At 46.9% G+C, this 57,671-nt stretch carries 52 protein-coding genes and 1 riboswitch (1 of these 53 only partly in view); of the genes, 15 read left to right on the top strand and 37 right to left on the bottom strand.

Translation table 11 applies throughout. From position 1 onward, the window contains the following. Positions 1 to 225: 225 nt before the first annotated feature. Positions 226 to 1,380, bottom strand: a complete 1,155-nt coding sequence (locus H065_RS26985) for a C40 family peptidase (protein ID WP_017813223.1) — start codon at positions 1,378 to 1,380, stop codon at positions 226 to 228. Positions 1,381 to 1,594: 214 nt separating this feature from the next. Further along, on the bottom strand, positions 1,595 to 3,106 hold the full coding sequence (locus H065_RS0111555; protein WP_017813222.1) for an N-acetylmuramoyl-L-alanine amidase family protein: 1,512 nt from the start codon (positions 3,104 to 3,106) through the stop codon (positions 1,595 to 1,597). A gap of 684 nt (positions 3,107 to 3,790) precedes the next feature. On the opposite strand from H065_RS0111555, the gene H065_RS0111550 reads away from it, so the two are divergent. After that, positions 3,791 to 4,834, top strand: coding sequence for a glycoside hydrolase family 53 protein (locus H065_RS0111550; protein ID WP_017813221.1), 1,044 nt, complete (start codon positions 3,791 to 3,793; stop codon positions 4,832 to 4,834). Between the two features lie 358 nt (positions 4,835 to 5,192). Here the strand turns inward: H065_RS0111550 and H065_RS0111545 are convergent, their stop codons facing one another. The 10 genes from H065_RS0111545 to H065_RS0111500 form a co-directional block, all read right to left on the bottom strand. After that, a complete protein-coding gene (locus H065_RS0111545; RefSeq protein ID WP_017813220.1) occupies positions 5,193 to 7,262 on the bottom strand; it encodes a beta-galactosidase in 2,070 nt (689 codons plus the stop codon). A gap of 30 nt (positions 7,263 to 7,292) precedes the next feature. Next, complete coding sequence (locus H065_RS0111540; protein WP_017813219.1) at positions 7,293 to 8,171, bottom strand: carbohydrate ABC transporter permease; 879 nt, start codon at positions 8,169 to 8,171, stop codon at positions 7,293 to 7,295. A gap of 27 nt (positions 8,172 to 8,198) precedes the next feature. Then, positions 8,199 to 9,089 carry an ABC transporter permease gene (locus H065_RS0111535; protein WP_017813218.1) on the bottom strand — a complete coding sequence of 297 codons (891 nt, stop codon included), beginning with the start codon at positions 9,087 to 9,089 and terminating at the stop codon, positions 8,199 to 8,201. 111 nt (positions 9,090 to 9,200) lie between these two features. After that, positions 9,201 to 10,874: a type 2 periplasmic-binding domain-containing protein gene (locus tag H065_RS0111530; protein WP_017813217.1), complete on the bottom strand. Its 1,674-nt coding sequence runs from the start codon at positions 10,872 to 10,874 to the stop codon at positions 9,201 to 9,203. 139 nt (positions 10,875 to 11,013) lie between these two features. Beyond that, positions 11,014 to 12,618, bottom strand: a complete 1,605-nt coding sequence (locus H065_RS0111525) for a response regulator (protein ID WP_017813216.1) — start codon at positions 12,616 to 12,618, stop codon at positions 11,014 to 11,016. Positions 12,619 to 12,664: 46 nt separating this feature from the next. Further along, complete coding sequence (locus H065_RS25800) at positions 12,665 to 14,416, bottom strand: sensor histidine kinase (protein WP_017813215.1); 1,752 nt, start codon at positions 14,414 to 14,416, stop codon at positions 12,665 to 12,667. A gap of 20 nt (positions 14,417 to 14,436) precedes the next feature. Then, the gene (locus H065_RS25795) at positions 14,437 to 15,177 is read right to left on the bottom strand and encodes a DUF1361 domain-containing protein (protein ID WP_017813214.1); all 741 of its coding nucleotides are present in this window, start codon (positions 15,175 to 15,177) and stop codon (positions 14,437 to 14,439) included. Then, on the bottom strand, positions 15,170 to 16,174 hold the full coding sequence (locus tag H065_RS0111510) for an ADP-ribosylglycohydrolase family protein (RefSeq protein WP_017813213.1): 1,005 nt from the start codon (positions 16,172 to 16,174) through the stop codon (positions 15,170 to 15,172). Before H065_RS0111510 ends, H065_RS25795 begins: the two co-directional genes overlap by 8 nt. A 140-nt stretch (positions 16,175 to 16,314) precedes the next feature. Then, positions 16,315 to 16,656 (bottom strand): Imm41 family immunity protein, encoded by a 342-nt coding sequence (locus H065_RS25790; RefSeq protein ID WP_017813212.1) that lies wholly within the window; start codon positions 16,654 to 16,656, stop codon positions 16,315 to 16,317. 329 nt (positions 16,657 to 16,985) lie between these two features. Continuing rightward, positions 16,986 to 17,270, bottom strand: a complete 285-nt coding sequence (locus H065_RS0111500; RefSeq protein WP_238557944.1) for a hypothetical protein — start codon at positions 17,268 to 17,270, stop codon at positions 16,986 to 16,988. A gap of 732 nt (positions 17,271 to 18,002) precedes the next feature. Between H065_RS0111500 and H065_RS0111495 the strand changes: the two genes are divergently transcribed. From H065_RS0111495 to H065_RS28250, 4 genes are all read left to right on the top strand, one after another. Beyond that, a complete protein-coding gene (locus tag H065_RS0111495; protein ID WP_017813210.1) occupies positions 18,003 to 18,815 on the top strand; it encodes an ABC transporter ATP-binding protein in 813 nt (270 codons plus the stop codon). A 42-nt stretch (positions 18,816 to 18,857) separates the two neighbouring features. Next, the gene (locus H065_RS0111490) at positions 18,858 to 19,835 is read left to right on the top strand and encodes an aldo/keto reductase (RefSeq protein WP_026136177.1); all 978 of its coding nucleotides are present in this window, start codon (positions 18,858 to 18,860) and stop codon (positions 19,833 to 19,835) included. 32 nt (positions 19,836 to 19,867) lie between these two features. Beyond that, entirely contained in the window at positions 19,868 to 20,956 is a 1,089-nt protein-coding gene (locus H065_RS0111485) for a S66 family peptidase (RefSeq protein ID WP_017813208.1), read from the top strand. 194 nt (positions 20,957 to 21,150) lie between these two features. Next, positions 21,151 to 22,644 (top strand): MFS transporter, encoded by a 1,494-nt coding sequence (locus tag H065_RS28250; protein WP_017813207.1) that lies wholly within the window; start codon positions 21,151 to 21,153, stop codon positions 22,642 to 22,644. A gap of 210 nt (positions 22,645 to 22,854) precedes the next feature. On the opposite strand, the gene H065_RS0111475 is transcribed toward H065_RS28250, so the two are convergent. The 10 genes from H065_RS0111475 to pxpB all read right to left on the bottom strand — a co-directional run bounded on the left by H065_RS0111475 (position 22,855) and on the right by pxpB (position 32,589). Continuing rightward, positions 22,855 to 23,331, bottom strand: a complete 477-nt coding sequence (locus tag H065_RS0111475; RefSeq protein ID WP_238557943.1) for a VanZ family protein — start codon at positions 23,329 to 23,331, stop codon at positions 22,855 to 22,857. Positions 23,332 to 23,350: 19 nt separating this feature from the next. Beyond that, positions 23,351 to 23,908 carry an NUDIX domain-containing protein gene (locus tag H065_RS0111470; protein WP_017813205.1) on the bottom strand — a complete coding sequence of 186 codons (558 nt, stop codon included), beginning with the start codon at positions 23,906 to 23,908 and terminating at the stop codon, positions 23,351 to 23,353. Positions 23,909 to 23,958: 50 nt separating this feature from the next. Beyond that, positions 23,959 to 24,507 (bottom strand): GNAT family N-acetyltransferase, encoded by a 549-nt coding sequence (locus tag H065_RS28245; RefSeq protein WP_017813204.1) that lies wholly within the window; start codon positions 24,505 to 24,507, stop codon positions 23,959 to 23,961. Further along, on the bottom strand, positions 24,497 to 25,702 hold the full coding sequence (yqeK, locus tag H065_RS28240) for a bis(5'-nucleosyl)-tetraphosphatase (symmetrical) YqeK (RefSeq protein WP_017813203.1): 1,206 nt from the start codon (positions 25,700 to 25,702) through the stop codon (positions 24,497 to 24,499). The genes H065_RS28245 and yqeK overlap by 11 nt, the downstream gene beginning before the upstream one ends. Before the next feature lie 365 nt (positions 25,703 to 26,067). Continuing rightward, a complete protein-coding gene (locus H065_RS0111455; RefSeq protein ID WP_017813202.1) occupies positions 26,068 to 27,762 on the bottom strand; it encodes a M3 family oligoendopeptidase in 1,695 nt (564 codons plus the stop codon). Between the two features lie 217 nt (positions 27,763 to 27,979). After that, the gene (locus tag H065_RS0111450) at positions 27,980 to 28,987 is read right to left on the bottom strand and encodes a TRM11 family SAM-dependent methyltransferase (RefSeq protein WP_017813201.1); all 1,008 of its coding nucleotides are present in this window, start codon (positions 28,985 to 28,987) and stop codon (positions 27,980 to 27,982) included. Between the two features lie 170 nt (positions 28,988 to 29,157). Then, positions 29,158 to 30,021 carry a DMT family transporter gene (locus H065_RS0111445; RefSeq protein WP_017813200.1) on the bottom strand — a complete coding sequence of 288 codons (864 nt, stop codon included), beginning with the start codon at positions 30,019 to 30,021 and terminating at the stop codon, positions 29,158 to 29,160. Positions 30,022 to 30,039: 18 nt separating this feature from the next. Then, entirely contained in the window at positions 30,040 to 30,807 is a 768-nt protein-coding gene (locus tag H065_RS0111440; protein WP_017813199.1) for a LamB/YcsF family protein, read from the bottom strand. Between the two features lie 19 nt (positions 30,808 to 30,826). Continuing rightward, complete coding sequence (locus H065_RS0111435; RefSeq protein WP_017813198.1) at positions 30,827 to 31,834, bottom strand: 5-oxoprolinase subunit C family protein; 1,008 nt, start codon at positions 31,832 to 31,834, stop codon at positions 30,827 to 30,829. Beyond that, on the bottom strand, positions 31,831 to 32,589 hold the full coding sequence (gene pxpB / locus H065_RS25785) for a 5-oxoprolinase subunit PxpB (protein ID WP_051058717.1): 759 nt from the start codon (positions 32,587 to 32,589) through the stop codon (positions 31,831 to 31,833). The genes H065_RS0111435 and pxpB overlap by 4 nt, the downstream gene beginning before the upstream one ends. A gap of 267 nt (positions 32,590 to 32,856) precedes the next feature. On the opposite strand from pxpB, the gene H065_RS0111425 reads away from it, so the two are divergent. Then, entirely contained in the window at positions 32,857 to 33,702 is an 846-nt protein-coding gene (locus H065_RS0111425) for an alpha/beta hydrolase family protein (RefSeq protein ID WP_017813196.1), read from the top strand. Between the two features lie 365 nt (positions 33,703 to 34,067). Here H065_RS0111425 and H065_RS0111420 read toward each other — a convergent pair whose 3' ends face one another. From H065_RS0111420 to H065_RS0111410, 4 genes are all read right to left on the bottom strand, one after another. After that, the gene (locus H065_RS0111420) at positions 34,068 to 35,534 is read right to left on the bottom strand and encodes an NAD(P)/FAD-dependent oxidoreductase (RefSeq protein ID WP_017813195.1); all 1,467 of its coding nucleotides are present in this window, start codon (positions 35,532 to 35,534) and stop codon (positions 34,068 to 34,070) included. A gap of 181 nt (positions 35,535 to 35,715) precedes the next feature. Then, a riboswitch (purine riboswitch) is annotated at positions 35,716 to 35,815 on the bottom strand. Between the two features lie 323 nt (positions 35,816 to 36,138). Further along, positions 36,139 to 36,330 carry a hypothetical protein gene (locus H065_RS28235; protein ID WP_238557942.1) on the bottom strand — a complete coding sequence of 64 codons (192 nt, stop codon included), beginning with the start codon at positions 36,328 to 36,330 and terminating at the stop codon, positions 36,139 to 36,141. Next, positions 36,287 to 36,625, bottom strand: coding sequence for a hypothetical protein (locus H065_RS27370; RefSeq protein WP_238557941.1), 339 nt, complete (start codon positions 36,623 to 36,625; stop codon positions 36,287 to 36,289). Before H065_RS27370 ends, H065_RS28235 begins: the two co-directional genes overlap by 44 nt. Positions 36,626 to 36,828: 203 nt before the next feature. Continuing rightward, positions 36,829 to 37,203 (bottom strand): hypothetical protein, encoded by a 375-nt coding sequence (locus H065_RS0111410; RefSeq protein ID WP_017813193.1) that lies wholly within the window; start codon positions 37,201 to 37,203, stop codon positions 36,829 to 36,831. A gap of 432 nt (positions 37,204 to 37,635) precedes the next feature. On the opposite strand from H065_RS0111410, the gene ymzB reads away from it, so the two are divergent. The 3 genes from ymzB (at position 37,636) to H065_RS0111395 (ending at position 40,845) form a co-directional block, all read left to right on the top strand. Then, positions 37,636 to 37,977, top strand: a complete 342-nt coding sequence (ymzB, locus tag H065_RS0111405) for a protein YmzB (protein ID WP_017813192.1) — start codon at positions 37,636 to 37,638, stop codon at positions 37,975 to 37,977. 222 nt (positions 37,978 to 38,199) lie between these two features. Further along, positions 38,200 to 39,693: a glycoside hydrolase family 30 protein gene (locus H065_RS0111400; RefSeq protein ID WP_017813191.1), complete on the top strand. Its 1,494-nt coding sequence runs from the start codon at positions 38,200 to 38,202 to the stop codon at positions 39,691 to 39,693. A 408-nt stretch (positions 39,694 to 40,101) separates the two neighbouring features. Next, on the top strand, positions 40,102 to 40,845 hold the full coding sequence (locus tag H065_RS0111395) for a GntR family transcriptional regulator (RefSeq protein WP_238557946.1): 744 nt from the start codon (positions 40,102 to 40,104) through the stop codon (positions 40,843 to 40,845). Between the two features lie 24 nt (positions 40,846 to 40,869). Here the strand turns inward: H065_RS0111395 and H065_RS0111390 are convergent, their stop codons facing one another. Beyond that, the gene (locus tag H065_RS0111390; protein ID WP_017813189.1) at positions 40,870 to 41,634 is read right to left on the bottom strand and encodes a GolD/DthD family dehydrogenase; all 765 of its coding nucleotides are present in this window, start codon (positions 41,632 to 41,634) and stop codon (positions 40,870 to 40,872) included. A gap of 23 nt (positions 41,635 to 41,657) precedes the next feature. Next, on the bottom strand, positions 41,658 to 43,274 hold the full coding sequence (locus H065_RS0111385) for a xylulokinase (RefSeq protein ID WP_238557940.1): 1,617 nt from the start codon (positions 43,272 to 43,274) through the stop codon (positions 41,658 to 41,660). Positions 43,275 to 43,564: 290 nt separating this feature from the next. Between H065_RS0111385 and deoC the strand changes: the two genes are divergently transcribed. Further along, complete coding sequence (gene deoC / locus H065_RS25780; protein WP_017813187.1) at positions 43,565 to 44,317, top strand: deoxyribose-phosphate aldolase; 753 nt, start codon at positions 43,565 to 43,567, stop codon at positions 44,315 to 44,317. A gap of 145 nt (positions 44,318 to 44,462) precedes the next feature. On the opposite strand, the gene H065_RS0111375 is transcribed toward deoC, so the two are convergent. From H065_RS0111375 to H065_RS0111355, 5 genes are all read right to left on the bottom strand, one after another. After that, positions 44,463 to 45,542, bottom strand: a complete 1,080-nt coding sequence (locus tag H065_RS0111375; protein ID WP_017813186.1) for a hypothetical protein — start codon at positions 45,540 to 45,542, stop codon at positions 44,463 to 44,465. 1 nt (position 45,543) lies between these two features. Continuing rightward, positions 45,544 to 46,074, bottom strand: a complete 531-nt coding sequence (locus H065_RS25775; protein WP_238557939.1) for an NUDIX hydrolase — start codon at positions 46,072 to 46,074, stop codon at positions 45,544 to 45,546. Between the two features lie 54 nt (positions 46,075 to 46,128). Then, a complete protein-coding gene (locus H065_RS0111365) occupies positions 46,129 to 46,602 on the bottom strand; it encodes an NUDIX domain-containing protein (protein WP_017813184.1) in 474 nt (157 codons plus the stop codon). A gap of 170 nt (positions 46,603 to 46,772) precedes the next feature. Further along, entirely contained in the window at positions 46,773 to 47,618 is an 846-nt protein-coding gene (locus H065_RS0111360) for a PPK2 family polyphosphate kinase (RefSeq protein WP_017813183.1), read from the bottom strand. Between the two features lie 145 nt (positions 47,619 to 47,763). Then, positions 47,764 to 48,630 carry a CHAD domain-containing protein gene (locus tag H065_RS0111355; protein ID WP_017813182.1) on the bottom strand — a complete coding sequence of 289 codons (867 nt, stop codon included), beginning with the start codon at positions 48,628 to 48,630 and terminating at the stop codon, positions 47,764 to 47,766. 196 nt (positions 48,631 to 48,826) lie between these two features. Here H065_RS0111355 and H065_RS0111350 point away from each other — a divergent pair, with 196 nt between their 5' ends. From H065_RS0111350 to H065_RS0111340, 3 genes are all read left to right on the top strand, one after another. Then, complete coding sequence (locus tag H065_RS0111350) at positions 48,827 to 49,138, top strand: ArsR/SmtB family transcription factor (RefSeq protein ID WP_026136173.1); 312 nt, start codon at positions 48,827 to 48,829, stop codon at positions 49,136 to 49,138. 150 nt (positions 49,139 to 49,288) lie between these two features. After that, positions 49,289 to 50,452 (top strand): MFS transporter, encoded by a 1,164-nt coding sequence (locus H065_RS0111345; RefSeq protein ID WP_017813180.1) that lies wholly within the window; start codon positions 49,289 to 49,291, stop codon positions 50,450 to 50,452. A 273-nt stretch (positions 50,453 to 50,725) separates the two neighbouring features. Further along, positions 50,726 to 51,196: a hypothetical protein gene (locus H065_RS0111340; protein WP_238557938.1), complete on the top strand. Its 471-nt coding sequence runs from the start codon at positions 50,726 to 50,728 to the stop codon at positions 51,194 to 51,196. A 217-nt stretch (positions 51,197 to 51,413) separates the two neighbouring features. Here the strand turns inward: H065_RS0111340 and H065_RS0111335 are convergent, their stop codons facing one another. Together H065_RS0111335 and rpsN are read right to left on the bottom strand one after the other, a co-directional pair. Beyond that, complete coding sequence (locus tag H065_RS0111335; RefSeq protein ID WP_017813178.1) at positions 51,414 to 53,120, bottom strand: carboxylesterase family protein; 1,707 nt, start codon at positions 53,118 to 53,120, stop codon at positions 51,414 to 51,416. A gap of 331 nt (positions 53,121 to 53,451) precedes the next feature. Further along, entirely contained in the window at positions 53,452 to 53,721 is a 270-nt protein-coding gene (gene rpsN, locus H065_RS0111330; RefSeq protein ID WP_017813177.1) for a 30S ribosomal protein S14, read from the bottom strand. 232 nt (positions 53,722 to 53,953) lie between these two features. Here rpsN and H065_RS0111325 point away from each other — a divergent pair, with 232 nt between their 5' ends. Beyond that, a complete protein-coding gene (locus H065_RS0111325) occupies positions 53,954 to 55,267 on the top strand; it encodes an MFS transporter (protein ID WP_017813176.1) in 1,314 nt (437 codons plus the stop codon). Positions 55,268 to 55,719: 452 nt separating this feature from the next. Further along, positions 55,720 to 56,700, top strand: a complete 981-nt coding sequence (locus H065_RS0111320; protein WP_017813175.1) for an LCP family protein — start codon at positions 55,720 to 55,722, stop codon at positions 56,698 to 56,700. A 139-nt stretch (positions 56,701 to 56,839) separates the two neighbouring features. Here H065_RS0111320 and H065_RS0111315 read toward each other — a convergent pair whose 3' ends face one another. Together H065_RS0111315 and H065_RS0111310 are read right to left on the bottom strand one after the other, a co-directional pair. Further along, the gene (locus tag H065_RS0111315; protein ID WP_017813174.1) at positions 56,840 to 57,571 is read right to left on the bottom strand and encodes a LutC/YkgG family protein; all 732 of its coding nucleotides are present in this window, start codon (positions 57,569 to 57,571) and stop codon (positions 56,840 to 56,842) included. Next, positions 57,564 to 57,671, bottom strand: partial view of a LutB/LldF family L-lactate oxidation iron-sulfur protein gene (locus H065_RS0111310; RefSeq protein WP_017813173.1) — the 3' end only. 1,416 nt of this gene lie beyond the right edge of the window; the window shows 108 of its 1,524 coding nt (coding positions 1,417–1,524); its start codon lies beyond the right edge, outside the window; it ends in the stop codon at positions 57,564 to 57,566. The genes H065_RS0111315 and H065_RS0111310 overlap by 8 nt, the downstream gene beginning before the upstream one ends.

Below are 57,671 nucleotides of genomic sequence, written 5' to 3'. Positions count from 1 at the left end.
TACATTATAGTAATTAAATCTAGCATACCATACAAACATATGTTTTTTAACGTTTATTCGCAATGTTAGGCATATAGCATCGGATAATATTTCCTCTATCTTCCGGCTACCTCCACTATAAAAGATATTCTGCCTTCAATCAAATTCTGTAAAGATCAAAAAAAGCCCGTCCCGCCGGTATTTATCCGGCGTTAGACAAGCTTTGAATAAGAAAAGTTAAACCGATTAACGAAGAATACGGCGCGCAGTCACATAATGATCCACCCAGTAATTGAGATCCAGATTGGAAATGGCAATTCCATCCAGGCTCGGGCTGTTATGAATCAGCTTGTTATCTCCTGCATAAATACCCACGTGCGTAATCACGCTTGGGTCCCCACCGGAGAAAAAGAGTAAATCTCCTTTTTGCCACTGGCCGCGTTCAACTTCAATGCCTACATCTTTTTGGTATCTTGTACCCCAAGCCAGATCAATACCTTCCAGCCCATAGATGTAACGGGTAAAGGAAGAACAATCAAACAATGTAGGTGCCTCATTTTTGCCAAATCCGTAATGAGTCACGCCTTGTAGAGCCAATGCGCTGGCAATAATACGATCTGCAGAAGCTTCATCCAGCGGTGAACCTGTTGCCAGTGAAGGCATAGTTACAGCAGGTTGAGGCGGATTGTAAGGAAGATCTTCCACTTCATCAATCGTCTGTGCCGGTACTTCATTTAATACTGCAGTCTCAGAAGGCGTAAGTGTATAGGATACATAATCTGTAGAGACATAGCCTGTTACGCCATCTTTGTCCTTGATTTTGACCCAGGCTGCATTTGGTTGTGCCAATGCAGTAAAGCTTTCTCCAACTGGCAGTATGCGCAGTACAGGGCTGCCTGTCACTGGCTGTGCGCGGAAATTAACACCTTTCTCGACTACACCTGTACCCGGCTCATTGGGTACCGAAGAAGGAGCTACCGCAGCGGGAGCAGAAGTGGTCTCTGCCGAGACGGTTACATTGGATGTGGAAGCGCTATCCGAACTTTTCGTATAGGCAGACGACGCTGTCACAATCGTTGTGGTACTGCTATTGGTTGTGTCTTTGCTAGTATTGGAAGAATTCGAGCTTGGTTTGTAATCCACATAACCGGCAGATACATAGCCTGTTTTCACGCCTACTTTGACACGTAACCAGTGGCTGTTGACCTCACGCAGAATCTTGATGCTGGTCCCTGGCTGCAGTGTGCTATACACGTCACTATCAGTGGTAGGGCCCGAACGGAAGTTGACGGGAAGGTTGATTTTGCCGACCGGTACAGATGTTACTGCTGCGCTCGTTACTTGTGGAGTTGATGTCAACAATACAGCGGCAGTCAGTAGAGTGATGATATTTCGTTTCATGGATGTCCTCCTCGGGAAATTCTCTCTATGTTGTATGCTCGTGGAGTTATGTATTGGTCAATGAAAAGTAACAAAAAAATGTGGCAAGCCTATGTTGGAATGAACAAAATGACAGCTTCGTCATATTTTCATCATAGTTGCTTACCACATTTATACCATATTGAATCAGGTTCTGTCGACCATAAAAATTATATTCAAGTAACTTTTGTACTAATTATTCCACTCCCAGGTATTCCTTCATGCCATCTACAACTGCCTGAGCCAGCTTCTGTTGGAATTCATCCGTATACATTAGTGCCTCGTCGGTTGTGCTGCTCAGGTATCCTGCTTCAATCAGTACAGCCGGCATGTTGGTTTCTCTGGTTACATGCAGACTCTTGGTATGGATACCACGATCCGGCAGCCCGAGTGCACTCACAACATGATCATGAATGACTTTCGCAAAAGCGGCACTGTCTTTACGGGTATAATAAATTTCGGTCCCGCTTGGTGATACTGCCGAAGAAGTACTGTTGCCGTGAATAGACACAAACAGATCAGCATTCAGATCATTTGCCGTTTTAACACGTCCCTGCAGTGTTGGATAGGTGTCATCACTGCGTGTTAGTACAAAGTCAATATTCGGTTCCTGCTGGAGCAGCGTCTGGATTTTCAACACAACTGCAAGTGTGAAATCTTTTTCTTTGCGCTGCTGGATACTCGGAGCACCCGGGTCTTTGCCGCCATGTCCTGCATCAATAACGACGAGCATTTTGCCATCTTTACCGGGACCGGATGTTGATGTAGGCGGTACAGACTGCGATGGTTCATTATCAGCAGGATCTGTGGATACCGCTCCATTGTCTGCTCCTGTTGGGGTAGTATCTGTTCCGGCAGGCGGTGTTGCAGGATTCAATGCACCATCCAGCTCAACCATAACAATTCCCTTTTGGTTGTTGATCACCTTATACTGCTGGGCACTGTTCAGATCAAGCACAATGCGTACCGTAGATGGAGAACTGCTGAATAGAGAATAGCGTATTCCCGCTACATCAGGATAACCGGTAACGTCTACTTTACCAATCGCTCCTACGCTTGGCTGCTGTCCCTTAAGGAACGTACTGGAAAATGATGTTTTGGGCAGATCCAGTACAATTCGATCCGGATTATTCAATGAGCTGTATTTGGGAGCGACGCTGCCATCGACGGTAATCGTCAAACGATCGTCACTGAAACTGATAGCATTAACTTTGGCTACGTCCTCCTGCTGAGGCGCAGCTGTATCCTTGCCAGTCGAAGCTGTCGCAGCAGGTGCTGTTGTCAGATAGACAGTCTTGACCGCATTATCCCATTTCACGGTCGTGCCCGTATTCTCGCTAATAAATCGCAGTGGTACCAATGTAGTGCCATTATGCACAGACGGTGCCGCTTCCAGATCTACCGATTTGTCATTAACGAGTGCCGAATAACTGTCGGCTGTAAGCTGCAGGGTATTGCTGCCCTGCTTGATTGTTGCTGTCTGCGTTGCGTTGGACCAGGTTACTTTGTAACCAAGCTGTTCCACCACTACACGCAGCGGTACCATTACCGAGCCTTTGACAGTCGTGACCTGTCCATCTGCGGGCAACGTCAGCTCCTGTCCGTTAAAGTTGATATGCGTCTGTTCTGCAGCATGACCCATGGATGGTGCAATCAGCATAAACAGCAGCATGAACATTCCCAACATCCATACATTTGCTTTTTTCATAGATCCCCTGCCATTCCCTGACCGGTACTGATTGTCCCCTCAATTCCCGTGTCAGTAAGTAGTAATTGTGTGTCCTTGTCTTCCGACTATATGTGAATACCGGCTGAGCCGGTGATATACAGCTACAATGCAGTTCACTTTCTTTATCGGAAAATCGTGCTGAATTATTGATGTCGTGACTGTTTCAGCAGCGAATATTTCCTGATCAGCCTGAATCGTATGCTCTACTGTTTCGACAGAAACCTCATCCTCTCCTTTCCGCTTGTATAATAAATAGGCTGTGTTCCTGCATTGCATTAATGTCCGAACGGCATAGAGCGGACATCATAATGCATTATGTATATCTTTTATTATGATAATCAGATTATTGGGGCTTGTAAACTTTTGCACATTTCGCTTGGGTATTACACATGTTATTTACAAGGTATTCAAGTGCATTCTTCATAGAGGCATCTGTCTTCTATTCACTGCTTTTATGTATGAGCACGGCTTCCTCCCTGATGATCCACTTTGCTCCCGAACAGATCAAACATTACGATGTCACAAAGTTATCAAAAGTGCTTAAATGTTGATTTTTTGCAGGTACGTTTCAGCTATAATCCAGGCTACAATGAAGCATGTTCCTTCGCGAAGAACCGATTATTTTGTAAACGCATACATTCATGATGGGAGAGGGTTCATTATATGATATCTGTCAAAAGAATAATCAAGCGCGCTTCCGTACTGGTACTCGGATTTACTTTGATGAGTGGTCTAAGCAGTGGTTGTGCCCAAATCACTCCTACTGCCGACGCTGCCTCTGCGTTTGCCAAAGGTGCCGATGTAGGCTGGTTATCGGAAATGGAACATTATAACTGGGCCTTTTACAATGATGCCGGCAATAAACAAGACGCGTTGCAAATTCTGAAAGATCATGGAATCAACTCCATCCGCCTACGGGTATGGGTGAATCCAGCGATTAATTTCTCCAATAAAGCCGATGTGATCAAGCAGGCTGTACGTGCCAAAAATATGGGTTTCCGTATAATGATCGATTTCCATTACAGTGATAAATGGGCCGATCCCGGTCAGCAGTCCAAACCGGCTGCCTGGAACAGTCAGGATATTAATGGTCTGAAAAAGTCAGTCTATGACCATACGTATGATGTATTGACTGCTCTCAAAGCGCAGGGCGTTACACCCGAGTGGGTACAGGTAGGCAACGAGACCAATGATGGCATGCTCTGGGAAGAAGGTCGGGCTTCCAAAAACATGAAAAACTTTGCCGATCTGATCAACTCCGGTTATGATGCTGTCAAAAAAGTAAACGCCGGTACCAAGGTTATTATTCACCTGTCCAACGGCTACGATAATTCCCTGTTCCGCTGGATGTTCGATGGGCTCAAGGCAAATGGTGCCAAATATGATGTGATCGGAATGTCGCTGTATCCGGACAAGAGCAATTGGCAGACGCGCAATCAGCAGACGTTGACCAATATGAATGATATGGTCGCACGCTATGGCAAAGAAGTTATGGTCTGTGAAGTGGGTATGGATGCCTCCGATCCTGCTACATCCAAAGCGTTCCTGACGGATATTCTTGCCAAGACACGCTCTGTATCTGGCGGCAAGGGACTCGGTGTATTCTACTGGGAACCCGAATCGTATGGTACCTGGTATGCCTATACCAAAGGAGCATTTGATTCCAAAGGGAAAGTCACTATTGCCCTGGATGCATTTTTGAATTAAATCACTTTTCGGTTTCTTATAAACAGAATTCAGGAGCAATAGCAATAGCAATAGCAATAGCAATAGCAATAGCAAATAAATGATACTGCAATTAGATATTTTTTAAAAACAGCGTATCTCTGTATTCAGGGAATACGTTGTTTTTATATCACCTAAACAGATCATACTTTACTACCGCGCATGCTTTCCTTTTCTTTTAATAACAAACTTCAGATTGCTTCCAAAAGTAGCTTTCAAAGACGGATATAATAAAAAAGGCTGCTTCCGAATCTTGATTGATTCGGAAGCAGCCGCTCGGACTGTGAGGCTGTATAGAATACGCGCCGTGTCATCATACAACGATATATTTTCTCTTAGGTTACAGCTGTCTTTGGAGGATACGGATACCAAATGGCTGCAGTTCCAGTGTACTGCCCGGAGCCAGCGTTTCTGCGTTCAGCAGATCCTGATAGTCATTGTCATCCAGCTGCAGCGATTTCACTTCATCACTATAGTTCTGTACAAATACAAATTCGTCTTCACCCTGTACTCGTGCATGGGCTGTCACGTCTTGCGGTAGCTTCGCAGCCAGTGTGCGCTTCACGTCTGCACGTAATGTGATACTTTCGATCAGATCGCTCAGGAAATGATCTTTGGTGCGGGCCGCGACATAATAAGCTTCACCATTGCCGTAATGATTCACCGTTACTGCCGGACGACCTGCATAGAAATCATCGCCGTATACAGCCAGTGCCTTGGCATTCTCCAGATGGATCAGATCACACAGATCCTGCACTTCATATTCGCCCTGCAAGCCCAGCTTATTCGAATTATTCGCAACAATACGGTTCCGATCATTAATATGCAGGCCGTCGATTTCTTCGGACCAGATGCCCAGTACACTACGCAGTGGACCCGGGAACCCGCCGAGGAAGCAAAGATCATTCTCATTCACGATACCCGACCAGTAGCTGCTGATCAGCGTACCACCAGCTTCTACAAATTTCTCGAATCGCTCGCCAACGCCCTCACGAACCATATACAGCATCGGTGCCGCGACCACTTTATATTTGGAGAGATCCTGCTCCATATCAATAACATCCACTGCAATGCCGCGCTCCCAAAACGCACGGTAGAAGTTCAGCACGGTCTCTTCATAACCAATCCCTGTATTGCGGGGTCCCTGGCTGTCCTTGACTGCCCAGCGATTCTCCCAGTCGAAAATGACCGCAACTTCAGCCTGTACCTGGCTGCCGCGGATACGTTGCAGTTGTTCCAGTGCTGTCCCCACATCCTGTACATCGCGGAATACACGGGTGTGCTCATGACCGGCATGATCTACGACCGCGCCATGCAGCTTTTCACTGGAGCCCTGGCTTTTGCGCCACTGGAAATACTGTACCGAATCCGATCCGTGTGCTACTGCCTGCAGTGAAGACAGCAGGTGCATACCCGGACGTTTATTTTTGCTAATCGGCTGCCAGTTGGTCAGACTTGGTGTGCTCTCCATCAACAGGAACGGCTGCTGCTTAATCGAGCGGACAATATCATGCATCATGGCAATTTTAGCTGCCTGCATGGTGTCTCCTTCATGATCATGCCATGTTGGGTAGCTATCCCAGGAGAGAATATCGAGAATATCAGCGAATTTCCAATAATTTAATCCTTCGAAAAACTCCATAAAGTTCGTCGTTACCGGCAGCAGACGCTCGGCATGACGAAGCGGCTCGATCTCGTGACGACAGAAATCCACGGTCTGATCGGTTACAAAACGGCGCCAGTCCAAATTCATGCCATGCACTTGTGTCTCTCCATGCGGAGCCGGAGACTCTACCTGGGACCAGTCGGTGTAAGTATGACTCCAGAATGTAGTCCACCAGGCCAGATTCAGCTGCTCCAGCGTACCGTACTTTTGTTTCACCCAGTTACGGAAAGCTTCCTGGCAATAATCACAGTGACATTCGCCGCCATACTCATTGGAAATATGCCAACCGATTACCGCTGGATGATTGCTGTAGCGCTCTGCCAGCAGCGTATTCATGCCGGTTACCTTTTCCCGATAGACGGGCGAAGTAAAGCAGTGATTATGACGGAATCCATGCAGATTGCGTACACGATTCGCTTCTACCCGCAGTACTTCCGGGTATTTGGCAGACATCCATGCCGGACGCGCTCCACTCGGTGTAGCCAGCAGCGCAGATATACCATTTGCTGCAAACCGATCCAGCACTTCATCCAGCCATTCAAAAGTGTATACCCCTTCTTCCGGTTCCAGAGATACCCAGGAGAAAATGCCGACAGACATCACATTGCATTTCGCCAGCTTCATCAAGCGAATATCTTCTTCCAAAATATCCGGACGATGTCTCCACTGCTCGGGATTATAATCTGCTCCATGCAGCATCTGTGTCCAGGATGGCGTAACAGTAGTTGTATTAATCGGGTTCATAGCCAGTCTCCTCTGTTATTCAAAATGGGCTTACTCTTTTACCGAACCCAGCGTCATTCCTTTGACAAAGAACTTCTGCAGGAACGGATATACGATCAGAATAGGCGCTGCGCCGATAAAGATCTGGGCGGCTTTAACAGTTGTCTGCGAGATCAGATCCATCTCCTGCGGACTCGCGCTCATGGAACTCATATCCTGCTGGATGATAACCGTCTGCAGGAAAGTCGCCAGTGGAAACTGACTGGAGTTGTTAAGATACAGCAATCCGTCAAACCAGGAGTTCCAGTGGAACACCATGCTGAACAAAGTAATTGTTGCAATCGACGGCATCGAGATTGGCAGATACATCGTAAACAGGGTGCGGAATGGACCAGCACCATCGATAAAAGCAGCTTCTTCCAGCTCTTTGGGAATTCCGCGGAAGAAGTTCATCATCAGAATAACAAGGAACGTGTTGACTGCGCCTGGTAGTACAAGTACCCAGAAGGAATCGATCAGACCCAGCTTCTGAATCACGATATAGAACGGAACCAGACCGCCTGTGAACACCATGCTGAATACAAACAGCCAGGAGTAGATCGTACGCCCTTTAAAAGCGGACTCTTCCTTGGACAGCGGATACGCGGCCAGGAATGTCAGCATCAGTGTAATCGCGGTACCAATCACAGTACGCAGTACCGAGATCCAGATGGAATGCAGGAAGATTGGATTGAACATTGTTTTCTTATAGGCTTCCAGCGAAAATTGTACCGGCCAGAGACCAACCAGATTCGCGTCGGCTGCCGCTTTGGCACTGAAGGATACCGCCAGTACGTGCACGAGCGGTATCACACAGGCGATTGACAGAAAAATCAGCAGTGCAATATTGAATACATTAAATATCCGGTAACCGGTTGTTTTATAATACATAGTTTCCCTCTTTTCCCTGGCCTGTCATTAGAAAATGCGATAGTTGGCCCATTTGTAGGCAGCACGGTAAGACAGCAGAATCAGCACCATACTGATCACGGATTTGAACAATCCGATTGCTGTACCAAAGCCCATTTCGCCGTTAAGGATAGCTGTACGATAGACAAAGGTATCGATGATGTCGCCTTTTTCATAGACCAGCGGATTGTACAGGTTGAAGATCTGGTCAAAGCCGGCATTCAGTACGTTACCCAGCGCCAGTGTACCGACAACTGCAGCGATCGGAACGATCGACGGAATCGTAATATGCAGGGTCTGGCGGAAGCGGGAAGCTCCATCCATCTCGGCAGCTTCGTACAGTGCAGGGTTAATGCCTGCCAGAGCAGCCAGGAAAATGATCGTATTGTATCCAAACTCTTTCCATACATCCGAGACGATAACGGTAAAGCGGAACCAGTCATTATCTCCGAGGAAGAAAATCGGCTGTACGCCGAAGCTAGACAGAATACGGTTCACAAATCCATCCGTTGCCAGCAGGTCAATCAGAATTCCGCCCAGAATAACCCAGGACAGAAAATGCGGCAGATAAACCATCGTCTGAATGGTGCGCTGCAGGCGTACTTTGCGGATTTCATTGAGCAGCAGAGCAAACACAAAAGGAACAAACAGGTTAAAAATTAATTTCAGTACAGCAATAATCAGCGTATTCCAGATCACCTGTATACTGTCCTGACGTTCAAACAGATAACGGAAATTCTCCAGCCCTACCCATTCCGATCCGGTAAAGCCGAGCCATGGTTTGTAATCCTGAAAAGCCATGACGATACCGGCCATCGGTACATAGCTGAATAGCAGCAGAAAGATCATGGATGGCAGCAGCATGACGTGAAAAGGCCATGTTTTACGAAGTGTTTTCATTACTTTCCTCCTATGACAGGTCTGGCGACATGTAATCAGCCAAGAAAATAACGACCCGGTAAGCCAGGTCGTTATCCTCCCGTATATTGATGTGTCCGCCTGACAGCTGGTTTATTTTTGGATACTGCTGTACCAGTCGTTGACTTCTTTGGTTACATCGTCACCGCCGGAAGATTTCCAGGTCTGTACAAACGTATCAAAGGAATCGACTGGAGACTTGCCATAGATGATTTCATTGAAAGCCTGACTTTCGATTTTGTTCAGATAATCCATTTTGGTCTTCATGCTTTGTGTAGTCGGACCGGTAAACATATTTGGATAGGAACTGTCCTTTTGAGACATTAGCACTTTGGCTGCTTCCGGTGTTAATGGACCATAGTTATTGGCAATATCGCGTTCCAGACGGGTCTCCGGCTTCGCGCCATCAGCCAGTTTGAGCAGGGCATCCATCTGTGCGTTCGGAATACGCGCTCCATCACGAACCAGCAGATAACGTACGCTGTTCACATAGCCGCCGGGAATTTTGTCGATCGGCATTACTTTGCCGGATGCATCCAGATCATAGTCATAGCCTTTGAACAGACCGTTGTCGAACTCGCTATCTGCCTTCGGATTCGCCAGATGATCAAACATATAGTTCTGATAGGTAAAGAAAGCTTCCGGATTTTTCATATTTTTGTTGATAAGAGTAACACCATTGGTTGTTGCTGTACCGTGACGCATTGCTTTGCCATCCGGTCCTGCAGGGATAGCGATCGGCTTCCATACTGCGCCCGGTGCATTTTTCACGGTGTCCTGCAGTGGCCATCCGCTCATCCAGTAAGGTCCTGGGAGAATACCTGCTGTCCCTGCTACTGCCGGTTCGGATGTTTTGTTCTCATCCCATAGCGCAGCTTCTTTTGGAATATAGCCTTTGTCGAACCATTCCTTGATCTTGCTCAATCCTTGTTTCATGCCTGGCTGAATCGAACCGTATTGCAGTGTACCGTCAGCGGCTTTGTTCCACTGCTGTGGAAGCGTACCATAGGCACCGAAGATCCAGGACGGATCACCCATCCATGTATTCATGGAGTTTTTGAAGCCGATACTCAGTGGGATCACTTTGTCCGCAGACAGTCCATCCGGGTTTTTGGTTTTGAAAGCGTCCATGACTTTTTCCAGTTCATCCATCGTTGTTGGTGCTTTCATGTTCAGCTTATCCAGCCAGTCCTGGCGGATCCACAGTACATAATCATGGTTATACGCGTAATCGAGAACCGGAATACCCATTTTTTTGCCTTCACGGATATAAGGATTCCAGACATTTGGATCTTCGGCCATAGCCGCTTTCCAGGTATCTGATGCATATTTGTCAAACAGTGGACCGACTTCGCTGTAGATTCCGGAATCGATCAGATCCTGTGCCAGCTGGGCATCCGTATCGCCGATAGTTACCACATCCGGCATATCCTGACCGGACGACATGGACAGGCGCATTTTGGTAGCAAATGCTCCGTTGGTATCCGTTACAGACCAGAGTGATTTGATATCGATCCCGAATTTGTCTTTCGCCCACTTGGTTGCTACGTTATTTTCAGCCGATTCACCATTTTTGAATTTGAGTGAAGGGTCAATTCCCCATACCGTACTGATCGTTACCGGTGGATCGTATTTTTCCTTGTATGCGTTTTCAGTAGTGGCCGATGCGGAATTGCTGCTGCTTCCGGCACCGCCTCCACATGCGGCAAGTGTGGCTGCGGTGAGTACTGTTGTCAGCAAAACCGCAGCGGTTTTTTTAATTCCCATGTTGCTCCCCCTTTAACTTGGACCTTGCTGGTGTTGATCGTATTGTTCGAGTGACTTGCTGTTCATATTTTTATTATAAGTGGGAGAGCACACATATCCTATGTCACGAAATTAACATTCCTGCACCTTTTGCAAGCAATTACCTGTCCCTGAATTCATTCGGGGTCATGCCATAGTGCTTTTTGAATAATTTGCTGAAATATTGCGGATTCTGATAACCCAGTTCAGCCGTAATTTCATAGATTTTGTGATTGGTATGCTTGAGTAGATAGAGGGCTTTTTCCATACGGATGCGAATAATATAATCACCCAGACCTTCACCGGTCTCTGCTTTGTAGATTTTGGACAGATAAACCGGATGCAGAAATACGCGATCGGCAATATTTTTGACGGATACATCCTGTGCCAGATGACTGGCTACAATCTCCTGTACCTGCTTGACGATCCGGCTGCGACTTGGTTCTACCGACGAACTGCGTTGTCCTTCCATCCGGGTCAGTACATCCATACACCAGCTGCGCAATCGTTCCAGTGATCCGGTAATATGCTGCGCCGCAAAAGGATCAAGTCCGCCGGAGTCGTTGGCCAACAGCATATGCCCATGATGATGAGCCATGTAGACCAGCGCATTGCTGACTGCCAGATATACTTCGTACAGCTGTTCATGCGTCAGCGGCAGGGATTCCAGTGAATCCAGTACACCATTTAGCTTCTCCCGCGCGGTATCCCACTGACCCGATTCCAGCAGATGGATCAAGGTAGGTGGACGATATAATGGTTCCATATATTTATTGATCGTAGGACGTTCCAGTGTATAATGCTGCGGCTGCACATAGTGAATACGGGATTCAGCAGATGCCGATGATCCTTGCGCAAAGCGCAGCAGCTGCCGATAGGCAGAAGCGAGTCCATCCGGGAAAACAATCATTTCACTAATATACACATTCAGCTGCAGCTTCAGGTAGCGATTGGCATTATCCACGAACGATTCCAGCAGCTGCTCATTCTGCCGGGTCTCTTGTTCGTCATTTCTCCACAGCATAATCAGTCCGTTATGCGGCGCTCTGCCAGACCATAGCGGACGCTGCTGATCAAGTACTTCAGCGGCAATATTGGCTGCCGCATACTCCAGAAGCCGGGCTTCGCTTTCTTCCATTCCGCGCAGGGATGGACTGGCAGGAACAAACAGCATTCGTACCGCATCTCCAGGTCGCAGCATAACTTCATAATTTTCCAGACGATTCAGCAGTTCACGTTCACCCGGTTCACGACCAAGCATCAGATCACTTAATAACCCTTCGCGCAGCAGCTCCAGTTCGGATTGGCGGCGATAGGAGAGCTGATTATAACGATCAAGCTGCCCCCGCTCTTCCTCCAATGCCTGAACAGCAATATGGACACTTTTGATAAACTGCTCATCATCTACTGGCTTAAGGATATAATCGCCCGCTTTGAGACGGATCGCTTTTTGCGCATATTCAAAATCCGAATGTCCGGTCAGCACCATGGTTCGTACCTCCGGCCATTGGTGTGATATCTCACCCAGTAGCTCCAGACCGTCACGATCCGGCATACGGATGTCTGTTACTACAATATCGATCTCATGCTGATTCATAAGTTCCAGTGCCTGATCAACCGAATCGGCACGATAGACCTGCTGAATATGAAGTTGTTCCCATGGAATAGTAAGCGCCAGACTCCCTGTCACATACGATTCGTCATCTACCAGTAAAATATTGACCATTCTGTTCACTTCCCTGATTTCTATAATATCCTGCGGCTATGGTCGTTCAAGATGGAGCAGCCGCCTGCTCGCTTTGCCAGCGGAGCGTGACCTGCAGACCTCCCAGCGGAGAAGCTGACAAAATAACACCTGCATTCTCTCCGAAACGAAGCTGCATGCGCTGATGCACATTCCATAGTCCACAGCCCATTTCTTCACCCAGTGGTTCTTCCAGACTAAGCTGTAGCTGCTGCATGGCTTCGGGTTCCATGCCTTTACCATCATCTTCTACGGAGAGTAGCCAGTCCTCTCCATCCCTGTATCCGGTAATCCGGATCTGTCCTGCCGATGAATAACGTTCAATCCCGTGAATCACGGCATTCTCTACCAGCGGCTGAATCATCAGCGGCGGGATGGGTACACGCTGCAGTTCATCTTCAAGTTCAATCTCATATTTTAGACGTGCCATTCGCATCTGCTGGATCGCTAGATAATTGGATACAAAGTCCATCTCTTCGGCCAGCGGAACCAGATCGCGTTCCTGTCGGGTGGTATAACGGTAATACTGCGACAAATTCTGGGACATGGCGATCACAGCCTGCTGATTATTCAGCTTGGCCATGCTGGTAATAAAAGAAAAGCAGTTATAAAAGAAATGCGGATTAATCTGGGACTGCAGCTGCTTGAGCCGGGCTTCCCGCACATGAATCTTCTCCAGATACACATGCTCAAACAGCGTCTGGATCTGGGAGACCATGGAGTTGAACCGATCCGATAAATAAGCAAATTCATTGCGTCCTCTGGGCTTGATCCGTACCGAATAATCTTCCTGCTTGAGCCGGGTGAATCCTACAATCAGCTGGCGCATGGGTACCTGTACCTGCGCATACAGCAAATAAGCAGCAATAAAACTCATCAGCAGCAGTATAATTACCGACAGATAGAACAGCCGATTGGAATCCTGAATCGGCTTCAAAATATCATTAAGCGGAATATAGTCAATCATATACCAGCCTGTCACTTCCGAGCGGACTGCATTGACCATATAGGATTGCCCATTCACATCGACTGTACGACTCTCAATTTCTCCAAGCGGCTGCTGATGCATCGCAGTGATCAGCGCATCCGTTAACCGGTGATCCGCAGAACGGTTATAGATTGTGCCCAATCCGGGATTGTAATAAAAGGGATCACGGCGTCCATCACTTTTGAATTTGTCCAGCATATCCTGAATGTTACCGCTATCAAATTCGACTTTGATAACGGTACTGATATCGGCTGAATCCACTGCTGCATTATACGGTGAAATGGATGTCCAGGAAAACACAAATTGTGCCGGCGCAGAAGATAACGTATCCGGCACACGTGTCACCTGCCAGCCGGAATGAAATTCCCGGGAAGCCGATGACGGATCGACGGAAGCTGCATCACTATCAGTCACCAACCGCTGCAGAGATGGTGAATAAATAGACAGATGTGCTCTCCAGTTGGACGAACTTTCCTGAATAGCCAGCTTGCTCTGGATTCGCTTGACCAGATTAATAGAGTCCAGATCCAGATAACCATTGCGTAAATACATATCGTTAAAGCTAACCACATCCGGATCATGAATCAGCAGATTCGGCCAGGAAGACAGCAGCTCAATATTCGTATTCACCTGATTCTGAAAAAAGCTGAGCTGATTCATATTGGACTGATTCAGCTCCTGCCGAAGTACATGCGTCGTCGTCTGATTGGAGTACGTATAGAGGATAATAATCGGTACCAACATCACAACAAGCAGAATAATCATTTTGGTAAATAAATTATAGCGGTACACGTTCATCGCACTCCTTTATCTCACCAGCGGTAGCCTCTCCGCTGCAACCTGAACATACCGCCGCGCATGATCAGACAACCTACCAGACTGATCACCAGCATCATACCGCTGAATACAAGCATAAAATGCAGTTCTGCCGGATCACCAATAATACGGATCACATCACTCCAGATCTTGTGCGGATCGGTAAACACGTCCCAGCTGTTCCAGCGCACAAATCGTCCAATATAAATACCGATACTGCTGAGCACCAGCACAATACATGCAAACACCCATGAACGCACAGTCCCGTAGCGCTCTGCAACAAGTAGCTGCAGAGAAGATAGCGAATACGTTCCCAACCCCAGTCCTACCACAGCAGCCGTCACAAACAGAAACAGATGGTACCAGAATTCCAAATCATGCACAAAACGCCCGGTTGGCTTGTAGTGAACAAACGGATGAATCATATCCGTTACCAGGTAAGCCGAATTGGGATAAAATAGTAGCCATATGACCACCAGCACTCCTGTGACGATCTTCATAGGCCAGAACATCCGGCGCTGTCTGTAAATAGACATCATTCCATCCAGTAGTAGCGCCAGTACAACAGGTACCCATGCCAGGAAAATATCCCAGTTCAAAAAACGATACAGCGATCGACCGGTATAATCCCGGATATGCTGCCCCATCCAGACACAAAAAAAAGTGCCTATGAGCAAAGCTGCCAGCACAACCACTTTACCGACCCATGTACGGCTTCCCCATATATTTTCATTCATGGGAATGCTTCTCCTCTGTCTCCGCAGACAGACTCTGGATCATCTGATCAAAGCGCTCACAGATTGCTTCCACATCTTTCAATCGTGCCAGTTGACGGCGCCACTCTGCGGGTATCGCTTCATAACCGTAATACAGACCTGCCAAGCCTCCGGTTACCGCTGCCGTTGTATCGGTATCTTCACCCAGATTGACTGCAGTCAGTACGGCTGTCCGGTATTGATCGGTATGGAGCAGTGTCCAGATACTCGCTTCCAGGGTATGCAGTACATAGCCGCTGGAAGCAATCTCATCTATCTGCAGCTGATCCAGATCTCCCTGCACAATACGTGCAAACCGGCTGTATTCCGCGTGATCGCTATAGTGCGTGCGGATTATCTCGCACATCGCCAGATAGCTGTCCCGCAGACTCTGACCGGGTGCAGCAGAGAGAATCTGTACTCCAAACTCTACATAAATTACCCCTGCCAGAATCGATACCGGGTGACGATGGGTTAGCGAAGATACTCTTCTTATCCATTCATATCGCTTGGCTCTACTCATATTCACCAGTCGATACACCAGCGGCAGAATACGCATCAGTGAGCCGTTGCCATTACTGTATTCATCTTCCCCACCAGCCTCTTCATAAGGAACAACGCCGCTCTCCATACGTGTAATGGCCTGCCGAGTAGCAATCCCGATATCAAACAATTCATCATGGGCTGTCCATAATCCCTGACGGTACCACTGGATAAATCGTCGTCCCAGATCATCTGTATCCAGCTGCGGATGCATGACGAGGCTGTAAAGCAGACAAAGCGTCATTGTACTGTCATCCGACCATGTGCCTGGCGGCTGATGATGAGTACCATAACCGATCATATCCACGGCTGGACGAGCAGCGATCTCCTTTCGGCTCATGAATTCATAAGGGACACCAACTGCATCTGCTATAAATAGTCCGATAATGCCACCTTTGACCGATGGTACCTTTATTTTACTGGGTTGATTATTCATATCCGTATTCTTCCTTTCTATGCTTCAGGCTGCTAGTTTTGTACGAGTTTTAAGCTGGGTAATTCTACGGAATGTTCTGTCATTCTAGACATTCCTGCATGTTAAGATACTTCTCTGCCCGCCAACACATTATAAAGATGCTATAAGGCATCCCCACCACGAATAAACTGGCGCACGACTTTTTCCAGCCGGTCCACATATTCTACCAGCTGCTCCTCCGGTAGATTCTCAATAACCGACTGATCATTCATATCAAAATGCCACATGATACTCTTCAAAATATAGCTGTATGTAAAAAACACCTGATCCATCAGCGTGCGATCCAGGGCAGTGTCTGTGGCCGCTGGTGTCAATTCGATAATCGCCTGTACATAGACTTTGAAGCTGGATGGGTTAAAGTAGTTCTTTTCATGCAAATCATGGATAAAACTGCCTTCCCTTCCTTTAAAGTTGTAGGCAATTACTTCTTCGGGTGTCATCATATTAAGCGTTCCTCCATCTTTCGGCACTTTTCTCCAATTCTTTTAAGCATAGCTTATTTTGAGCAGTGTGAAAAGTTGATTCGTTACTCATCAATTTGCTCTAGAGCTGGCATCCTTTTAAATAGACTCACTTCCAATTTTATAGAAAATTGATGGACATGCAGTAAAGTTTCCCCCCCATCATTTAATGATGTGAATAGAAAAAGACTGTCTTTTCCAAGTTAGAAAAGACAGCCTCTTGGTATACAAGGAGTATATATCTCATTTGCAGAATACATTCTCATTCTGAACTTCGTGAAACAAAAATAAACACGTATACCCGGTAACAATCAGGAATTCAATTCAGCCAACCTTGCACCAACACGCGCCACAGTGATCCCTTTGAGTGGTGAGCCTCCGGAAGTAAAGTTCACATAATAATTACCGGGCTCCCAAGGCGTTGTTTTATAAATAGACCAGCTGCTGCCGCCTCCGATACTAATAATACTGTCAGGAATCAGCTCACCGGTCGGTGAATCTTTGGAGAGAGAGATGGTCATACGCTGCTTGCCTTCATTTTTTACCCATATTTTCACAAATCCATAACCTTCCGGCACTTGAAAAGGCTGTGACATCTGAGTACCTGAAAAGCGTTCTACAAATATCGTTCTGGTAGATTGAGGTTGCGCATCAGACTTATCCTTTTTCAAAAGAGGGACAGACGTCTCATGTCGGAACATCATATCGTTTGTTCCTTCTCCTCTTCCAACAGGTGAAAGCAAAAGCTTCGGTTTTTCTTGCACAGGCTGGTCGGATACTACTGCAGATGCTACTGGTATTGGAGGTACGGAATGCTTCTCCACTTTAAAATATGATGTTAGAGACAGGATGAGTACGATAACTACGGCCAGCGTTATACCTGTGTAAATATACGCTTTTTTGTTCTTTTTTGGACTTTGGGGATTAGGTCTGGTAGTGGGTTTCTCCATAATTAATAATCCTACTTTCTATTTATTAATAAATTGTCTAATTTATGAATCTATGTAGTGATCTAAGCTCCTTCCATCATATTTAACTAAATATTAGATACTTATGTATAATTTACATTTTATGATTACTTCATGTCAAACGGACTTCATACAGCAAATAACAGCACATTGGAAAACTCTTTTTAATACTATTCCATTTTTTCGTGATCTCTTGTGAAAATTAGACATAATTTAGAGGTGGTTTACAGACATTCTCTTATCAAAAAAAGTCTTCCTTCTACTAGAGCACCCTATAATAATGCTATAATTTCCATAATATCCACAGCAGCGCTTTCAACGAGTCGCTTAACCCTTTATTGATCCAAAGGAGTGAACATCTTGATTATTGATATCCATCATGCCAGCTGGCGGCGCGAACAGAGTACAATTATTAATGATATTTCCTGGCAGGTGCAGCCGGGTGAGCACTGGTGTCTGCTTGGACTCAATGGCTCCGGCAAGACCACTCTGCTCAATATGATCAACGGCTACATATGGCCAACTACCGGTACCATCAGTGTACTCGGTGAGAAATTCGGCGAAGTGGATCTGCGTGAACATCGCAAGCGGATCGGCTGGGTCAGCACTTCTCTGCAGCAGCGGCTGCACGGACGCGATACGGCAGAGAATATTGTGCTGAGCGGTAAATTTGCCTCGATCGGCATCTATACCCAGATTGAGGATCATGATCGCGAACAGGCTTTGCAGCTGATGCAGCAGCTGGATGCCGAGCGGCTGGTCGGCCGTACTTACGATACGTTATCCCAGGGAGAACGTCAGCGTATACTAATTGCCCGTGCATTGATGGCTTCACCAGATCTGCTAATTCTCGATGAGCCCTGCACGGGCCTGGATATTTTTGCGAGAGATCAGCTGCTTCAGCGGGTACAAAGTATCGCAACCGGACAAAATGCTCCTACTCTGCTGTATGTTACCCATCATATCGAAGAGATCATGCCTTGCTTTAACAAGACGATGCTGCTGCGTGATGGCCAGATATTTGCTGCCGGTTCTACAGCGGCTATGCTGGATTCACAGCGGCTCAGCGAATTTTTCAATACCAGTGTCGAAGTACGTCCGGAACCGGGCGATCGGTATTCGATCCGTCTTACCGGTCCTTTCACCACCATGCCTGCAGAGGCAGCAGAATAACATCTACCGACTTCAATGTGAAGGGAGCACTTAATAAATATGATGAAATATCAGTATCTGGGACGCAGTGGTATGCAGGTGTCCCTGCTCGGACTGGGCACCAATTCCTTCGGCAAGCGTGCCGACAAAAAAACATCGATTCAAATTCTGCATGTTGCGATTGACAGCGGCATTAACTTTATCGATACAGCCAATATCTATGCAGGTACCGCTTCCGAGCGAATTATCGGCGAAGGGCTCAAAAACGGCAAACGGCATGAGGTGATTCTTGCCACCAAAGCGGGGCTGCCACGCGGAGATGAGCCGAATCAACGAGGCTCCTCGCGCTACCATCTGCAGCGTGAACTGGAAGACAGTCTCAAACGCTTGCAGACCGACTATGTAGATCTGTATCAGATTCATACATTTGATCCCTATACGCCGCTCGACGAGACACTTCGTACACTCGAACATATGGTTCAGTCTGGCAAGGTACGCTATATCGGCGCTTCCAATTATGCAGCCTGGGAGCTCATGAAGGCGCTCGGAATCAGTGATCAGCTCAAGCTGGAGCGATTTGTATCGATCCAGACGTCCTACTCGCTGGCTGATCGTACACCGGAACAGGAGCTAATGCCGCTCTGTCAGGATCAGGGCGTCGGGATTATCCCATATTTCCCACTGGCTGGAGGAATACTGACCGGCAAATATTCGCAGGAAGACGAAGCGCCCGCAGGTTCGCGTGCGGACAAAGATCCTTCCTTTAATCGATTGTTGACCGGAGAGCGAATCGGACTTGCTGACGGTATCAGCTGGTGTGCCCGTTCGCTGTCCATTGATCCGGCTGTGCTATCCCTGGCCTGGCTGATGAGACAACCCGCCGTCTCCAGTATTATTGCCGGAGCCACATCGGTAGAACAGCTGAATAATAATCTGAACAGCATTGAACTCGTACTGAGCGATGATGTCATGGCAGAGCTGGAGCGTTTAAGCAAGCCTTTCCGCTACAGTGAGCCTTTTGCCACCTATCGTCTGTTATAAAATATATTGCCCTTGAGGAGGCTCCACATCATATGGAATATATCCCGGATCGTTATTCAGCTGGAAATAATGGGTTCAGCTACCCATCATCCCAGATTATCTATCCTGCTCCATTACGCAAAGGAGACCGGATTGCGATTATCGCTCCGTCCAGCGGCGTTAATCCCCAATATCATCATCTGCTGCACCGGACACGTGATCAACTCGAACAAGCCGGATATGAAGTGATACTGGGCGAGAGCATATGGACCAATGACAAATGTGTCAGTCTTCCCAAAGCGAAGCGCGCTGCCGAACTGCAGCAATTCCTGTTGGATGAGCAGATACAGGCGATTATCCCGCCATGGGGTGGAGAGTTCCTGATGGAGCTGCTACCACTGCTGGATTGGGATCGTATTCGCCAGCTTCCACCCAAGTGGATCCTCGGTTTCTCCGATATCAGTACGCTAACCTTTGCTTATACGCTGCAGACGGGATATGCCTCGGCCCATGGTCCTGGCGCAGTTGATATATCAGGCACCAATGACCCGACAACTACAAAGTGGCAGGAAGTATTGACAGCTCTCGCCGGACAGACGATCGAGCAGCAGTCCTCCAGTCATTACCAGACTGTAAGTGATCCCAGTCGTGACGGATTAAATCTGGATACGCCAACATACTGGCATATTCTGGGCAAGGAAGAAGAGTCTGATCTCTCTTTGGAGTTCTCCGGTCGACTGATAGGTGGTTGCATGGATGTGCTCACGATCCTGATCGGCACCGACTGGGCGCCAGTACCTTCATTTATTGAACAGTATGGAGCTACGGATGGGGTAATCTGGTATCTGGAAAGCTGTGAAATGAATGCCGGAGATATTTACCGTCACCTCTGGCAAATGAATCAGGCTGGCTGGTTCCGCCATGCCAGGGGCATACTGATCGGCAGACCTGCCGGATATTCTGCATTGGGTAATTTTGAACTGACTGACGCACTGCATCAGGTATTTGACGATCTGGAGATTCCGGTAGTCTATGGCGTAGATATCGGTCATATTCCTCCCCAGCTGACACTTGTCAATGGTGCTTCAGCCATTGTGAGCGTGAAGTCCGGACAGGGCAGCATTGTGCAGACACTGGATTAACCTGAAATGTTATGAAGTTTTGAATTCTTCGGCTTGGATATGGAGCAGCAGCCAGCGTTCATGACGCTGGCTGCTGCATTTTAATCGTCTGTTCGAACATACCAATAATCAACATGGCATTTCATTTCATAATCATTGGCATTGATGATACAATGAGCTGGTCGGCTTTTTTTACAGGACAGGAGGAGTTCCGTTTGCGTGCGATCTTATCATTTCTGACAGAAGTACGGGACTGGCCGCGGAATGTGCGGCTTTTTTTCTGGGCGAATCTGCTTTACCAGATAGGTAACGGCATGTTCAGTGTTCTATATAATCTATACATACAGGGTTTGGGGTACCCGGATGCAATGAATGGACGCATTATTAGTATCCAATCGCTTGCAACCGCTATCTTGTTTATTCCCGTCGGTCTGCTTGGAGATCGGTTTAGCCGCAAAAAACTGCTGGCACTGGGTGCTTTGTTAAGCGGAATCTTCTTTATCGGACGCTCTTTTGCCATGCAAAATGATGCGTTGCTGATATTGGCCGTCTGTTCGGGAATTTTTGCAGCGATTTTTCAGGTAATGGCGATCCCTTTTCTCGCAGAAAATGTATCCCGTTCCCAGAGACTGCGCATGTTCAGCTTCTATTCTTCACTCGTGCTGGCTGCGCAGGTTATCGGCAATACCGGTGGCGGGATACTTGCAGATACGCTTCATTCGGCGGGACTGAGCTATGTATCCAGTCTGCAGCTGGTACTCGTAACAGGCAGTGTGGCGACCCTGCTGGCTTTTATACCGATGATCTTTGTCATGGAAAAGTCGGGAGAATCGCAGAAAGTGCAGCCTGTTCATCCAGCAGTCTCCGCCGACAGACAATCGGCAGCAGATCATACGCTCCCTAGAGATAAAGATAATAACGCTAGAGCTGCTGACGCGTCTTCTCCGGCACCGCTCGTTTCTGTGGCTGCTGATGTACCGGCTTCCATAACGCCAACTGCTGCAATCTCTACCACACCAACATCTATAACGGCTCCAGCCACTTCGGATTCAGCAGCTACTCTTCAACAATCTCCTGCCAAAGTTGTACCCCATTCTGCAAAGCAGGAACGTTCTTCCGATATGAAGTTTATCAGCCGCTTCATGCTGGCACAACTGCTGACCGGATTGGGCTCGGGACTAGTCGTTCCTTATTTGAATTTGTATTTTACCAATCGATTTGATGTCTCTCTGACCTCTATGAGTATATTGATCTCACTCGGTCAGTTGATGACGATCATCTCCATGCTGCTCGGCCCAGCGCTGGCTGCTCGGATCGGCACCGTACGCGCTGTAGTCGCTTTCCAGATGCTGTCGCTTCCATTTCTGCTGCTGACCGGATTTACCAACGTACTGCTCGTTGCCTCCATTAGCTTCCTGTTCCGGCAGGCTTTGATGAACGCAGCCAATCCATTGCAATCGTCGATCATGGTGGATCGTGTCTCCGACAAGCGACGTAGCATCGCCAACTCGCTGATGCAGACGGTATTCATGCTAGGCTGGGCGACGATGGGGCCGGTACAATCGTATCTGGTCACCAGCTATGGAACATATTGGGGGTATGCGATCACCTTTAGCATTACCGGTGTATTGTATGTAGCTTCTTCGATGCTGTATTACTTTATGTTCCGAAAACCACCTGCTCCGAAATTGGCAGAAGCTGCTGCATAACCTCCATAACAATGCGGATGTATGACGAAATAAAAGTTCTTTTCAGCTATCAGAAGAAGATCACATAACAGTATTTCTATGTATTTCAACGATCCCTACGACTATCTAAAAATCCATAAACATATCTATAAAATGGTAAACCCCTAATTTTCTCTTCGCCTAGGCAGCTATGAGAAAATTAGGGGTCTTATTATTGCCATAGTCCGGCAGCTATCTGCGATAACGAATCCGCTGAATCCCACGCCACAGCATATAACCGATCCATGCACCCAGCGTATTGAGCCAAATATCATCTACATCAAATGTGCCCCGCCGGGACAGCATTTGAATCACTTCCACTACAAAAATGCAGCATACAAATCCTATAAGGAAATGCCGGACCTTGATAGGCCAAATCCATGGAATCAACAATCCAAAAGGCATGAATACGCCTATATTGCCAAGCAGGTTAATCAGCATATCCAGCGGGCTGCCTACTTTTAATAATGCAAAATCCATAATAGTTTGAAAAGGAACCCAGTTATACCGATAAGGCGCTTCCGGATGATAGCTGCGTCCAAATCCGAAAAACATCCAGTACAGCAGCAGCAGAGTATAACCGGTCAGCAGCACTATTTTCCAGAAGACAGGTATACCCTCGGAAAGCCATTTTCTTTTTGGTTCGACGTGATCTTGTTTTGTTCTCAATATACTATCCTTTCTCGTCTCATTGCTCTATGTGCCGAATTCTATGATGCAGTGGGGAAATATATGGCTTGCCTTCTTGTTCTGCAAGCAGCAATTCCAGTAGATTCGATGGCACCAGAAAGGCAGATGCTACGTCCTGGATCTCCTGAAGAGATTTCCAGACAGCAGTGTAGGTCTGCTCTCCTTCGGTTCCGATCATCCGGGATTGCTCATAGAGTGACTCATCTGCCACTTCAGCGGTATAGATAAAACATAATTCATTTGCTTTGATCAGGTTATCTCCAGACGCTGCTCTGGTATCATTATCCCCAGCTGTCTCATGACTCTGCTCGGCAGCTTCATGAATCGGCACTTCGTAATGATTTTCAATAATATAAAGGAGCTGTGGATCTATCAGATCAGCTCCGATCTCTTCTCTTACTTCCCGAATCACGGTCTGAAGGCTGGACTCTCCCGGCTCCATCGTTCCTCCTACAGGACGATACATGATTCGTCCACTGCTTGACAGCTGAGTTTCCTGAAGCAAGTAATATCCATCCCGCTGGATCAGACACAGACAGGTAGTTCGTATTCCCACGGTTCATCCCCTCCCGATCCGTTCACTGTTATGCTGGACTTGACCATCCATTAGACCAGCATGCTCAGATCCTGCCAGCCCAGTGTCACTTCCTTATGCAATGTACCGCCTACTTTGATCGTTCGCTCGGCCAGTGGCTCTGCTCCTAGATGACGATAGAATTGAATTGCCGGATTTTCTTTTAACGCTTCGACCATAGCCGACTGGTAGCCATCCCTTTGTAAACAGGCCGCCATTCGCCGAAGCAGTTCACGGCCATAACCTTGTCCCTGCGCAGATTGCAGTAAATACAAGGCATAGAACTCGGCATCATACCGGGGATGACTCACTGTCTGCCGATTCGCTCCCGCGCTCACAAATCCGACAATAGTCTCTTCCTGCTCCAGCACGAGTACATAACGACCTTCTTCAGCTGCATTAAGGTTGGCTGCCCAGGCTTCCTGCCGCTGCGTTATAGACAGGCTACGCAGAAATAATGGCGCCATGATACCCGCATATGTGGTCTGCCAGCTGCGGACATGTACATTGGCAATTCCGGCTGCGTCGTCCTGACGTGCCTGACGAATCGAAGCTTTGTTATCTCTGGTATCATCGTTCATCCGGGACTCCGCTTTGCTGCTGCCAGCAGTAATACCCCATTCGGTAAAAGTCAGCCAGATCGCTGCGTCCACTACGCTGGAAACGATCGACAGCTTCTCCAATTTCGACCACATCGACTCGGGCGACCTGCTCTCCATCTGGTGGATTGAGCGGTGCGCCGCCCAACTTTACCTGACCATATCCGGCAAGACGAATAAAACGTGGATGTGAAATATATGGACGATAAGGATGCTCTGCAGAAGATCGGCAATCAAAATATCCAAATACACGGTAATCCAGCAGAGTTCCGCCCATTTCCTCTTCTACTTCGCGCTGCAGCGCATCCAGATAAGGCTCATCCTTTTCTAGCGTTCCTCCCGGCAGTTCCCAGCGTCCGTCTGTCAGCTGAATCATGACAAATTGATCTCCAACCATCGGTACAATAGAGACATTGCTGATGAATGCTGAATCCAGTCTTACCACATCACTCCATACCTGAAAGCGAGCTGTAACTGGCCCCCAGTGAATATCGGTGGATAATGCAGGAAGAGTACGCAGATACTGACGGCTTTGTACAGTTATTCGGGCTGCAATCAGCCATGGATGCAGTACAGGGATACGGTTCTTCTCTCCCCAAACGTACGCCAGATACACCTGTACGGCTTCTTCCAGTGAATAGTGTGCCGCTTCCCTCATACGATCAATATAAGGCGCGGCATCGCTTGCTTGCCAGGACAGCTTGTCTGCGACAAACAGCAGCTGATCCATCGGCTCCATATCTTCTTTGAGTGTAGTATGGCAGCGGATTGCACTGTGCAATTCGGGTGCATGCAGGCCAAATACAATCTCGGCGATCCGGCTGGACAGCTGCTGATGCAGCAAATGCGGAACCTGCCGTTCTTCCGGTAAAATAGCAATACCATAATGGGCAGCCAGCACCAACTTGTGCTGATCCGGAATGACAGTGGATACATCATGCAGCCAGCCGCACAGACAAGCAATGTGGGAATCCAGCTGATAATGCTCGGCCAGCTGCACAGCCTTCTCTGCTACTTTACGACAGTGTGTCCAGGTATCTGGCTCTTCATTATGCGAGAAAAATCGTTCGAGATATTCTGTCAGATTTTCCCCTTCTGCCGGAAGCGGGAAATAGATATCCAGCTCTGCGGGAATATGAATTTGTTGAAGTGTACCGTCTTGCTTCTCGTAGCCCATAGTCCACCTTCTCTCTATACTTCTATATAATATACCCAGTTATTCCTCAGCTTTGGATAGCTCTAAGTTTAAAATAGCCTCTGACCACCATATCTGCAAGTTTAAGAGAGGGAATTAGAACAATACCCCATAAACAGTCTACATAGCAAACAACCTGTCGTCGAACTTATCCGAATCTTCGGGTTCAGTGACAGGTTGTTTGTAACATCATATAGTATCAAAAATGAAATATGATGAGATACAGAGAGCAGAACAATCAGGCTCTTGCTACTACCTATTTACCAGTACTTGGTGAAGTGAATCTTGCTGTCAGACCAGTTGGTAACCAAAACTGAATCTGTCCCGATTCATCCAAGTACATTAAATTACAGTTTGCTATCGTCGATGCTGTTGAGCCAGTTCTCGATATCACCAATTACAGATGCTACACAGCCATCCTCGAAAGGCGAGATCAGTCCTGCTACTTCTACCAGCCCGGTAAAGGACTTGCTACCGCCCTGACGACACAGGTTTACATAGTCGGCCCATGCAGCTGGTTGATCTTCATTCATTCGCTTCCAGAACTGGAATGCACAGATTTGTGCCAGCGTGTAATCGATATAGTAGAATGGCGCTTCATAGATATGACCCTGCTTTTGCCAGTAGCCACCACTTTGCAGATAGAGATTGTCGCTCTGATCCCAGAATGGCAAGTATTTCTCTTCGACCGCTTTCCAAGCATCTTTGCGCTCGGCCGGAGTCAGTTCCGGATTGTTATAAATCATATGCTGGAACTCATCGACTGCTACACCATAAGGAATAAACAGCAGTCCACCGGACAGATGATCGAATTTGTACTTGTCGGTGTCTTCCTGGAAGAACAGCTCCATCCACGGCCATGTAAAGAACTCCATGCTCATGGAATGAATCTCTGCGGCTTCATAAGTCGGCCAGATATATTCAGGTACTTCAAAGTGACGACTCTGATATACCTGGAACGCGTGACCCATCTCATGGGTCAGTACATCAATATCGCCCGATGTTCCGTTAAAGTTCGCAAAAATAAACGGGCTCTGGTAATCATTCAGGAAGGTACAGTATCCTCCGCCCATCTTGCCTTTTTTGCTGAGCAGATCCATCAGTTCATTATCCTGCAGGAATTTGTAGAATTGATCAATCTCCGGAGACAGCTCGGAGTACATTTTAGCACCATTATTGATAATAAAGTCGGCATCGCCCTTGGGTGTCGGGTTGCCAGTCGGGAAGCTGTAACTTTGGTCAAAATAGGACAGGCGATCTACACCGAGACGGGCACGCTGACGATCTTTGAGGCGCGATGCTGCGGGTACAATATACTCCTGTACTTGCTTGCGGAATGCTTCGACCTGCTCGGGACCATAATCGGTACGTCCCATACGTGCATACGCCAGCTCGGTAAAGCTGTTATATCCCAGTTTGCGGGCAATCGTCGTACGGACTTTGACCAGTTCATCATAGATGCGATCCAGCTCTTCGCTGTTCTCCGCCATAAATCCATAACGCGCTTCGCCTGCACGCTGACGCATATCGCGATCTTTGGACTGCTCGAATGGAGTCAGCTGGGTCAGCGTACGCTCTTCGCCTTCGAACATGATTTTGGCAGAAGCAATCAGCTGACTGTATGCTGTAGTCAGTTTATTCTCCTGCTGCAGATCTGCAATGATGTCGGGATGGAATGTTTTCAGTGTCAGTTCGGCAGAAGCGAACAGCTGATGTCCCCATTTTGTCTCCAGTTCGCTGCGGAAGCTGGAATTCACCAGTGCTTTGTAATAACTGTCTATGTATTCCTGGAATACCGGTCCAATCTCATCCATATACTCTTGTTCGGTCTTGTAGAACTCATCATTGGTGTTAATGGAATGACGTACCGAGACGAGCTGTGCCTGTGTGGAGAAACTGTTGAACATTTTGTTGATCTGTGCCATCGCCTGATCCTGCTCTTCAAAGCTGGATGCCTGATTAAACTGCTCCAACAACTGATCAAAATCCTTTTTCAAAACATCCAGATCCGGACGTTCATATTTAAATTCGCTAAATTTCATAAATGTGCACCTCTCTATCGATAGTCTCGGAATCCCCGGCTACGTCTATGTTACTAAATTTCACAACAGATGAATAGATTTTTTATCCAATGGTTGAATAAATATTGTGATTAGCTGCCTGAATCCTGAGTATACAAGCATCGAGAGAGATCATAAGATTCAGAGCAATCTATTTTACTGACATTTGTATACAGATTGCTTTTTATCGCACCATTAATTATACAGCAGATTCACATAGCCACAGATAACGTGTGAAATGGCCTTTGCGAATATGACAGACTTCGTGGATCTGCATACCTGCCGAACGGATAGAGGAATCAATGGCTTCGGTAGAAATGATAAGCACTCTTCCCGCCAGTCCGGCAGCAGATACCAGCATATCCCGACGTTCCTGTTCATTCAGTACCGAGCACAGATTATATGGCAGATCGAGTATCAGCGCGTCATAACGACCCTTCAGCTCCCGCAGATCTGCCAGCCGGACAATATCAGGCATATCATAAAAAGCCAGATTCTCTCTCGCTCCCTGTACCGCCAGCGGATTAAGATCATATCCTGTCACTGTAATACCCATGGATAAAGCTTCGATCAATACAGTACCGATGCCGCAGCAGGGATCAATCAGTGAAGCAGCCGGATCAGGTACCGCAATATTTACCGCTGCCCGGGCGACGCGGGTACTGAGAGCAGTGGAATAATGACGCGGCTTGTCATTGTGGTGCAGCCAGACGGGTTCGGAGGAATAACAAGACCCGGCAACCCAGCGACCACCTGCATATGCCATACCGATCAGCTGCTGCGGCTGCTTCATCTGCGCTTTGCCGACAATATGCATACCGATTCGGCGTTCCAGCTGCCTTTTTTCCTCATAGGTAAAGGTCTGTGCCGCATCCAGACAGATCAGCTTGAATGTCTGATCATTCGTATCCAGCTGCTTCACGATCTGCTCCAGCTGTTCCAGATTGGCTGCCTCGCACTGGATGTCCAGCCGATAATGAATAAACGGGCTGCGCTCCGGGGGGATAGCCCTATTACTCTCTACATAAAGACGTTCGGGTTGCTGTTCCAGCAGACAGCGGAGCTCCAAAGTGCAAAGCTCCTGTTCATCTTCATGGCAGGCATAGGTGTATATATAACCTGACGGCTCCTCACCAAAGGTTGGCTCGTCAGTAAATTCACGATTCGAATAGCTCACAGAATCTGTATTGGATTGCGGTTGTAACAACGATGTTCCTCTTTTCCCGACCTGTAGGTCTATATTGATGTCTAGTCTATGTTGGTGACCGGCTTATGTTGGTACCTGGTCCAAATGAGTCTGTAGATGATTACCAGCTGTATCCTTTATTTGCTGATCGATTATCCAATACCTATCGCCATCCAAAAATGTCTCTATGATCAGTTCTTCGCCTGCGGTCTTATAATATAATACATTCCGGCAAAGATCAGCATAATCCCGCCCCATTGCCATCCATTCGGTCGAAAGCCGGTCAGCAGCACATCGAGTAGAATCGCAACGGCCGGATCGACAAACACGAGTGCCGAGATGATCCGGGTTGGCAAATAACGTACACTGTTATAAAACAGTAAATATACGATACCGGTATGAACAACTCCGGTAATAATGGAATAGGTCCAGTTCATTCCGTCCAGCCCTGTATAAGAAGTCCACGATACAAATGGCAGTAGCAAAATCATACTGAGCAGCATTTGAATAAAGGTAGTCGCATATACACTTAGTGTACGAATACTTTTGCCAAGCAGCATGGTAGCCGCATAGAAAAAAGCAGCAATCATCGCGTAAATCGCACCTGTCAGCTGAAATCCTCCGCTGCTTTGACCAACTCCTACAATTAACAAGGTACCGGCAAAACAAAGCAGGATCGCTCCCAATCCCAGCCATGTCATCTTCTCGCGAAAAATGATGCTGCCAAGAATCATGGCAATCACCGGAGCCAGATGATACAGTGAGATCGCCACCGTTACCGAAGTCAGCTCAAAGGACTTGAATAGAAACACCCAGTTGAGCAGCAGCGTAGTTCCGCAGAGCAGCACCATTATCACTTCCCGGCGCTCCCATACTTCTGTACGATACATGCCACTGAACCACCAGACACAACCGATCAGCATCACGGCACAGACGCACCGGATAAATACCAGCTCTATGGCTGACAGCCCTGACAATCCCGAGAAAAAGCCGACCGAGCCAAAAATAGCCATCGACAGAATGAGCTGGATCAGAGCGCTTTTATGTAATGTCATTATGATGTAGTCTCCGATTTATAGATTGGCGGATACCGCCTGTACAATAATATGGTGCTGCTCCAGCTGCTCTCGCAGTTCTCTGGCAAAGGTTACGGCATGAACTCCATCGCCGTGCAGACAAATGGTATCTGCCTCAATAGAAACGATCGTCCCCGCAGCCGACATCACTTGCTGCTCCATAACCATCTGCAGTACCTGCCTGACAGCCAGCTGCGAATCGGTGATCAGTGCTCCGTCAGCAGAACGCGGCGTAAGTGTACCATCCGGTTGATAGGTCCGGTCGGCAAATACTTCATTCGCTACCTGCATACCTATCCGCTGACCAGCTGCAATCAATTCGCTTCCAGCTAGTCCACACAGAATCAACCGCGAATCTATAGCGTAGACGGCATGTGCAATCGCATCAGCGAGTGCCGGGGAGACCGCTGCCATATTGTAGAGCGCACCATGTGGTTTGACATGATGCAGCTGACTGCCCTCTTGGTGGACAAATGCCTCCAGCGCGCCTATCTGATACGTGACCATATCGTATACTTCATCCGGACTTACCTCCATGTTGCGACGGCCAAATCCCATGCGGTCAGGCAGACCTGGATGGGCACCTATCTTCACTCCATGGGCTATCGCCTGACGTACCGCTGAACGCATTACCGAAGGATCGCCGGCATGGAATCCACACGCAATATTGGCAGAGGTAATACTGCCATACATGAGTTCATCTGCTCCCAGAGTATACACGCCGTAACTCTCGCCCATATCACAATTCAAATCCACCTGGCGCATGTTCTCTCCTCCTGTTTTATCATGAATGAAGATCTTTTAACTTTTGCTCAATCATTCTCCGCAGTACGTGCAGCTCTCGTACCCATGTTCCATACCGTTGCTGGGCTTCCCCAATCGATACCATCTCAAAACGAACATAATCGCCCGGTGCAAGCTGTGCCATGACCGGAAGATCCAGCGAAATGACCTGCGCTATTTTGGCATAACCGCCCAGTGTCTGCCGGTCCGCCATCAGTATAATGGGTTGCCCATCTGCCGGAACCTGAATTGTACCGTGAGCGACAGCTTCCGAGAGATAGTCCCGGGCAGATTTTAGCTCAAGTACGCTACCGGACAATCGGTACCCCATACGGTCCGATTGCGGTGTGACCCTGTAGCTCTCTTCGAGCAGAGATTGCTGACTTGCAGTCGAGAAATCTCCCCATTCCCGACCGGGAATAATCCGGATGACCGGCTTGCCTGTCTGTGACGGCAGTAACAGCGAACTTACCTGCCAGGACACCGTATGCAGAGAAGTCATACGGTCCGGCTCAATGGATAATTTCAGCGGCATCAACTGTCCTGATGAGGTAGATAAGATATCTCCTTCGCGCAGTGCTCTGCCATTTTGGCCACCAATCCCTGCCCGCAGATAAGTACTGGCGCTGCCCATAACAGATGGAGCCTGCCATCCACCAGCAACTGCCAGATAGGCACGACAGCCAGATTCTACCTTTTTAAAAGACAAACGGCTTCCCTTGCGTACATATACGGGTCGCCACATCGGCAGTAGCTGTGCATTCACTACCGGAGTCAGCTGTCCACCGGTTACCGCAATCCAGCAATCGGCTGTGAATTCCACAGCAAACCCCGATAAAGTTATTTCCAGTGTCGGTTCTTGTCCGGTATTACCGATGAGCCAGTTGGCGATCATATGCGCCGGGCGATCCATCGCACCCGTTATACTGACTCCATCTTTGCCATATCCTGTTCGTCCCGTATCCTGAATCGTCGTTAGTAATCCCGGCTTCTCTACGATAATATTCATCGGCGTCCTCCCTCCTCATCTGCTTGGGATCGTACGTTAGAAGCCTGCTGTCCCAACCGAATATATTCCTCTACTGGAATAGGGATGAAACGTACCTTGTCTCCACTCTGCAGCAGTGCAGGAGGTGTTTGCTTCGGATCAAATAATCGTACAGGTGTGCGGCCGATCAGTTGCCAACCGCCCGGTGTATCCAGTGGATAAATACCTGTCTGTTCACCGGCAATACCTACCGATCCGGCAGGAATAGTCAGTCGTGGAGTCTGTTTGCGTGGTGCAGCAATCTGCGGAGACATACCGCCCATATATGGGAATCCGGGAGCAAATCCAATCGCATATACCGTATAATCGCCGCTCGCATGAATCTGAATTACCTGATCCGTGGTCAATCCATTACGATCTGCTACCAGCTGCAGATCCGGTCCATATTCACCGCCATAGCAGACCGGAATATCTACTACTCTGGTCTGCTGTTTCTTTTCCTGTGTCAATGCCATTATCAGCCGCTGTTCGATCAGCTGACAGACTTTCTCATATATACCGGTATTGCCAGAACGGTTTATTAATGATAGAACTGCCAGATCATAATACACTGCCAGCGTTGTATAAGAAGGAACGCATTCGATCCAGCCGGGAAAAGGGTCCTGTTCGATCTGATGTGCAGCAGTCTGAATTCTGCCAAGTATATCGCCGTGAATCTCCTGACCGAATTCGATTAGTACAGCTGAATCCCCGAGCGGGTGTATCGTCCATTCCATCGCACTCATCCCTTCCGTCCGAAGCTGAATATGGTACACTTTATAAGACATTTTATCGATTAGTATCCAGCCTGTCGAGCAAGTCGCAGATATATGGAGATCAGAGACTGTGTTATTCATCCTGTATACAAGTTCCTGATAGAGCTTAATGACATGGTCATATCTTTCTGTATTAGTCTTATGCAAGAATATCTCAAACATCTTTAGTTCCAAAATAAGAAATAACTTCAACTATAATCAAATCATTCTTCAAGGTGGTGCAAATCCATGATCTATCAAATCAGTTATATGTCTGACAATTATCAGGTAAAAGGTTATTTGGCGCTGCCTTATGGCGTGATAGCATCTACTGAACAACTCACCGATTGGCTAAATTCTTTTTACAAGACTTCCACTCTGGAGGTCCTACCAATTGCGTGTCCTTTGCATCCTGCGACTAAACCGATCGGAGAGGGACAATATCCGGTCTTTGTCTACTGTCGGGGTGGTATTGGCCGGGTAGGCAGTGTTCGGATGGATTGGCTGGAGCGGTTTGCCCAGCATGGTCATATTGTATTCGCTCCCTGTTACCGCGGAGCCGAAGGCGGCGAAGGGCGTGATGAGTTTGGCGGAGGCGATGTAGAGGATGTACTGTCCGGTATTCGCTGGCTGAATCAGCTTCCCTTTGTGGATGAGCAGCGGATATCGATCATGGGATTTTCCCGCGGATCGGTCAATGCAGCCCAGGCAGCGGTACGATCCACCGAACCGCCTTTGAGTCGGCTGATTCTATGGGGCGGCGTATCCGATCTTGCCCGCACCTATGAGGAACGGATCGATCTGCGCAGGATGCTCAAGCGGGTAATTGGCGGATCGACCGGCAAATATCCCGAGCGATACGAAGCGCGCTCACCGGTTGCTCTGGCAGAACAGATTCACTGTCCGGTGTTAGTTATTCATGGACGGCAGGATCTGCAGGTAGACTACAGCCATGCCGAGAATATGATTCAGCGGCTGCAGGAACTGGATAAAGAGTACGATGTACAAATTTACGAAGATTACGGTCATCATATGCCGGAAGATGTGCATAGACAGGCAATAACAGCGATGTTCGACTGGATACAGCAGAAGTGAGAGTAGATAGACCAAGCAGCCAACTTGACTACAGGATCGTACTCGATAATATACTTTCAGAGATTGTACATTGCCCTGTATGCTCCTGCCCATGATGTATCATCACTTCGTTTCTACCTGTAAGTTGTTTTCATCTGAATATTCTGCTGCCATGTATACCACTTCCATAATCGTATAATTTGGATATAAAAAAAAGCTGCCGGAACGCCTACGGCAGCTTTTTCATATTTGATTTTCTTGTTAGGATTTCCAGTTCATTTACAATAGTAGAGCTTATTACATTGCAATCCAAATCAGTACCAGTTAATTTGCAGCTCCTATCATAGCAACCTAGCGTACTGCGTTTACAGTATTCACTGCTATATTCAAACTACAGTTGCCGGTACCCGGCTGCTGCTACCTGTCTTGGTGAACATGCTGCGAGCGATCCAGACACCCGCGGCTCCCGCTTGAGCCAGTCCGCGTGTTACCCCTGCACCATCTCCGCCGCAGTACAATCCATCGATCTCGGTCTCCAGATTCTCATCCAGCTTGGGACGTGCAGAATAGAATTTGGCTTCCACTCCATAGAAAAGAGTATGTTCCGAGGCAATACCCGGTGTTACTCCTTCCAGCGCCTGTACCATTTCGATCAGACTTTTCATTGTATTATAGGGAAGCACCAGCCCCAGATCACCCGGTACAGCTTCCTTCAGCGTTGGTTCGAGGAATCCTTCCTTGATACGATCTGCTGTAGAGCGACGTCCACGCAGAATATCGCCGAACTTCTGCACGATGACACCTCCACTGGACAGATCATTCGCACGACGGCAGATCTCACGGGCATATTCATTAGGCTTATCGAACGGTTCAGTAAATTTGTGTGATACGAGCAGGGCAAAGTTGGTATTGCGGGAACCGAGGGCCGGATCTTTGAAAGAATGACCATTGGCTGCCATAACCCCGCTATGATTTTCGACAACTACATGACCGGATGGATTGCTGCAGAATGTCCGCACCCGTGTACCGACCGAGGTATTATAGATAAATTTACCTTCATACAAATGCTTGTTAATCTCCTGCATCACCACATCCGAGGTTTCCACCCGTACTCCTACGTCCACCTGGTTATTGTACATTTTCAGGCGGCGCTTTTTGAGAATTTCGGTGAGCCATGCAGAACCGTCACGTCCCGGAGCGATCATCACATTGGCTGATTCGTAGGTCTCGCCTTTTTTGGTGACAATACCGGTGATCCGATGCTTGCCTTCTTCCTTGATTGTCAGAATATCCTCCACTTCCGCTTTGTAGACCATATCAATACGTGTATTCAGATATTCATAAATAGACTTCAGAATCTCCAGATTCTGCTCGGTACCAAGATGACGTACCTGTGCACGCAGCAGCTTCAATCCCGAAGCGTAACCACGCTGTTCAATATCACGGATAACGTCTGTCGTCGGGTCGGTGATCGATTCGGTGGCACCATGCTCCAGATTAATAGAATCTACATACCGGATCAGATCTTCCACTTTGGATGGGGAGAGATAATCAGTCAACCAGCCACCAAACTCTGTCGTGATATTAAATTTGCCATCGCTGTACGCTCCTGCTCCTCCAAACCCGGCAGTTACCGAACAAGCGGGGAGACATCCGGCAAAATCTTTTTTACCTGCCGGCGGAGGACAAAACTGGATTTTCTCCTGCATAATCGGGCAGTTACGGCGATAAATATCATGACCTTTATCAATCAAAAGGACTTTCCAGTCCGGGGCAATCCGTGTCAGTTCATAACAAGCAAAGATTCCTGCGGGTCCTGCGCCTACTACGATACAATCATATGTTGTCGTCATAATATCCTCCTGATGAGCTGCTATCGGATCATCCACGCCAAGTCTGTTCCATGGATTATACGGCTTGATCCTTGCAGATTGATTAATAAGTAAAATATGTCTTTGTATTACATGTCCAGTATGTTCATCCAGATCCGGCTGTCTTAAACGCACAAAAAAAATCCCCGGCTTGCGAACAGGTATGCCAAAGCATCCTATTCGTAGCCAGGAATTTGCGGTTCCTTGTAGAGACCCCCAAACCTTATTTCCGGGGATATACGAATAATAAATATAATTCAACTTTTAATGTACGTCTATAAAGTAAAAACCACTGTATTACCAAGCAGTTTCGCTGGTCTACAGTGGTATATTACCGAAAAATACACGTATGGTCAAGTGATTATTTTATTTATTGTTCGTATTTTATGCATTATAAAGAAATTAAAAGAAGTTAATTTTCTTTTTAAAGGAATTTATACGAACATTATCCACGAACTCCTGCGAAATCATTGTTTTTTAAAGTGATATAGAATAAAACGATAATGTTTTAATCTAATCGATTTAGAAAAGGTTGTATAACATCCTCCACGCACAAATCCAATCATGATCTATGCCCTATCCATATTTAACCGGTATGAAATTTCTCCTTGATTCGAACCAGATCATCGATCGGATCATGAATCGGAAAATACTCAATACCTACATAACCGTCATAATCCATCTGCTTGATTGCATCGAATACATAATCATAATTCAGCTCGCTAATAAATAGCTCATGACGTCCCGGTGCTCCTGCACCCTGAATATGGCCGGACAAAGCCAACCGTATGAACCATTCGTGAACAATCTAAGGAACGTGCTGCTTCGGCAGAGCGGCGAATACTCCCTACCTCGTCTTCACGTTTATCCGGTTCCAGCATGGTAGCCAGCTTGACGACGATCGAAGCCACTTCCATCCTCAGCTCCTGACGCAACCGGTTAATCGCTTGCAAATCTTTGTCTTCCCATGACCAGAATTCAATAATATTCAGATCATGAGCATGTAATATCTGCATCACATCCAGAATATCCCTGCCTTCAAAAAGCGTCTCTGTGTTATAAGAGATTCTCATGGTATGCACCTCGTTCCAAAAAATAAATTCCAAAATATGTATAAACCAAAAAAGCGTCTGCTAACCGGATATCTTCCTGTGAAATGTGGAAGTATTCGGCAGCTGACGCCTGTAGAGGTATGAAGTATTACACACCTGTTGGATCATCATCAATAATCGGGCTCTGCAACCCGTCGATTCGACTACGTTGATCCTTATTCATTTTATTTTTTATATAATCGATTTGGGTATGTACCAAAGATGAGTTGATCGTCATAAAATTGGAATGCCGCAATCGGCTGTGGACGCTGCTGCTGTTCCTGAATATCCGCATAGATAGCAACTGCCACTTTTGCACATTCATGCACCGTACAGTCTGCGTAGACACCAAAATATTTTTGCATAATCCAGTACAGTTGTTCTCCGAGTTCATCGGATGAGTGAACATGCGGCAGTACTTTGATAATATGCTCGATTTCGATGCTGTATTCATCAGGAAGACACCATTCCCGCAGATTCATCGGATTCCACCGCATCATATGCAGCGCGACGATCTGGTAATTCATTTCACCCACTTGTCTGTTGTGTCCATCATTCATTCATTCTCCTCCTTATCCGTCCGGTGTTTCCGGACCCGCTCTTGTCTATGTGTATGAGCTTTTGTATCTGAAAATGAAGTTGTTGGATGATAACACTGTACAGAAGAGCTTTTAGAGCCTGTCTCGGCACAGCTAACTAAAGTATGGATGATCCTCTGCCTACTGTAAATGCGGTAAAAGACCCACAATTTTGCCTGTTCATGCATTTTCATATGCTGCAGCGATTATGAATTCGTCAGGCAGGGTAATTGATTATTTATAGAGATGTCCCTGCACAGATACCTGCCTATTAAAGGTAGAGCTCATCGTGCCGGAAAATCCCGGTTCATGGATTTTCTATTATTCACAAATGCTCCAAATCGTTGATAAGCGAATTTATTTATGCTTATTACTCACCAAACTAACTCACAAACCAGTAAAGGATGGATACCCATGACAGAAACGAATGATATTCAAACCCTCAAGGATTGGTTGAACAAACAAAAGGATAATACAATTATTATTGAGAAAAAAGAGCTGGATGATACCGATATTGTCCACTTTACCCTGTCGGATATTGACGAAAGAAATGAAGACAATGAAATCGACGATTACCTGGAAAGTGCTCTGCTGCTGCGCGGCGAAGGAGTAACCCAGAATGCCGACGGCGAAGAAGTACAGGTACCTCGTGACACCTATGAGATCATTACCCATGATCTGCGTATTGATGAAATCAGCGATTCGCGTGTACAACTGAACACCGAACGTGCTGCTTATACATTAAGTACAAAATAAAGCAAACCAGGACAGGCAGGGCGATAAGCTCTGCCTGTTTTTTTGTGCATGTATTCAGAGTGTTGGGAAAGCTCCTGTTCGGGTAGATGTAGGCATTTCTACGTATCGCCGGTGCATTTCTACCTGCTCCTTCATATTGTATTGTAAAACTACTGCTCTATTGATACTTTATTCCCTGTATTATTGATAACGTTTACATAAATGAAGGAGAGGTGTTGTATTATGTCCATGTTCAAAAAGGGCATCCAGTTCGCCCTACTCAGCTCCCTTGTAATAACTCCGCTCGTCTCTCTTGCCCCTTCCGCTTATGCTGCCAACGAAAAAGCACAAGTCTGGCTCACTACAGCCGATCCAAACAGTGAACCCAATGTAGGCCTGCGTACAGATACAAGACTTACCCGGCAAAGTGATCGTACATTTAGTACAGCTTCGGACAATGCTGACTATACTTTTAACGTAAATGAAGGCAAAACCTATCAACAAATGGATGGATTTGGCGTATCGATGACCGATTCTGCAGCCTGGCTGCTTCATTACAAGCTCAGCAGCGCCAAGCGCAATGAGGTCATGGATAATCTGTTTGGTCTATCGGGTATTCATATGAGCATGCTGCGCCAGCCGATGGGTGCGAGTGATTTTGCCTGGAGTACGTATACGTATGACGATACTGCCGGTGATACGGCATTGAATCAATTCAGTATTTCCAGAGATCAACCCTATATTATTCCCATGATCAAGTCCGCTCTTGCCAAAAATCCGAATATCAAATTTATCGCTTCGCCCTGGAGTGCTCCAGCCTGGATGAAGTACACTACCAACGACAAAAATGGTACCGGTAAACTGAAAGCCGAAAATTATCCGGTATATGCCAATTACTTCGTCAAGTTCATACAGGCTTATCAGGCACAGGGTATTCCAATCTATGCGGTTACTCCGCAAAATGAACCGTTGTTCGAGCCGGGACGTTATCCAGGCATGCTCATGAATGAACAGGATCAGATTGGCATGATCGGCGATTATCTCGGACCTGCTCTGAATAAAGCGGGTCTGCACACCAAAATCATCACGTATGACCATAACTATGATAACTGGAATTTCCCGAATACGGTTATCCAGGCACTCAAAAATAATGGAAAATCGCAATATGTCGCCGGTAGTGCCTTCCATCATTACGGCGGTGACTTTACAGCCATGACCAATATGCATAACGCCCATCCGGACAAGGATATCTGGTTCACCGAAGGCGGGTTTGGTACTTGGAATGATCCGGTCAACGGAACTACCCAGGGATTCGATAATATGATCAATGAATTTATCGGCATGACCCGCAACTGGTCCAAGTCGATTATTCTCTGGAATGCAGCTCTGGACCAAAAAGATGGACCAAGTGTGATCGGAGACAACAATACCAACAAGGGTATGGTAACCGTGCAGAACTCCGACAACAGCTCCAGTAATCCGGAAGACAAAGTAACCTATACCAAGCAATACTATCTGCTCGGACATTTCAGCAAATTTGTAAGCTCCGGTGCATATCGAATCGATTCCAATACGTTCGCCGATATGCAGAGTGTCGCTTTCAAAAATCCGGATGGCTCCAAAGTCATCGTGCTGTATAACTCCCAGAACACTGCAAAAACAGCCAAAATCCAATGGAACGGACAGGCTTTGAATTATACGGTGCCTGGCAAATCGGTAGTCAGTCTGAAATGGTAATCCATATTCGCTCATCTATTTTAGAAATGCTTTGGTTTTTATTTTAACTACAGAATCAAATCCAGTATATAAAATAGCTCTATTCCGAAGCCTAACCACGATTCAGTTGGTTAAGCTGGGAATAGAGCTATTTTATGATGTATTATTACCTATTACTATTTATCTCATCCCATGGAACTTTAACAGTAATTCATAAAAGGATTATCCTGCTTATAGATCGTTACAATTAAAAATAATGCTGAAACTTATTTTGTTATCCATATATAGAACCCTTTTGGCATTTACTATATTTATACAGCTATTCATAAACATAATGATCTTTGGTTGAAGCCGTATGTGTTTTGTGGCATGATCACTTATAGACAGCAACAGCTGCCGTGTAGGATTTTTGGCGGCAGCTTTGTGACTATGCCAGTACGATTAGAGGAGCTTACCATGAATGATATTCCGGCTTATCGAAAAGTATATACCCAGCTCAAACAAGATATTAAAGAAGGACATTATGCACCCGGCACGCTTTTGCCGACTGAATCGGAACTGGAGCAGCGCTTCTCGGTCAGCCGAACTACGATCCGCAAAGCTGTTGAACTACTGGGCAACGAAGGCTTCCTGAAAAAGACACAGGGAAAAGGTACCGAGATTCTCGATACCTCCACGACTCAGCGTCTGAACCATCTGACTTCCATTACCGAGACACTGACTTCCAAAGGCTACACTGTAACAACACGCGGAATGTCGATCGAATGGATTACGCCACCGGAGCATGTGGCTGATGCGCTTATGCTCTCCCCTGGCAGCAAGGTATATCTGGTTCAGCGGGTACAATATGCCGATGATCGGCCGATTGCCTTGATGAATAATTATCTGCGTGCCAATTATGTGCCTGGTCTGGAACAGCATGTGAACCGATTTAACAGTCTGTATACGTTCCTGGAACAGACGTATCATATTATTCTGCTGCATGCATGGGAGCGCCTGTCCGCTGTAGCAGCTGATTTTATCGAATCCCAGATTCTACAGATCCCGCTCGGTTCTCCACTGCTATGCAGCAAACGGATCAGCCATATCGAGCAGGGTCCATTCGAATACAGCATTATCAAGTTGGTCGCCGACAAATACGAGTACAGCGTCTATCTGGAAGGCAGAGCTTAAATCTGTCTCATCCATCCGATTATATTAATGAATCGTATAACCTCCATCCACTACCAGATTTGCCCCATTGATCATATTCGCGGAGCCGCTGGCAAGGAACAATGCAGCTGCAGCGATTTCTCCGGGTTCGGCAAATCGCCCGGCAGGCGTATTGCGAATCGCTTCCTCCTTGATTTCGCCTTCCCAATAACCGGCGATCAGTGGTGTATAAGTGGCTGTCGGTGAGATCGCATTGACCTGAATATTATGCTTGCCCCATTCATGGGCAAGGGATCGGGTAATGGAAATGACTGCAGCCTTGCTCGCACTGTAGGCGACATGTCGATCAATAGCCACAATTCCTGCCTGCGAAGCAAGGCTGATAATTTTGCCACCCTGCTGCGCTGCAATCATCTCCCTCCCGACCTGCTGGGACATAAAGAACATTCCATTCATATTCACTTCCATCGTCCGGTGCCACTCAGCTTCGGGATAATCTTCTGCCCATTCTACAGGTCCGATCCCTGCACTGTTCACGAGAATATCCATACTGCCGAATTTCTCTTTGACCTGGGCTATTGCTTTGCGTACCGATTCACTGTCTGCTACATTGACTTCAAAAGCTGCGCCGTACTCCAGTCCTTCTGCCGCTCGCTGTGCCTGGTCCAGATGAAGATCCAGCAGTGCAACAGCAGCTCCTTTTTCGGCAAATAACTGTGCAGTTGCCAGACCGATTCCGGATGCCGCTCCTGTGATGATAGCGGTTTTCCCATCCAGACGGAACGTTGTATCGTACAGATTATCCTTCATATCCGTTCACTCCTTTGAATGATTCACTTTGGATGTGACTGACGGGTCGAATATTCGGTGCTGTGGTTTGTATCGTTTTCCAGTGAAATGGGATGCCTATGCATATAATCTCCCAGCTCTGCAGCAATTCGATTCACATGCCGAAATACCGGCAGTAGCTGGCGGTACTGCTCACGGGGAAGAGGATGTGGGGCAAATGTATTTTCCACAGTATGAAGCGTCTCTATAGCATTGTAATCTGTCCACCAGCCTGCTGTCCGGGCAGCGATTGCGGCAGCTCCGAGCGAAGCCGCATCCTGATCAATATTGGTCTTGATCATATCCATATCAAAAATATCGGCAAACATCTGCATCCACAGCGGGCTTTTGCTGCCTCCGCCGCAGATCAGCATACGATGGGCTACCCGGGTATGCTGCTGCAGATGATCCAGTGACAGTCGTAGATTCATCGCAATTCCTTCCATGGCAGCCCGAATCAGATCGGCACGCGTCGTTCCGAGATGCAATCCTGTATACCCTCCACGGATATGCACGCTATGGTCCTGGGAACTGCCACCTGCCAGGCTGGGATTGAAAATAATACCGTTGGCGCCGACCGGCACATCCGCCGCCCACTGATTCATCTGCTCATAGGCACCTACCTGATCCTTCAGTTCTGTACATAAGGTATCCCTCACCCAGCGCAGCGAGCTGCCACCTGCAAAAATGGAATAAGCACTGGTATACATGCCCTCGGCAATATGAGCAAATACGTAAGGTCGTGTATCTGCATCCAGTACCGGTTGGCTGGAATTGACCGGAATCCAGCTGGATGATCCAAGTGACATATATACCTGTCCTTCTTTTGCCCCTACTGCGCCGAGTGCCATACAGGCATTGTCCACCCCTCCGCAGGCGACCGGTGTCCCTGCTTTTAGTCCCGTATATGCTGCTGCTTCTACCGTCACTTGTCCGATCATCTGATGCGAAGGAACAATCTCCGGAAACAAATCACCAGATAACCCCGCCGCCTGCAGAAGTTCCTCTACCAGTTGTCCACTGTGCAAGTCGTAAGCTCCCGTCCCCGAAGCATAAGAGTGATCCGTAGCCATCTGTCCGGTCAGCCGGTAATTGATATAATCTTTGGAACCAAGCACTTTATCGATACGGGCAAATAGATCCGGCTCGTTCCTGTTCAGCCACATTAATTTGAACAATGGATAACAACCTGCCGGAAACCCATTGCCGGTCTTCATATACCATTCCTGTTCATCGACAAGCCGGAAAAAATGCTCTGCTTCTTCCTCCGCACGCCGGTCTGACCAGATCGGTACATATTCCTGCAGACATCCATCCTGCCTGCTGACCGGAACACTCACCAGACTATGTCCCGACAGACTAATACAGTCAATCGTTGCTGCAGCCACCCCTGATACCGTCAGCAGCTGTCGGGTTGTCTCCCGAATCCCGCTCCACCAGTCATCGGGCCGTTGTTCATGCCAACCCGGATGTGGATAAAAAGTCTCGTATTCCACAAACGACCGTGCAATCGTCTGCAACCTTTCGTTATACAAGGAAGCTTTGACCCCTCCGGTACCCAGATCATAAGCTATAATATTCGGCATGGCTGTCACCTTCCACAGGTCAATTTTGATTATCATAAGCTGATATATCTGTGCCAAACGAAAAACTTACTTTTGATCTGCCGCTGCCTTGATACCACTCTATATTGCTTCGAATATATAAAGATAATTATCTTTTGTCAAGCGCTTTCATATTGAGTAAAGGTTTTAGAATCTTAATGACTACATTTCCTTCTCCAACCATCCTCATAAAATAAAGAAAATAGCATATATTCCTTAATTATTTCTTGAATTTTATAATTCGAAGGTTTATAGTAAACCACATCAGATAAAGATAATTATCTTTATATAATGGAGGTACAATCATAGTGGAATCCATAATCGATTATGCCCATATCGGACGAATGATGGATGTGAGCGCAGTACGTACAGATGTGACAGTAGACGAAGTCGATCAGATGATTGATATTGTAAAAAGGTATCATTGTGTCTGTGCCAGTCCAATGCCCTATATGACAGAGTATGTGATTCGTCAGCTGGTGAATGTACCGGATACTGTGGTTACCGGAGTGGTGGGATTTCCATCGGGTGCGGATACTACTTCCATGAAAGTACACACTGCGAAGGAAATGTTGGATATCGGCTGCAAAGAACTGGATATGGTCATCAATGTAGGAGCACTGAAGTCAGGAAATAACGAACTGGTTATACAGGATATTGCAGCTGTAGTTGCTGCTGCTGAACAGGTACCGGTCAAAGCGATCCTGGAGATTGCCTACTTGACCGATGATGAGATCCGTATGGGTAGCGAGTTGATCGTTCGGGCAGGCGCTGCTTTTGTAAAAACAGGGACCGGCTGGGGTCCGCGTCCGACGACAGTAGATACGATCCGGCTAATCAAATCTGTGATCGGTGATACTGCTCTTATCAAGGCAGCTGGCGGTATTCGGGATCTGGACACTCTTCTAGCCATGAAAGAAGCTGGCTGCGATCGATTCGGCATTGGCGTACGATCAGCGTTGACTATTTTGCAGGATGCTTATCATCGCGCGGGTATAGCCGTTGATCCCGCTGTGCAGACAGCATCTTCTTCAGCAGTCAGCAGCGATGACTCTTATTAACAGCTGCTATCCTGCAGAGGTAACAAATAGCTGTGTAATTTGAAATAACTTGTATTGTATAGTAACTGTTCGAACAGTACGCCATAGCAAAAGCTCCCAGCTAAAACAAAACCGGGAGCTTACTATCTGTTCTTTATAACCGATACTATTGCAGATCCTGCAGCAGCATTCGGTACATGGAGGCGAGATCTTCGTCTTTTTCAGTTATTGTATCGAGGGCTTGCTGAACAAAAGGTTGAATCTCCGAACCGGCTGCGAGCAGCGCAGCATAAGCATGAAAATCGGTTTTGCCGTATTTGCTGATCACACTCTTGTCGGTATTCCAGCGGTTCCGGCGAATCTGTTCAGTCCAATACTCGAATTGTTCCTGTGGCGGCTGGACTGCATACTGCTGGAACAGAGCATCGAATTGTTCATCACCCTGCTGTTCCTGTGGCATAACCAGATATAACTGCTCCAAAGGAACGGTTTGGCGAATCAATGTACTGAATGTCAGATAGTCGCCACCTTCTCCATCCGGCGACTGTACATAAGCAATAAAGTCAGACGTCTGATCCAGCTGCTGAAGTACTGGCTGTAGACGTTCCATGACTTGTAAGGCAATACGGGTCAATCCGCCATCATGGATTGACTGGTCCATGATCTGAATCGAATCGGCATCTTCCTGTTTCAGCTGTTCACGAGTAAATGTATCGAGTACCGGCAGAGATCCTTCTTCGTTCTCTTCCCACAATTGTTCATTGATCTCACGATACAGATCCAGTGGCTTTTCCAGAGCTTCTCCGAAATCATCGATCATCTCGGGATAATCGCCGGTGGCATACTTGATTGATTGACGAATCTGCTCTACAGAACGTTGATAGGATTCGTTATGATTTTCTGCATACTTTTCCTGATAATAGTTGTCATAATAGGCGGTGGTTTGCTCCAGATCATGCAGTGTATTCAGATAGAGCAGATAATTTCCATTCGTATTATCTGCTTCGATAATGCATGTATAGACCTGCTGATTGGAATCAGATTGTGCAAAGGCCGTAATGATCTCCGAACACGCTTCATATAGCAAATCTTCGACTGCCTGCATGCTCCAATACGTACCCTGAATCCCTTCCAAGTCGTCCGTGATCCAGATTCCTTGCGGTGCAGAGACATAATACCGTCCCAGACCTTCCGGTTGACGCAATCCTGCGAGCAGACGCCCGATATGTACTTGATATACACCCATTTTAGATTTTCCCCATCTCTTCGGCTGTCCGGATCCGTAATTGACGGCGATCCAGAATGCCCTGAATAATCATCTGCTGGGACTTTGGTAAGCCTTGCGGCCACTCCCCTGCCCGGCAGTACATAATATCTGTAATTTCGCTGCTGGATGTGAACGTTCCTCCCCGCACTTCTCCACTGAAGATCAGATCTACACAGTTGGGATTACTGCGCTGAATCGCTTTTTCCAGCCGATCAATATGTACTTCCAGTCCAGTCTCTTCCCTTATTTCACGCTTTAATCCATGTTCGGGCTGCTCCAGCTCCATCCATCCGCCGGGAATTCCCCAGGGCTCCTGTTCACGATACGAATGCCTCAGCAGTAATATCTCTCCCTGTTCATTGGTAAATACGCCCAGTACCGCAACCAGGAAATGATGCCGGGAACGACGAACCGCCCAATTTTTGAAACGTTCCAGCGGCATATGACGATACATCCACACCAGCCAGTCTCTCGGTATACGGTTAATCCATTTGGCGAGCAATGCATTCACCTTCTTTGTTTTGGATAGAATTCTATTATGGTTCGATCCATAAAATGCAGTACATTAACTGCGCAAAATATCACCCTGCCGGTCATTGCGCAAATCTTCAACCAGCGGACGCTGCGCCTGATTGATCTGCTCCAGTTGCATCTCATCAATACTGCAAAAAAGCAGTGTACTGGATTCACCATCGGGATCATTGTATTTCAGTGTGACTCCATCGTCTTCCAGCTTATCAGTCAGATCGACCTGGATATCAAAAATAAACATAACGAATACAACATCATCTCCGCTGGGATAAGTGTATTCAAGCCGCTCACCGCTATAGACCGCATAGAAATGACTGCCGATCACATCCAGCCCGGTCTCTTCCCTGACCTCACGAATCATCGTCTCTTCAATCGTCTCACCCGGTTTCATACCGCCCCCCGGCAATCCCCAATCATGGGAGTCTCCGCGCTTCTGCCACAGAATACGGTTATGATCGTCACGAATAATCGCTCCACCGGTTACGATAATCTTTCTTCCTTTACTCATCAGTTGTCTCCTCACTGGTCCAATGTACTATACAGACTATTCAACATACCTCTTCATCCATAGACATAAAGGAACTTGCTTATTATGTAAAAGCGAGTTGGGATCATAGTAAATGGCGATCCACCGCTTTTGCAATATTGCAGGGATCGCCATCCTAATGTCACATCATATTATTTCTTTTTAAGCTTTTTCAGTTCGGCATACATATCCGGCAAATGCTCCTGAAGTTCGGGAATCGGGTCCGGATAAGACAGATCCATCTTCTGCAGCGTCCGTACCACAATCTGCAGGACGGCCAGATCACGGTACCAGCGGTTATCCGCTGGGATAATATGCCATGGATGATCATCAGTTGCACAATGCTTGAATACATCTTCATAACATTTCTGGTAATCATCCCAATACTTGCGTTCCTGTAGATCACCTTCATCGAACTTCCAGTTCTTATGCGGTTTCTCTACACGGTCAATCAGCTTTTTGAGCTGGAATTCCTTGGAGATATGCAGGAAAATTTTGACGACACGTACGCCGTTTTCTTCCAGCATCTTCTCAAAATGGTTAATCTGCTTGAACCGCTGCTTGGCGGTAGCATCATCGATCTGTCCATGTACTCTTGTAATCAGCACATCTTCATAATACGAGCGGTTAAAGGCACTGATATATCCATAACCCGCGACATGCTGATGGGCACGCCACAGATAATCATGATTGCGCTCCTCTGTGGTCGGTGCCTTAAAGCTGTGAATATGAATGCCAGCCGGGTTGGAAATAGAGAATACTTTGTTGATTACGCCATCTTTGCCGCTGCAATCCATGCCTTGAAAAACAAACAATACCGACTTTTTGCCGTTTGCGAACAGCTTGGGCTGCAGTTTTTCAAATGTTTCGGTAAGCTTGGCTTTTTCGGATTCGGTATCTTCTTTGGATGTGTAATCACCGGTATAGCCGGGATCAATATCTTTCAAATTGATGGAATCGCCTTTGGCAAGAAACCAGTTCTTGGATGATTTGGACATCGTAATCGCTCCTTTTGTAGAAAGTACACTGCTGCATCTAAGGGTTGTACGTCACATTCTACATATTACCCAGTTCCTGCCTCTTTTTAGCAGCTACAAGCTTATTGGATGAAGCCACTTCTGTCAGATTAGGTATATTTACTCTTTAAATAACGCGCTGCTGTTCTTGAATGGCCGCGATCATCTCGGCACGCAGTTTGTCTACAAAACGGATGCGTACTTCTTCATCCACGCCCATTTCCTTGGCATCCAGTTCTTCCAGCGATTCGATCCATACATGGGTGTCATTAATGGTTCCCAGCTCTTTCTGGATCTTTTTGTATGTTTCTTCGTGATCGCGGAATTTGGAGTTGAGGGCAAATTCCGCAGCTTCCGCTGTATAACGCAGCTCTTTGGCAGCAATACGTACTTTGTGCAGTGCATCCAGGGTCTCGGCGGCTTCGATTCCTTCCGCTTTGGCTGTCTGGCGATAGATCTGCTTTTTCTGATCGTAAGCGATCTCCAGTTCTCTCATCATCCGGTTCACATCGGCCTGGATAGCCAGAGTGGGCAGCTGATTGTCCATAAAGTCTTTCCACTGCCGCTTGAGCTTTTTGCCCTGAAGTTTGGGTAGTTTTTTGACCAGCTTTTTGCGGTAGAATTGTCGCTGTTCCTTATGTTCCTCGATAGCCGCTTTGAGCAGATCGGCTTCGTCGCCAAGTCCCTCGTCCTTGGACTGCTTGCGCCGGTCTTTGAATGCATCGATCAATACATCCGCATCACGCACTTTACCAAGACGCTTCTGGGCTTTTTTGAATACGGGTAATAGACCGGTCTGCTGTTCCGGGTCCAAAATGCGCATCAAGGTCATCAGCTTACGGCAGTTGACCCGGGCCTGGTGGATCGCTTCATCGTCATAGTCTTTGACTGCCTGCTGTCCGTGATCCTGGAATTTATCGTATAAATCATTTAACACGCTTTTCCACTGCTCGGTTTTGTCTTTGCGATTGACTGTCGTCATACTCTGATTCACGCTGCATCACTCCTGTCTTGTTCATTCTTTATGGATTACCCCATATTCTGTGTTGTGCAATCTTATGAATGAAATGAGTGGGATACTTTCCATTATAATGGATGGGCACAGGCATTAGCCATTTCGACTCTTATCCAGTTGGTGAGCTGCTATCTATTTATTTTACAAATCTACAAAAATAGATATAATGATGAGTATGGAACCTGCACTTATTTACAAAGCTCTGGCAAATGACACCCGTCGGCAAATCATGGTATGGCTCAAACATCCCGAAGAATATTTTGATCCCAGTGCTTACGTACGTGAGGGAATCAGCCTGAAAACCGGTGTATGTGTAGCCGATATTCAGAAGAAGTCCGGACTGGCGCAATCTGTAATCTCCAGCTATCTGGCTTCGATGCAGCAAGCCCGGCTGCTTGAATCTGAACGAATCGGCAAATGGACATATTACCGTCGTAATGAACAGACGATTCAGGAGTTTTATAAATACATTCGTGATGAACTTTAAAAAAAGGAGGTTTTCGATCTTATACATCTACATATCTAGATATGAGTACATTCTAATTAAATATATCTATTTATACAGATATGTATATACACTTAATTATAGTTATCGTTTTGTACGTAGAATAAATCTGAAAATGGAGTCGATATACCGATGACTAAAACTAATTCTTTTTCTATTTTGTGGCTGGCGCTTGGGGTATTTGGCATTATAACTACCGAAATGGGGATTGTAGGTGTACTTCCTCAAATTACCGAGAAGTTCCAGATCTCTACCGCACAGGCTGGAGGGCTTGTTAGTATATTCGCGCTGGTGGTTGCTATTTCTGGGCCTTTTCTTACCCTGCTTGCTTCGGGTCTCAACCGCAAAAAGGTTCTGCTTTTCACCGTATTGATGTTTGCTCTCTCCAATCTAGTCTATGCCTATACCGAACATTTTGAAATTATGCTTGCTTTCCGAATTTTGCCGGCTCTTTTTCATCCTGTTTTTTTCTCGATTGCCCTTGTAACTGCAGCACAGCTGGTTTCGCCCGAAAAGAGCACACGTGCTGTAACGCAGGTATTTGCTGGTATTACTGCAGGTTTTGCTTTTGGCGTGCCTCTGACATCTTATCTGGCTGCCAGACTATCCCTCGAAGCGGCTTTTGGGTTTGCTGCACTGGTTAGCTTGATTGCGCTAGTGGGGATGCTGATTGGACTGCCTTCCCTTCCCGTGAGTCAAAAGATCTCTTACGGCGCACAACTACGCATTTTGCGAAGTCCCCGGTTATGGCTGAATATCCTGGCTGTTGTCTTTATTTTCGCAGCGATGTTCTCGGTATACAGCTATTTTTCCGAATATCTGACACAGGTTACTCATATGAGCCATGTATGGATCAGTGTAATGCTGATGGTGTTCGGAGTGGTTATGATCGCAGGTAATTTTGGATTCGGCGAGCTTTTGCAAAAAAACAGATTACGAACCGTGCTTGCCTTTCCTGTATTGCTGATTCTGATATTTTTGCTAATACATAATTGGGGATACGATTGGAAAATGATGATTATACTCATTCTGGTCTGGGGCATTATTCATTCCGGTGGATTGGTCGTCAGCCAGACCTGGCTTATGATGGAATCAGGCGAAGCACCTGAACTGGGGAATAGTCTGTTTGTATCCTTTTCCAATCTTGGTATTACTGTGGGTACGGCAATCAGCGGTCTGTTTATTACTCATCTGGGGATGGATCATCTATTCTGGTGTGGCATTCTATTTGCACTGGCCGCTTTTATTTTAATTATAATCAGAGTGCTGGGGATTCAGCAGAATAGACGCGAATAAGTAATTTGATAATTCTATTTAGAATTGAATAACACTGTATATTATCAAATGATTGCCAAAATCTGTGAGTAGCTGATGATCCTTTTTCGTACATTACTGCGCATTTATATCGTTAGATCTATCCTATTCGCTATTGTCTTTCACTCGTTCATCCAAATTATAAACTGCATATATACATTTTTTGGTGTATAATATTACTAAATGGGTGTCTACTTTTGAAACCGATAGCTGTTCTGTATTATGATAGAGGATGGATTCTCAACTTCCAGAGATATGACGACTATTATAAATGATTTGCAGCATCAAGCGAAAGGAGTCATCATGAAAGCGTATATTTTGCTATTTATTACTCTTCTGGCTGGCTCTGCAGGTATTCCGTCCGCGTATGCGGAGCCTGTAATCGAAGCCGATGTTCCTAAACCAGCAGAAGCCCAGGAGCAGACGGGTTCCTCTTCTTCATGGGAATACCCGATTGTTCATTTCCGGAATAACACGTACCGTATTATTATGCAGCAGCCTGTCAGCAGCACCAAGGTAGGTCCACGACTAGGTCGGGTGCAGCGGAATATCAGCAGTTTTGATGAAGTGGAAGAAGGTAATACACTGATTGATACAAGCTATCAAAACGGCGACAGCAATGTGCTAAAAGTGGAAGCCCCGATCTACAAGATGCGCAAGCACAGCTCACGGGAGTGCATTGTCGTCAGCCATATGAACAAATACTACAAAGCCTACAAAAAATAGCATGAAGCCGCCGTATCTTAGGGATTGACTATCCGGAGATACGGCGGCTTTTTACGTTTGTCCTATAGCATTTACTGTACCTTTATCGGTCTATTGCAATTTTTAGTGTTCCGATTGTCATTGTGTTCTTGGAGCACATCATTATAGTAGCTAGACATGAACAGTAGCCACACATAAACGACTGCTATTGATCTCTACCTTCTGTTGACGGATTAAATCAGTATTGCGGCTGAATGAAAAAGCGTCCTTTCAGTACTTTGTCCCATACGATTGCAGAAGCTTCTGCTGTCAGCGAGGAACGGACCTGCTTTTGCAGCGCATTATAATCCGGTGTACCTTTGATCAAGCGCAACTGTGCCTTGGTATTGGTAGCATCAAAGCGTATCAGCTGACCGGATTGCTGCCATGTTGGCCATTTCAACTGTTCCCCGTTGCCTGTAGTGCCATTATAAAGAAAACTCTTGATATAAGCGCGATAGTGATGCATTAACTGGATACGCCCAGCCGCATTATCTGATTTATAAAATTGCTTCGGGAACATGGCGGCAAAGCTGCTACCGGCAAAATTGCCACTCAGGAAATCCAGATCAACCCCATGCGTAGCAGCTACATATTTGGCAGGTGCCTTCAGATCATTCACACTGTTACCCCAGGCAAAACGGTAGGCATAGATATTGCTCGCGTTTTTGTCCTGGCTGTATTTGTCAGCCACCTGGTCGGCATTAAAGGATGAATACAGCTTGCTGCCATAAGCGGTCGCCTGCCAGAACTGCTTTTCTGTGGCTTTATCCCATGTATTCTTGGTAAAGCTGCTCATAAATACAGGATCATAAGCTGCAAATCCATTAAATTCATTCTCCATACTGCCGATTAGCATCGGTACACGGTTGTAATTGCCTTTGCCGATAATATCGAATCCTTCTGTGGGCAGTACATGACCATCTGCGAATAGATGCGGGAATTCGGACATACGAATCATGACACTTCCTACTGCCTTGACCAGCAGTTTACCATCCAGGGAACGCAGCGTCTTCTGAAGTTCCAACGCATCGGTCTGTTGCAAATACTGTATGCCTTCCTCTTCGGTAGACACTTTGCCAGCAGATACCAACACGTTAGCCAATTTGCGATTGGAATAAGCTTCACCTTCAGCCGGTGTCGAAGTGGTCATACCTCCACTAAGTGGCATAACTTTGGCAAACAATCCTTTGGCAAGCGGTGAAATAGTCAGTGCGAGTACATCACGGGCACCTGCTGATTGGCCTGCAAGAGTCACATTATGCGCATCGCCGCCAAAGCTGTGAATATTCTGCTGCACCCATTGGAGAGCCTGAATCTGATCTAGCAGCGCAAAGTTACCCGAATCTTCGGCGGCACGACCGGTGTGAATTGCCGGATTATTCATCCATCCCAGCAGACCAAGCCGATAATTAATCGTCACGACAACCGAGTTGGTACTTGTTGCCAGCGATTGGGCTTCCAGTGAAGCTCCGCTGCCGGTAACATTACCTCCCCCATGCAGAAAGACCAGTACGGGCAGATTATCTGTACTCTGATGAGGACGGTATATATTCAGATACAGACAGTCTTCGCTGCCGGTAACCTGACCACTCGATAGCTGCATACATACAGGTGGCAGCTGGGTCGCATCATGGGATAGTTCCGGCGAAGCCGCTAGCGGCTGCGGCGCGCGCCATCTTAATTCATCTACCGGCGCCTGAGCATAAGGAATACCAAGCCATTCCAGCACATTACCATTGCCTGTCTGAATTCCGTTATACCATCCCTGCACCGTATGCTGCTTGGTATGGGATGAATAGGCATACATATCCGAATCACCTCCTGTAGCTGCACCTGCTGTTCCTGCCATACTAAACAGCAGTATGAGTACGAGGATACCTGTAAACCATCTGTTTTTCTTCATTATAGACCTTCCTCCTGTCAATGCGATAATCGTAAAGATTGTATGGTTATGACCTGTACGCGAAGAGCACATCCTGTTCCAGGAATCCATTTTGCCCATAAAAAAACCTGATCCAGCAGTGAACCATGCAACGCTGCACGTTCACTGCCGAATCAGGTTTCGCCTGCATAACCAGTAACAACCCTTCTTCTAATAGCCAGTATAGCATTTTATATAGCGCTTACAATAGTTAAAAAGTACCGATCGTTCATATTGCGAGCCGAAGCAGGGAAAGTTATTCTTTCCCTGCTGTATGAGCATAATAGTTACGGATAGGCACTATTGCTGCTAATTACCAGCTGGATTTGGTTACACCCGGGATTTGCCCTTTGTGAGCCAGCTCGCGGAACATGATCCGTGACATTTTGAATTTGCTCAGGTATCCTCTAGGTCGACCCGTAATCTGACAACGGCTGTGCAGGCGTGTCGGTGAAGAATCTCGTGGCAGTTTGCTTAGTGCTTCATAATCCCCTACTTCTTTGAGTTGACGACGTTTCTCTGCATATTTGGCTACCAGCGCTTCACGCTGCTGCTGACGGATCACTTTGGACTTTTTGGCCATATTTATACACTTCCTTTTATTTAATCGTAATAATTACTATTTAGAAGTATAACGTATTTTTTACCTGCTGACAACTATACAGAGCAATGCCATTTACAAAGGATTCACATATCTTTTTTCCATACCTGGGACGTTCTGTAAATCATCCTATAGGCGGAGGAAGTTATACTTTTCTCTCCTTATGATACATATATACATACTTTATTTGATTTAAGGAAAAGGAGGATACTTTGTGGAAAACCATCGATCTCCCGGTAATGATCCAACGGTAGCTTCACTGCTGCGCAATCGGGCTTACCGGACACTTATTACTGCGCAATTGATTTCCAATCTGGGCGACTGGCTGCATCTGCTTGCTCTATTGACACTGGTCGGTATCAAATGGCAGGCTACACCCATGCAGATTACATGGGTAACCCTGTGTGCGGTTGTACCGATGCTGCTTGGTGGGCCTTTTGCCGGGGCACTCGCCGATCGGCTGAATCGTAAATGGCTGATGATTATCTCGGATGTACTGCGCGCAGGGCTTGTATTCGGTCTTATTTTTGCCGATCAGCTGTGGCAGGTGTATATTATTCTCGTCCTCAAAGGATTGTTCGACGTACTGTTCTCGCCAGCCAAGAGTGGCAAGATCAAGGAAGTTGTGCCGCAGGAGCATCTGCAGCAGGCGGTCTCAATCAGTTCCTTTATTGAACAAGGCAGCAAAATCGCCGGACCGGCTCTCGGAGGACTGCTGTTGGCTGCTGTTGGTATTCATTGGTGCTTTGTGATCGATGCCTTTACCTTCCTCCTATCGGGAATTATCCTGCTTGCTCTGCCGGGTCATGCTCTTTTCGATACAGTCGATGAAGAGGATACAGTCCGAACACAGGAACGACAGCGTTCTTTTCTCTCGGATACGGCTGCCGGGCTTCGTTATCTGATCCGTATCCCTGTTATTGCCTATGGGACTCTGTTGCTCTGTCTGGTGCTGCTGGTGCTTCAGCTGGCAGATTCGCAAACGATTATTCTGCTGCGCCAGATTCCGGATATTAACGAGGATCTACTCGGCTGGTGTATTACCGCGAGTGGTGTAGGTACATTACTCGCTGCCCTGCTCTGTGCTCGAATCAAAAGCTCCCATTTGCTGCAGATGAGCCTGGGCGCTGCATTGATGGGTATCGTATTTGGGCTCGTCGGTCCTTTTGCCGGTATGCTGCATGCGGGATGGCATACGACGTTTATCCTGACGTCTTCTTTTTTATTCGCAGGTATAGGCGCGGGATTTACCTTTATTCCTTTCCAGATTATGCTGCAGGAGCAGACGCCTGTACATATGACCGGTCGTGTGTTCGGTACAGTTAACAGTCTGACATCTGCCAGTTCGGTCGCCGGACCACTATTGGGTGGTATCCTCGTTACTGCGTCGGGTGTGATACCGGCATTTATACTGACCGGCGCTTCGCTTGTGGTGATGAGCCTGGCTATTTTATGCATTAAAAAATGGATCGATATCCGACAGTCCAAGCAGGCTATACCGACCGCTGTTCATCAGCCGCTCAAATAATCGCCGAATATAAAACTATCGTAAATAGCAGCAGCCGCTTCTTCGTAACCAGAAGAAGCGGCTGCTGCTATTTACAGCTTGGATCACGCTGTAGATAATATCCTGCCCAGCACATAATGAATTAACGATTGATCCGATTATTTTTTATGAACTGTTATATTAATGGTTTTTTATTAATCCTTATGCGGTAATGGTCGCTAAATAACTCATTTTCATTATGTAACTAAAAATATAAAATGACCAACTTAACGAATATATTAATCATTTTAATCATTCATATATTAAGTTTACATTCTTTAAAATTGACAAAATGATTTTAAATAATTATGATTTATAAGGTTATTATTGCAGGAGAAACTTCTGTTATATGCAGAAACAACCTAATAATCCCTCCAAAATGTCAGATGTATGGGGCGATTATTACTATTTATTATTACCAGGGAGTTGATCATTTGTTATACAAGCTGCTTCGACAATGGAAATGGATACTGCTGCTGTTGCTGCTTACCGGTGGGGGTATTGCTGGTTACTATACATATTCTGTCGTTCAATTTGCGAATACCATCTCGGTAGATCCTGCTGATCCGGCCGGCGCAGATGCCCAGGAGACAGCTTTCCGACTACCTGAATGGGATGGCAAAGACCCTGTTCATATTCTGCTGCTTGGTACCGATTCACGGGATGTGGATAGCAATGGACGGTCGGACTCCATGATGGTCGCTACAGTTGACCCAGTCAGCAAAAAAGCCTATCTGATGTCCATTATGCGGGATACGTACGTAAATATTCCCGGACATGGACGTAGCCGAATCAATGCTGCCTATTCGTATGGAGGTGCTCCACTCGCTATGGAGACAGTGGGTCAGCTGCTTGGTGTTCCGATCAACAGTTACGTTACTATCGACTTTGAAGGCTTCAAAGCGCTGGTTGATCAAGTCGATGGTGTAGATATTGATGTAGAGAAAGATATGCATTATACCGATGGCGGCGATGGACACCGTTACGATATTAATCTCAAAAAAGGCTACCAGACACTGGATGGTACCCATGCTCTGCAGTATGTAAGATTCCGGCATGATGCCACGTCGGACTTTACACGTACTGAACGGCAGCGCAAGTTCCTCGCTGCACTGGCTGCCAAAATGCAAAGTTCTACTTCTATCGTCAATCTGCCAAGTATTCTCAAAGCAACCGCTCCTTATATCCAGACCAATATGTCTGCCTCTACGATGCTCAAACTAGCCGGACTCGGCATGGATGTGAATGTCGGCAATATCGAGAAACTGCAGATTCCTCCTACCCCTCTACTGAAGGAAGAAACGATCCATGGCGCCGCTGTACTGGGCGTAGACGAGACGTTACTGCGCAAGTATATTCAGGATAAGCTGTCAGATAATGATGAAAATAACGATCAAAGTACAGCTGATCAATAAACTGCTAAAATACAAGCCAATCCATAAAAGCGCCCTTCTGCGGACTTTCCAATTCGCAGAAGGGTGCTTTTGTGGGTACATTTTGTGAGTACAAGAACGTAATTAGGATCTCGGAATTACGACGCTACCGAATAAAATTCTATCCAACCAGTAGTGTATAAATAATACCCGGACCATGTACCCCTATAGTCAGATCATTCTCAATATCCGACGAACGACTGGGGCCGGAGATAAAATGCATACCGGCAGGCAGATGCTCTCGTCCAATCTCGTCCATCGGAATCAGTAGCTCCCCGAGTCGGGTATACAGACGATCCACCGGCAGAATTACGATACATACGGTCGGCAGCAGGCTGACCGAGCGACCCTGATGCGGAGTCGAAGTAACCATCACGGTGCCGGTATAGGCAGCCGCACCGTCTGCCATAACCACGCCGATATCGGCTTCCGCTGCCCGGGCTTTCCAGGCTTCATCCGGGTCACTATTCCAGCTGGAAATCTGTACATCCGGCAGTCGTTCTTCCAGGCGCAGTTCTGCAAGTTCAGGCTGCTGCTGACGAATGAGATAACGGGCATTCATCTGTACGGCATGATCGGCAATAAATCCCGCTGCTTGCTCCATGGTCTGCAGCCGAACCACATGACCGCCCACCTCCTGGAAATGGGTCGTGAACTTGTCAATCCGCTGCTGCGAATCCCACTCAAATTCACTCCAAAACGCCGGTGTTCCACGGTACGGATGATCCGGCGCTTCCGTCATACGCGGACGGCGGAGCCGGGTCGAGATATTGTCCATAAAGGCTTGCTGGCTGATACGGGACTGCTCTTCCAGCTTATTCAGCCAATCAGGTGTAGATTGTGAATTACTCATGATGACCTCCCTGTATACCGCTGGCCCGGCGCTGACGCAGAATCTGCTCCATCCGGTCCCGGGTCTCTGCGTTCATCGGAGGAGCCGTCCGGCGTGTATC

Source organism: Paenibacillus shenyangensis (genome assembly GCF_000346635.1).
Taxonomy (GTDB): Bacteria; Bacillota; Bacilli; order Paenibacillales; family Paenibacillaceae; genus Saccharibacillus; species Saccharibacillus dauci.
This window is presented reverse-complemented; position numbering and strand designations above follow the sequence as displayed.

What these genes read in the sequence shown, in the direction of transcription:
- H065_RS0111345 (WP_017813180.1), top strand. Translation starts at nt 49,289, where the DNA reads ATGACTAAAACTAATTCTTTTTCTATTTTGTGGCTGGCGCTTGGGGTA.
- H065_RS0111485 (WP_017813208.1), top strand. Translation starts at nt 19,868, where the DNA reads ATGGAATATATCCCGGATCGTTATTCAGCTGGAAATAATGGGTTCAGC.
- ymzB (WP_017813192.1), top strand. Translation starts at nt 37,636, where the DNA reads ATGACAGAAACGAATGATATTCAAACCCTCAAGGATTGGTTGAACAAA.
- H065_RS0111540 (WP_017813219.1), bottom strand. Translation starts at nt 8,171, where the DNA reads ATGTATTATAAAACAACCGGTTACCGGATATTTAATGTATTCAATATT.
- H065_RS0111315 (WP_017813174.1), bottom strand. Translation starts at nt 57,571, where the DNA reads ATGAGTAATTCACAATCTACACCTGATTGGCTGAATAAGCTGGAAGAG.
- H065_RS0111360 (WP_017813183.1), bottom strand. Translation starts at nt 47,618, where the DNA reads ATGTCCAAATCATCCAAGAACTGGTTTCTTGCCAAAGGCGATTCCATC.
- H065_RS0111375 (WP_017813186.1), bottom strand. Translation starts at nt 45,542, where the DNA reads ATGGGTGTATATCAAGTACATATCGGGCGTCTGCTCGCAGGATTGCGT.
- H065_RS0111550 (WP_017813221.1), top strand. Translation starts at nt 3,791, where the DNA reads ATGATATCTGTCAAAAGAATAATCAAGCGCGCTTCCGTACTGGTACTC.
- H065_RS0111555 (WP_017813222.1), bottom strand. Translation starts at nt 3,106, where the DNA reads ATGAAAAAAGCAAATGTATGGATGTTGGGAATGTTCATGCTGCTGTTT.
- H065_RS0111490 (WP_026136177.1), top strand. Translation starts at nt 18,858, where the DNA reads ATGAAATATCAGTATCTGGGACGCAGTGGTATGCAGGTGTCCCTGCTC.
- H065_RS0111440 (WP_017813199.1), bottom strand. Translation starts at nt 30,807, where the DNA reads ATGCGCCAGGTGGATTTGAATTGTGATATGGGCGAGAGTTACGGCGTG.
- H065_RS0111530 (WP_017813217.1), bottom strand. Translation starts at nt 10,874, where the DNA reads ATGGGAATTAAAAAAACCGCTGCGGTTTTGCTGACAACAGTACTCACC.
- H065_RS0111395 (WP_238557946.1), top strand. Translation starts at nt 40,102, where the DNA reads ATGCCAGTACGATTAGAGGAGCTTACCATGAATGATATTCCGGCTTAT.
- H065_RS0111445 (WP_017813200.1), bottom strand. Translation starts at nt 30,021, where the DNA reads ATGACATTACATAAAAGCGCTCTGATCCAGCTCATTCTGTCGATGGCT.
- H065_RS28245 (WP_017813204.1), bottom strand. Translation starts at nt 24,507, where the DNA reads ATGAACGATGATACCAGAGATAACAAAGCTTCGATTCGTCAGGCACGT.
- H065_RS0111385 (WP_238557940.1), bottom strand. Translation starts at nt 43,274, where the DNA reads ATGATAATCAAAATTGACCTGTGGAAGGTGACAGCCATGCCGAATATT.
- H065_RS0111410 (WP_017813193.1), bottom strand. Translation starts at nt 37,203, where the DNA reads ATGAATGATGGACACAACAGACAAGTGGGTGAAATGAATTACCAGATC.
- H065_RS0111435 (WP_017813198.1), bottom strand. Translation starts at nt 31,834, where the DNA reads ATGAATATTATCGTAGAGAAGCCGGGATTACTAACGACGATTCAGGAT.
- H065_RS0111510 (WP_017813213.1), bottom strand. Translation starts at nt 16,174, where the DNA reads ATGAATAATCAACCCAGTAAAATAAAGGTACCATCGGTCAAAGGTGGC.
- H065_RS0111365 (WP_017813184.1), bottom strand. Translation starts at nt 46,602, where the DNA reads ATGAGTAAAGGAAGAAAGATTATCGTAACCGGTGGAGCGATTATTCGT.
- H065_RS25795 (WP_017813214.1), bottom strand. Translation starts at nt 15,177, where the DNA reads ATGAATGAAAATATATGGGGAAGCCGTACATGGGTCGGTAAAGTGGTT.
- H065_RS0111400 (WP_017813191.1), top strand. Translation starts at nt 38,200, where the DNA reads ATGTCCATGTTCAAAAAGGGCATCCAGTTCGCCCTACTCAGCTCCCTT.
- H065_RS0111350 (WP_026136173.1), top strand. Translation starts at nt 48,827, where the DNA reads ATGGAACCTGCACTTATTTACAAAGCTCTGGCAAATGACACCCGTCGG.
- H065_RS0111535 (WP_017813218.1), bottom strand. Translation starts at nt 9,089, where the DNA reads ATGAAAACACTTCGTAAAACATGGCCTTTTCACGTCATGCTGCTGCCA.
- H065_RS26985 (WP_017813223.1), bottom strand. Translation starts at nt 1,380, where the DNA reads ATGAAACGAAATATCATCACTCTACTGACTGCCGCTGTATTGTTGACA.
- H065_RS0111525 (WP_017813216.1), bottom strand. Translation starts at nt 12,618, where the DNA reads ATGGTCAATATTTTACTGGTAGATGACGAATCGTATGTGACAGGGAGT.
- H065_RS27370 (WP_238557941.1), bottom strand. Translation starts at nt 36,625, where the DNA reads ATGAGAATCTCTTATAACACAGAGACGCTTTTTGAAGGCAGGGATATT.
- yqeK (WP_017813203.1), bottom strand. Translation starts at nt 25,702, where the DNA reads ATGGGCTACGAGAAGCAAGACGGTACACTTCAACAAATTCATATTCCC.
- H065_RS0111425 (WP_017813196.1), top strand. Translation starts at nt 32,857, where the DNA reads ATGATCTATCAAATCAGTTATATGTCTGACAATTATCAGGTAAAAGGT.
- H065_RS0111340 (WP_238557938.1), top strand. Translation starts at nt 50,726, where the DNA reads ATGACGACTATTATAAATGATTTGCAGCATCAAGCGAAAGGAGTCATC.
- H065_RS0111545 (WP_017813220.1), bottom strand. Translation starts at nt 7,262, where the DNA reads ATGAACCCGATTAATACAACTACTGTTACGCCATCCTGGACACAGATG.
- H065_RS0111500 (WP_238557944.1), bottom strand. Translation starts at nt 17,270, where the DNA reads ATGTCACAGCCTTTTCAAGTGCCGGAAGGTTATGGATTTGTGAAAATA.
- H065_RS0111420 (WP_017813195.1), bottom strand. Translation starts at nt 35,534, where the DNA reads ATGACGACAACATATGATTGTATCGTAGTAGGCGCAGGACCCGCAGGA.
- pxpB (WP_051058717.1), bottom strand. Translation starts at nt 32,589, where the DNA reads ATGGAATGGACGATACACCCGCTCGGGGATTCAGCTGTACTAATCGAA.
- H065_RS0111390 (WP_017813189.1), bottom strand. Translation starts at nt 41,634, where the DNA reads ATGAAGGATAATCTGTACGATACAACGTTCCGTCTGGATGGGAAAACC.
- rpsN (WP_017813177.1), bottom strand. Translation starts at nt 53,721, where the DNA reads ATGGCCAAAAAGTCCAAAGTGATCCGTCAGCAGCAGCGTGAAGCGCTG.
- H065_RS0111335 (WP_017813178.1), bottom strand. Translation starts at nt 53,120, where the DNA reads ATGAAGAAAAACAGATGGTTTACAGGTATCCTCGTACTCATACTGCTG.
- H065_RS0111455 (WP_017813202.1), bottom strand. Translation starts at nt 27,762, where the DNA reads ATGAAATTTAGCGAATTTAAATATGAACGTCCGGATCTGGATGTTTTG.
- H065_RS25790 (WP_017813212.1), bottom strand. Translation starts at nt 16,656, where the DNA reads ATGATGACACCCGAAGAAGTAATTGCCTACAACTTTAAAGGAAGGGAA.